Source organism: Sphingomonas aurantiaca, assembly GCF_003050705.1.
GTDB classification, from domain to species: Bacteria; Pseudomonadota; Alphaproteobacteria; order Sphingomonadales; family Sphingomonadaceae; genus Sphingomonas; species Sphingomonas aurantiaca.
The window spans coordinates 1-57,671 of record NZ_QAOG01000007.1 but is presented as its reverse complement, the minus strand read 5'-3'; the positions used below and the strand labels follow the sequence as shown (position 1 = coordinate 57,671).

48 protein-coding genes (1 of these 48 running past the window's edge) are annotated in these 57,671 nt (G+C 61.8%); 27 read left to right on the top strand and 21 right to left on the bottom strand.

Annotated elements, in window-relative coordinates:
- Positions 1-356, top strand: partial view of a recombinase family protein gene (locus tag C8J26_RS17290; protein WP_056413503.1) — the 3' portion only. The gene continues 211 nt to the left of window position 1, outside the view; 356 of the gene's 567 nt are visible here — the last part of the coding sequence; its start codon lies off the left edge, out of view; it ends in the stop codon at positions 354-356.
- 144 nt (positions 357-500) lie between these two features.
- Here C8J26_RS17290 and C8J26_RS17285 read toward each other — a convergent pair whose 3' ends face one another.
- On the bottom strand, positions 501-1,007 hold the full coding sequence (locus C8J26_RS17285) for a Ros/MucR family transcriptional regulator (protein ID WP_056413502.1): 507 nt from the start codon (positions 1,005-1,007) through the stop codon (positions 501-503).
- 494 nt (positions 1,008-1,501) lie between these two features.
- Here C8J26_RS17285 and C8J26_RS17280 point away from each other — a divergent pair, with 494 nt between their 5' ends.
- From C8J26_RS17280 to C8J26_RS17270, 3 genes are all read left to right on the top strand, one after another.
- Positions 1,502-3,664, top strand: coding sequence for a putative bifunctional diguanylate cyclase/phosphodiesterase (locus C8J26_RS17280; protein WP_082445080.1), 2,163 nt, complete (start codon positions 1,502-1,504; stop codon positions 3,662-3,664).
- A 347-nt stretch (positions 3,665-4,011) separates the two neighbouring features.
- A complete protein-coding gene (locus tag C8J26_RS20580) occupies positions 4,012-4,341 on the top strand; it encodes a YfiR family protein (RefSeq protein WP_162236997.1) in 330 nt (109 codons plus the stop codon).
- Between the two features lie 2 nt (positions 4,342-4,343).
- A complete protein-coding gene (locus C8J26_RS17270; protein WP_107959458.1) occupies positions 4,344-6,395 on the top strand; it encodes a TonB-dependent receptor plug domain-containing protein in 2,052 nt (683 codons plus the stop codon).
- Between the two features lie 520 nt (positions 6,396-6,915).
- On the opposite strand, the gene C8J26_RS17265 is transcribed toward C8J26_RS17270, so the two are convergent.
- The gene (locus tag C8J26_RS17265; protein ID WP_107959457.1) at positions 6,916-7,305 is read right to left on the bottom strand and encodes a type II toxin-antitoxin system VapC family toxin; all 390 of its coding nucleotides are present in this window, start codon (positions 7,303-7,305) and stop codon (positions 6,916-6,918) included.
- On the bottom strand, positions 7,302-7,544 hold the full coding sequence (locus tag C8J26_RS17260; RefSeq protein ID WP_107959456.1) for an AbrB/MazE/SpoVT family DNA-binding domain-containing protein: 243 nt from the start codon (positions 7,542-7,544) through the stop codon (positions 7,302-7,304). The genes C8J26_RS17265 and C8J26_RS17260 overlap by 4 nt, the downstream gene beginning before the upstream one ends.
- A 239-nt stretch (positions 7,545-7,783) precedes the next feature.
- Between C8J26_RS17260 and C8J26_RS17255 the strand changes: the two genes are divergently transcribed.
- Positions 7,784-8,902 (top strand): tyrosine-type recombinase/integrase, encoded by a 1,119-nt coding sequence (locus tag C8J26_RS17255; RefSeq protein ID WP_244185373.1) that lies wholly within the window; start codon positions 7,784-7,786, stop codon positions 8,900-8,902.
- A 294-nt stretch (positions 8,903-9,196) separates the two neighbouring features.
- Here C8J26_RS17255 and C8J26_RS17250 read toward each other — a convergent pair whose 3' ends face one another.
- Together C8J26_RS17250 and C8J26_RS17245 are read right to left on the bottom strand one after the other, a co-directional pair.
- Positions 9,197-10,219, bottom strand: coding sequence for an IS110 family RNA-guided transposase (locus C8J26_RS17250; protein WP_107959455.1), 1,023 nt, complete (start codon positions 10,217-10,219; stop codon positions 9,197-9,199).
- Positions 10,220-11,262: 1,043 nt separating this feature from the next.
- Entirely contained in the window at positions 11,263-11,490 is a 228-nt protein-coding gene (locus C8J26_RS17245; RefSeq protein ID WP_107959454.1) for a hypothetical protein, read from the bottom strand.
- 130 nt (positions 11,491-11,620) lie between these two features.
- On the opposite strand from C8J26_RS17245, the gene C8J26_RS17240 reads away from it, so the two are divergent.
- The 3 genes from C8J26_RS17240 (at position 11,621) to C8J26_RS17225 (ending at position 14,219) form a co-directional block, all read left to right on the top strand.
- The gene (locus C8J26_RS17240) at positions 11,621-12,268 is read left to right on the top strand and encodes a toll/interleukin-1 receptor domain-containing protein (RefSeq protein ID WP_107959453.1); all 648 of its coding nucleotides are present in this window, start codon (positions 11,621-11,623) and stop codon (positions 12,266-12,268) included.
- Between the two features lie 53 nt (positions 12,269-12,321).
- Entirely contained in the window at positions 12,322-12,552 is a 231-nt protein-coding gene (locus C8J26_RS17235) for a hypothetical protein (protein ID WP_107959452.1), read from the top strand.
- 335 nt (positions 12,553-12,887) lie between these two features.
- A complete protein-coding gene (locus C8J26_RS17225) occupies positions 12,888-14,219 on the top strand; it encodes an MFS transporter (RefSeq protein WP_279628954.1) in 1,332 nt (443 codons plus the stop codon).
- 202 nt (positions 14,220-14,421) lie between these two features.
- Here the strand turns inward: C8J26_RS17225 and C8J26_RS17220 are convergent, their stop codons facing one another.
- Positions 14,422-15,309 carry a LysR substrate-binding domain-containing protein gene (locus tag C8J26_RS17220; protein WP_107959558.1) on the bottom strand — a complete coding sequence of 296 codons (888 nt, stop codon included), beginning with the start codon at positions 15,307-15,309 and terminating at the stop codon, positions 14,422-14,424.
- Positions 15,310-15,343: 34 nt separating this feature from the next.
- Complete coding sequence (gene kdgD, locus C8J26_RS17215) at positions 15,344-16,279, bottom strand: 5-dehydro-4-deoxyglucarate dehydratase (protein WP_107959450.1); 936 nt, start codon at positions 16,277-16,279, stop codon at positions 15,344-15,346.
- Positions 16,280-16,621: 342 nt separating this feature from the next.
- On the opposite strand from kdgD, the gene C8J26_RS17210 reads away from it, so the two are divergent.
- From C8J26_RS17210 to C8J26_RS17190, 5 genes are all read left to right on the top strand, one after another.
- The gene (locus C8J26_RS17210) at positions 16,622-17,776 is read left to right on the top strand and encodes a mannonate dehydratase (RefSeq protein WP_107959449.1); all 1,155 of its coding nucleotides are present in this window, start codon (positions 16,622-16,624) and stop codon (positions 17,774-17,776) included.
- A gap of 55 nt (positions 17,777-17,831) precedes the next feature.
- Complete coding sequence (locus tag C8J26_RS17205) at positions 17,832-20,684, top strand: TonB-dependent receptor domain-containing protein (RefSeq protein ID WP_107959448.1); 2,853 nt, start codon at positions 17,832-17,834, stop codon at positions 20,682-20,684.
- An 82-nt stretch (positions 20,685-20,766) separates the two neighbouring features.
- Positions 20,767-22,077 carry a sugar porter family MFS transporter gene (locus tag C8J26_RS17200; protein ID WP_107959447.1) on the top strand — a complete coding sequence of 437 codons (1,311 nt, stop codon included), beginning with the start codon at positions 20,767-20,769 and terminating at the stop codon, positions 22,075-22,077.
- On the top strand, positions 22,074-23,432 hold the full coding sequence (locus C8J26_RS17195; protein WP_244185372.1) for a family 43 glycosylhydrolase: 1,359 nt from the start codon (positions 22,074-22,076) through the stop codon (positions 23,430-23,432). The genes C8J26_RS17200 and C8J26_RS17195 overlap by 4 nt, the downstream gene beginning before the upstream one ends.
- On the top strand, positions 23,429-26,593 hold the full coding sequence (locus C8J26_RS17190) for a glycoside hydrolase family 2 TIM barrel-domain containing protein (RefSeq protein ID WP_107959556.1): 3,165 nt from the start codon (positions 23,429-23,431) through the stop codon (positions 26,591-26,593). Before C8J26_RS17195 ends, C8J26_RS17190 begins: the two co-directional genes overlap by 4 nt.
- Positions 26,594-26,764: 171 nt before the next feature.
- On the opposite strand, the gene C8J26_RS17185 is transcribed toward C8J26_RS17190, so the two are convergent.
- The 5 genes from C8J26_RS17185 to C8J26_RS17165 all read right to left on the bottom strand — a co-directional run bounded on the left by C8J26_RS17185 (position 26,765) and on the right by C8J26_RS17165 (position 31,350).
- Positions 26,765-27,349, bottom strand: a complete 585-nt coding sequence (locus tag C8J26_RS17185; protein ID WP_056485703.1) for a glutathione S-transferase C-terminal domain-containing protein — start codon at positions 27,347-27,349, stop codon at positions 26,765-26,767.
- Entirely contained in the window at positions 27,346-27,747 is a 402-nt protein-coding gene (locus tag C8J26_RS17180) for a hypothetical protein (protein WP_244185371.1), read from the bottom strand. Before C8J26_RS17180 ends, C8J26_RS17185 begins: the two co-directional genes overlap by 4 nt.
- Entirely contained in the window at positions 27,744-28,487 is a 744-nt protein-coding gene (locus C8J26_RS17175; RefSeq protein ID WP_107959445.1) for an SDR family oxidoreductase, read from the bottom strand. The genes C8J26_RS17180 and C8J26_RS17175 overlap by 4 nt, the downstream gene beginning before the upstream one ends.
- A gap of 123 nt (positions 28,488-28,610) precedes the next feature.
- Positions 28,611-29,975 (bottom strand): MocR-like pyridoxine biosynthesis transcription factor PdxR, encoded by a 1,365-nt coding sequence (gene pdxR / locus C8J26_RS17170; RefSeq protein ID WP_107959444.1) that lies wholly within the window; start codon positions 29,973-29,975, stop codon positions 28,611-28,613.
- 286 nt (positions 29,976-30,261) lie between these two features.
- On the bottom strand, positions 30,262-31,350 hold the full coding sequence (locus C8J26_RS17165; RefSeq protein WP_107959443.1) for an NAD(P)H-dependent flavin oxidoreductase: 1,089 nt from the start codon (positions 31,348-31,350) through the stop codon (positions 30,262-30,264).
- A gap of 308 nt (positions 31,351-31,658) precedes the next feature.
- Between C8J26_RS17165 and C8J26_RS17160 the strand changes: the two genes are divergently transcribed.
- The 3 genes from C8J26_RS17160 (at position 31,659) to C8J26_RS20695 (ending at position 34,008) form a co-directional block, all read left to right on the top strand.
- Positions 31,659-32,315 (top strand): hypothetical protein, encoded by a 657-nt coding sequence (locus C8J26_RS17160; RefSeq protein ID WP_107959442.1) that lies wholly within the window; start codon positions 31,659-31,661, stop codon positions 32,313-32,315.
- 5 nt (positions 32,316-32,320) lie between these two features.
- Positions 32,321-33,007 (top strand): PIN domain-containing protein, encoded by a 687-nt coding sequence (locus C8J26_RS17155; protein WP_107959441.1) that lies wholly within the window; start codon positions 32,321-32,323, stop codon positions 33,005-33,007.
- 416 nt (positions 33,008-33,423) lie between these two features.
- Positions 33,424-34,008, top strand: a complete 585-nt coding sequence (locus C8J26_RS20695) for a hypothetical protein (protein ID WP_208631442.1) — start codon at positions 33,424-33,426, stop codon at positions 34,006-34,008.
- A gap of 56 nt (positions 34,009-34,064) precedes the next feature.
- On the opposite strand, the gene C8J26_RS17145 is transcribed toward C8J26_RS20695, so the two are convergent.
- From C8J26_RS17145 to C8J26_RS17135, 3 genes are all read right to left on the bottom strand, one after another.
- Positions 34,065-37,580 (bottom strand): DUF4062 domain-containing protein, encoded by a 3,516-nt coding sequence (locus tag C8J26_RS17145; protein ID WP_107959440.1) that lies wholly within the window; start codon positions 37,578-37,580, stop codon positions 34,065-34,067.
- Entirely contained in the window at positions 37,573-38,676 is a 1,104-nt protein-coding gene (locus C8J26_RS17140) for a hypothetical protein (protein WP_107959439.1), read from the bottom strand. Before C8J26_RS17140 ends, C8J26_RS17145 begins: the two co-directional genes overlap by 8 nt.
- 264 nt (positions 38,677-38,940) lie before the next feature.
- Positions 38,941-39,789 carry a DUF4238 domain-containing protein gene (locus C8J26_RS17135; RefSeq protein WP_107959438.1) on the bottom strand — a complete coding sequence of 283 codons (849 nt, stop codon included), beginning with the start codon at positions 39,787-39,789 and terminating at the stop codon, positions 38,941-38,943.
- A 598-nt stretch (positions 39,790-40,387) separates the two neighbouring features.
- Here C8J26_RS17135 and C8J26_RS17125 point away from each other — a divergent pair.
- Positions 40,388-42,637: an AAA family ATPase gene (locus C8J26_RS17125; protein ID WP_208631441.1), complete on the top strand. Its 2,250-nt coding sequence runs from the start codon at positions 40,388-40,390 to the stop codon at positions 42,635-42,637.
- Positions 42,637-44,487 (top strand): UvrD-helicase domain-containing protein, encoded by a 1,851-nt coding sequence (locus tag C8J26_RS17120; protein ID WP_208631440.1) that lies wholly within the window; start codon positions 42,637-42,639, stop codon positions 44,485-44,487. The genes C8J26_RS17125 and C8J26_RS17120 overlap by 1 nt, the downstream gene beginning before the upstream one ends.
- A 361-nt stretch (positions 44,488-44,848) precedes the next feature.
- On the opposite strand, the gene C8J26_RS17115 is transcribed toward C8J26_RS17120, so the two are convergent.
- Both C8J26_RS17115 and C8J26_RS20575 read right to left on the bottom strand, forming a co-directional pair.
- The gene (locus C8J26_RS17115) at positions 44,849-46,060 is read right to left on the bottom strand and encodes an AAA family ATPase (protein ID WP_107959437.1); all 1,212 of its coding nucleotides are present in this window, start codon (positions 46,058-46,060) and stop codon (positions 44,849-44,851) included.
- 283 nt (positions 46,061-46,343) lie between these two features.
- Positions 46,344-46,520 (bottom strand): hypothetical protein, encoded by a 177-nt coding sequence (locus tag C8J26_RS20575; RefSeq protein WP_156340075.1) that lies wholly within the window; start codon positions 46,518-46,520, stop codon positions 46,344-46,346.
- A gap of 584 nt (positions 46,521-47,104) precedes the next feature.
- Here C8J26_RS20575 and C8J26_RS17100 point away from each other — a divergent pair.
- Positions 47,105-47,302: a hypothetical protein gene (locus tag C8J26_RS17100; RefSeq protein WP_107959435.1), complete on the top strand. Its 198-nt coding sequence runs from the start codon at positions 47,105-47,107 to the stop codon at positions 47,300-47,302.
- An 84-nt stretch (positions 47,303-47,386) separates the two neighbouring features.
- Here C8J26_RS17100 and C8J26_RS21205 read toward each other — a convergent pair whose 3' ends face one another.
- Positions 47,387-47,722, bottom strand: coding sequence for a hypothetical protein (locus tag C8J26_RS21205; RefSeq protein ID WP_208631439.1), 336 nt, complete (start codon positions 47,720-47,722; stop codon positions 47,387-47,389).
- Between C8J26_RS21205 and C8J26_RS17090 the strand changes: the two genes are divergently transcribed.
- The 4 genes from C8J26_RS17090 (at position 47,721) to C8J26_RS17070 (ending at position 51,085) form a co-directional block, all read left to right on the top strand.
- Complete coding sequence (locus tag C8J26_RS17090) at positions 47,721-48,164, top strand: hypothetical protein (RefSeq protein ID WP_107959433.1); 444 nt, start codon at positions 47,721-47,723, stop codon at positions 48,162-48,164. The two genes, C8J26_RS21205 and C8J26_RS17090, sit on opposite strands and share 2 nt — an antisense overlap.
- A gap of 374 nt (positions 48,165-48,538) precedes the next feature.
- Positions 48,539-49,779 (top strand): IS3 family transposase gene (locus C8J26_RS17080; RefSeq protein ID WP_425275417.1). Its coding sequence is split into 2 segments (ribosomal slippage): positions 48,539-48,887 and positions 48,887-49,779, totalling 1,242 coding nucleotides; the frame shifts between segments, so codons are not numbered across the junction.
- An 18-nt stretch (positions 49,780-49,797) separates the two neighbouring features.
- Positions 49,798-50,376, top strand: coding sequence for a recombinase family protein (locus tag C8J26_RS17075; RefSeq protein ID WP_107959431.1), 579 nt, complete (start codon positions 49,798-49,800; stop codon positions 50,374-50,376).
- Between the two features lie 394 nt (positions 50,377-50,770).
- The gene (locus C8J26_RS17070; RefSeq protein WP_146168879.1) at positions 50,771-51,085 is read left to right on the top strand and encodes a hypothetical protein; all 315 of its coding nucleotides are present in this window, start codon (positions 50,771-50,773) and stop codon (positions 51,083-51,085) included.
- Between the two features lie 329 nt (positions 51,086-51,414).
- Here the strand turns inward: C8J26_RS17070 and C8J26_RS17065 are convergent, their stop codons facing one another.
- The 3 genes from C8J26_RS17065 to C8J26_RS17055 are packed head-to-tail and all read right to left on the bottom strand — an operon-like array spanning position 51,415 to position 53,713.
- Positions 51,415-52,833, bottom strand: a complete 1,419-nt coding sequence (locus C8J26_RS17065) for a YncE family protein (RefSeq protein WP_055879837.1) — start codon at positions 52,831-52,833, stop codon at positions 51,415-51,417.
- On the bottom strand, positions 52,830-53,210 hold the full coding sequence (copM, locus tag C8J26_RS17060; protein WP_268795101.1) for a CopM family metallochaperone: 381 nt from the start codon (positions 53,208-53,210) through the stop codon (positions 52,830-52,832). The genes C8J26_RS17065 and copM overlap by 4 nt, the downstream gene beginning before the upstream one ends.
- A 23-nt stretch (positions 53,211-53,233) precedes the next feature.
- Complete coding sequence (locus C8J26_RS17055) at positions 53,234-53,713, bottom strand: hypothetical protein (RefSeq protein WP_146168878.1); 480 nt, start codon at positions 53,711-53,713, stop codon at positions 53,234-53,236.
- Positions 53,714-53,957: 244 nt separating this feature from the next.
- Here C8J26_RS17055 and C8J26_RS17050 point away from each other — a divergent pair, with 244 nt between their 5' ends.
- The 4 genes from C8J26_RS17050 to C8J26_RS17035 all read left to right on the top strand — a co-directional run.
- The gene (locus tag C8J26_RS17050; protein ID WP_107959429.1) at positions 53,958-55,121 is read left to right on the top strand and encodes a YncE family protein; all 1,164 of its coding nucleotides are present in this window, start codon (positions 53,958-53,960) and stop codon (positions 55,119-55,121) included.
- A 46-nt stretch (positions 55,122-55,167) separates the two neighbouring features.
- Positions 55,168-56,151 (top strand): malate dehydrogenase, encoded by a 984-nt coding sequence (locus C8J26_RS17045; protein ID WP_107959428.1) that lies wholly within the window; start codon positions 55,168-55,170, stop codon positions 56,149-56,151.
- Between the two features lie 88 nt (positions 56,152-56,239).
- Positions 56,240-57,112, top strand: a complete 873-nt coding sequence (locus C8J26_RS17040; protein WP_107959427.1) for a LysR family transcriptional regulator — start codon at positions 56,240-56,242, stop codon at positions 57,110-57,112.
- A partial coding sequence (locus tag C8J26_RS17035; protein WP_483009889.1) for a TDT family transporter occupies positions 57,109-57,671 on the top strand: 563 nt, incomplete at its 3' end. The genes C8J26_RS17040 and C8J26_RS17035, both read left to right, overlap by 4 nt.

The window sequence follows — 57,671 nt, the reverse complement described above, 5'->3', positions numbered from 1 at the left end:
AGGGCCTTGTCGAACTGGCAGCTGACCTTGCTACCCGCGGTATCGAGTTACGGTCCCTAACCGACGGGATCGACACAGCGACGCTGACCGGCAGGTTGCTCCTTCACATTCTGGCGTCGATCGCAGAAATGGAGCGTAAGCTGATCCGCGAACGCACAATGGCCGGGCTACTGGCGGCCCGTCGCAAGAACGGGCCGGGCAGGGGGCGCAAGTCGGTCCTGACGCCAAAGAGGGCCACGGCTATGAAGCTGCTCGCTGCGGGCGATCGTCCCCGGGACGTAGCCGAGGCGATCGGCGTCTCGGTCGCAACCTTTTACAGGCATTTTCCGGCTGGTGGCAGCGAGCCGGGCCCTTGAAGAACCGCTACCTGCGCATCGTGCCCTTTAGTGGCCATGATCGCCGTCTGATGACCCTGGAGGCCCTGAGGACGCGCCTCCAGGGACGTAGACTGCATTTCCACAGGGGCTCGGCTCCCGTTTTCCGGGAAGCTATGCCATGGCTTATTCGGCTGCCGTTTCTTCGGTCTTGCGCTTGCGCGGAGCCGGGGTGGGCTTGGCGTCTGCCTTGGCTGCATTGGTTTGACCGGGCTTGCGACCCAGGCCAATGCTTTTCGCCATCGTGCGACGTGCTTCCGAATAGGTCGGAGCGACCATGGGGTAATCAGCCTTCAGGCCATAACGCTCACGATACTCCACTGGCGTCATGCCGTTAGTCGCAAGGTGGCGGCGCAGCGTCTTGTACGGCTTGCCATCGATCATGCTGATGATGTGATCGGGGCTGGCAAGCGACTTACGCGCCGTCACGGCCGGGGTGTATTCTTGAGCAGGTGCCTCGGGTTCAGCAGCCGTAGCGTTTCCGCCGACCAGTACCGAAACAGTTTCGTACATTTTGTTCAGGAAGGCCGGAACGTCGTCAGCATTGGTACGCGTGTTGGGGTTTGCTAACCACGCGATGGTCAATTCCGTGGCGAGCTCAACGGGGTTCAGATCGAGGGTAGTGTCAGACATAGCAGGGCTCCATTTCTGGAGGCGCATCTAGGTATTTGATTGGTTGCTGGCAATCTTAGTTTACCCGAGGCCACATATTTAAGATTGGTGCATGGAAGGACCGGAAAATGCGGTGATCACAAATGGTTCGATATGCAGATCCTACTCACCGCCCACTTGATGTCGGGCCTGCTAGCAACGCGCCGCATCGGACGTTTAGTGGCACAGTAACGTACTTCTCCGCTTTGCATCTCGATCGTGGCGGACCGGTTGGTCCGGCTTCACTACTGGCCACGCCGGCCCGGCTTTGTATGACCGGAATGGTTGCTCACGAGGCACTCTGGTATGCGCCCATTTTTGCGACGGCGGGATTAGCTCGCGCTGATAGTTTCCTCGGTAGATTCGGGATGACATACCGCCGATCCTGCGCGTGAGGTATCAAGCTTGGGCGGATTGCAAATCTTTTTTGATCGCAAAAGGATTTGTTAGTCTTGTCAGCGGCATAGGCGCTGAACATGCTGGAACGACGAACCATCCGAGGCGCCGCCTTTCGCATCGGTCGCCGTGCCTCGCGTCTCGCGCAAAACGAGATAGGTCCGGGGCCGCAATTTGCATGTTCAGAAGCTCGCGCTCAATGCTTTGCTGACCTTGTTCAACCAGATGATGGGTTGACCAGCCTTAACGCTGTTTCCGAGCTCGAACGAAAGTCGCGGCTACCGCAGTATATAGCTGGCCCCAAGGCCGTGATCATATTGCTCGTGCTGGCAGTGACACTTTGCCTTGGCACGCTCATCTACGTTCAACATGCCAACAGCCTCATCGTTGACCATGACATGCAGACGGCAGTCTCATTGAGCGAGCTTGCCGCGCGCTTCGACCACGAAGATGGCAACCTGTACCGCCTGCTGGTTGATGCGTCGGCTAACGGCCGCGCCGCTGACAGCACCCGACGCCTGATCAATATCCGCCATAGGATCAGTCAGATCAGCGCCGATCTGGCCAGGCAGCGGGAGGCGCTCGACCCTCGGGACATCACTCGTGCTACCCGGGTCGTTGCAGAGCTCGGCAAATATGATGAAGCGGTTGGAGTGGTGTCGTCGATGCTGGAAGTCGACTTCTCCACTAGCGTTGCCATGCTGCGCCCGTTTCGTGCCAATGCAGACCGTGTGCTGGCCGAGGTCAAGGCAATCGCAGCCTCCGGCATTGCCGATGCGCACCGTCATGCCGAGGATGCTGCGTGGCGGACGCGATGGCTTGTCGCATTAGTTACGGCTGCGGTGCTGATCGTCGCCGGCCTATCCTATGCTTGGCTCGCATTGGCAGCCGAACGTGGTGTCCAACTGACAGCGGAGATCACGCGCCGCGGTATCGCCGAGCAGGAGGCGCTGAAGCTCGCACGCACTGACGCGCTGACAGGTCTCGTTAACCGACGAGAGTTCGGTAACGCGCTTGAGATTGCCATTGACGCTGCCATGACCGCTGGCAGAGGATTATCAGTGGTGCTGCTTGATCTCGATGGCTTCAAAGATGCCAATGACATGCATGGACACGCTGCCGGCGACACGGTGCTCATGACGGTTGCACACCGACTGCATAGCGTCTGTGGGGATTATGCCACTATTGCGCGCCTGGGCGGGGACGAGTTTGCTATAATCGTGCCAGACGAAGGGAGCACAGGCGATGCCATGGCGTTGGCCTACCAAGCTAGTCACGTGCTTCATCAACCGCTCGCCTGGCGCAGTAACACGATTACGGTCGGTGCCAGCATCGGGGTCTCCCGCTTCCCGAATGATGGGGTCGCTGGGAGCGAGCTACTGCATGCAGCAGACATCGCGATGTATGAAGCCAAGCGGGGCAGCAAGGGCGGCGTCTGCTTATTTTCCCCTTCAATGGAAGCCGAGCGGTTCGAGCGCCGACGCATGGAGCAGGAATTGCGCGATGGTATTGGCCGCAGCGAAGTAAAGCCGTTCTATCAGCCAATCGTCCGTTTCTCAGATGGGGGGCTATGCGGCTTTGAGATTCTGGCGCGCTGGCATCATCCTCGTCTCGGGCTACTAGCGCCTGACGCCTTTATCAGACTTGCCGATAGCACTGGCCAGATAACGGCGATGACCAATTCGATCCTGCGACAGGCGTGTATTGATGCGCGCCAGATCCCCGCTCACTTGCGTTTGGCTTTGAACATTTCGCCGACCCAGTTCGAAGAACCGGGACTGGCCGAGGCACTGATCGCCATCATCCTCGCTGAAGGCGTCTCGCCATCGCGTTTTGAGATCGAGATTACCGAGGATGCGGTGATGGATGACATCGTCGCGGCCGAACGTGTGCTGGCAACCTTCCGCCAAAGCGGGATATCCGTGGCACTGGATGATTTCGGTACTGGGTATTCCAGCCTATCCAACCTGCGACGCCTCCGGTTCGACAAGATCAAAATCGACCAAAGTTTCGTCACATCGCTCACTGACAGCGTCGAGAGCGAGAAGATTGTCGATGCGATCATCTCGCTGGCGCTCAGCTTCGGCATGAAGGTTACGGCCGAGGGTATCGAGGACGCGGCGGTAGCAGCGATGCTCTCACTAAAGGGATGTACCCAGGGGCAGGGTTACTTATTCGGCAAACCGGCATCATTCACTGAAACTGTCCGATTGTTCAGCACAGCCTGTCAGGTGGCCGCCTGAGCAAAAACAGGTGCCGTCCATAGGTTTCGAAAAGACATAGCCACAGGCCAGAACGGTTCATTCGATCCGCCGCCACATTCCCGGCGGGTATTAACCACTGGCACACATCCCGTTGCTATCCGGCGGGACAAACGATCGGGATACGTGTGAAACATCTATCTTTCCTCGCGGGGCCAGTCCTCGTCACTAGCATGATTTGGCCAGCGGCGACGGCCCCGTCGGCTGTTCTCAACGTCCCCGTTGCCGCCCGTATCATATCATTCGTTCAACCATCGCCTGTCGGACTGGTACCGGTCGGCATTGTTTATCAGCCCGGCAACGCTGCCTCGGAGGCGGAGGCGTCTGACATGGAGCGCATGTTGACTGGTGGCTTCACGCTGGGCCGTGCGACGCTCCGCACGCGGCGGGTGGCAGTGAGTAACCTAGGCCAGCTGACTGGCACGAAGGCTGCGTTCGTTACCACGGGTCTACGCGCGCACCAGGACGAAGTGGCCGCAGCTGCCAGCGCGCAATCTATTTTGACAATCACCGCCGACGCTGGCTGCGTCGTGGCGGGAAAATGCATTGTGGGCATCAGCGGAGCGAGCAAAACACAGATCATCGTGAATAAGGCTGCGGCGCGTCGAAGCGGTATCAGGTTTGGGTCCGCTTTCCTCATGCTCGTCAAGGAAATCTGATCATGGGGCGCCTTCTTACCCTTGTGGTCGCCACCGCAATCGGTGCGATTGTACCCACCGGGCTCGATGCACAGATCGTCGACTATGCTGCGTTGGGTGACGCCTTCGGTGAGCCGATTACGACCAGCGTGACTGGCAAGCCTCAGCGAGCGTCTGAAGCTCCCGCCTCAATTACTATTATTTCGCATGACGAGATCGAGCGGTCACCAGCCCGCAGTGTACCGGATCTCTTGAAGGCTTATGCCGGAATTGATGTCAATCGCTGGACCGCGGGCCAGAGTGACGTTGCCGTTCGCGGCGGTGTCCAGACCTATAACGCCAGGCTACTTGTTCTAGTCGACGGGCGACAGGTCTATCTTGATCATTACGGCATGACAAACTGGAACCTACTTGGTGTGCAGCTCGATGACATCCAGCAGATCGAGTTGGTCCGAGGTCCTGCTACTGCGCTGTTTGGCTTCAATGCCGCCAGTGGTGTCGTCAACATCATCACCACTAACGCTGGTTCAGATCCGCATCTTGGTGCAACTGCAGAACTTGGTACCCATAGTTATACCCGCATTGGCGGATCGTTCACCATACCTGTTAGCCCAACTATCGGCTTGAAGGTAACTGGCGGACATCAAAAGGAAGACGAGCGCGCGATCCCAGGCGCACTTTACCAGCCGCCACGTACATTGGGCATCTATGCCGATCAGGTGAGCGCGACGCTGGCAATTCAGGCTGGCGCCTCAACCTCCATCGAACTTAATGGTGGGCTGACCGGCAACCGGCAACTGGAATTCTTGCCGAGCCAGATTCTGACCGAGCAACGGTTCCGCAATCAGACCGCCGGACTACAGGTGAACCACGACACCAACTGGGGCAATCTCTCTGGCCGCGTCTACACTAATTGGTTGCAGGCGGACTATGGGATTACCACGCCCATTTCTGACCCCTACAGCAGCGTTGCCGATCTTCGTACGAGCAACCGCATCACCGTGATGTCCGCGTCGGCGCTCGTTAGAATAAGCGCGGCAGACACCCTTCGAATTGGTACCGAATACCGCAACAACCAGCTCGGCTCCGACAGTCTGTTTTCACATCGCATTGGTTATCAGGTTGCAGCGGTCAGCGGAATGATCGACATTCGTCCGCTTGCCCGCCTCTCGCTGACGGGCGCTTTGCGGCTCGATCATCTTTGGTTGGGTCAGGGGGGGGCGCCGGCAGCACCTCAGATTGATCCTGCCTCAGCCTATAACCGCACGATTACGCCGGTCAGCTTCAACGCCGCTGCAACCATCCAGGTCAGCGAAAATGGCCGGTTCCGGGTTAACGGCGGACGTGGCCTGCAGTTGCCATCGCTGATCGGCTTTGGCCTACGCGTGACCGTTCCGGCGCCTGAAGTTCCGATCCCGGTATATCTAACTGGCGATCCCCGTCTTGCTCCAGTCACCGTCTGGAGTGCTGAGACGAGCTATTCGCATAGCTTGGCGTCAGGCCTAAGGTTTGATGCATCCCTCTTTTATACCCGGACCGACAAGTTGATCGCCTCGCCAGGGGGGTCTGTTGATGTAACGGTAGTGCTGACACCGGAACCGATCGCCGTCACTCGGTTTGCCAACGTGGGAAATTTTGAAAGCTACGGCGTTGAGCTGTCAGCGTCCGGTAAGATCGCGACCAACTTCGGTTGGTCATTTAACTACAATGTGACCCGGGTGGATGAGAACATCCCGGCCAACCGTAATACCACCTTCTATGCTCTCTTTCCTAAGGCGGCCACACCGCAGCATCGGGCCAATCTGAGCCTCGATTATGCCGCAGGTGGATGGTCAGCGACCACATTGGCGCATCTCACAAGCGCCAGTCGCCAAAGCAGTTTTCTTCCGTCGACAGAATTGGCGATGATACGCGTACCGGCAGCCATTACGGTCGACGCTAAAATTGCCCGGATGCTAACACCAAGGGTGTCGATCCATGTGGCAGGAGAAAACTTGACACAGGCTCGTGGTGCTTACGGCTCTCCAATACCGGCCGATCGTCGACTTAGATTGGGAGTAAGTGCCAAGATATAAGCTAAAACGTAGCTGGTTGCATGATGAATGGTCGGAAGGGCGACGGTTTCGCTCCCCATCGATCGACGTTCTTGATCATCACCCCACCTGTTCGAAACCACACGATTTTCGATGGCATTGCCCAGGCCAAGGACGCCGCCATTAATCCGGGCTCAGCGTGTGCGACAAACCCTGTCGCTTTGCCTGAGTAGGCGGAAACCCGATTTTGAAGGTTTCACGTCACTTCCGATCGTTAGCGCAGAACTCGGTCTCTTCTATCTAAACTCCTTATGAACGAACCGAGCTTGCGTATCGTGGCGGTATCTCGCTGAGCGCCGCCGGAGCAATGCTGGCGGTTGCGCTGCTTCTCGTTTGGTCTTGGCTCCGCCGAAAAGCTCCGCGGGGCTTGGGCGCTCTCTTGCCTAATACCCATGGACGTAAGCGACGGTCTGTTCGATACGACCGGCAAGGAACGGCACGGCGCGGGCTAGCTGCTCGCATACTCGCTCGACAGCGGCCCTCGGAGCTCGAACCCTGTCGTTTACCGAATGGGCACCACCTTGGCGCCGGCCGCGACGGCAACCTCCTTCCACGCGCGGTCCGCAGTATAGGCCGGTACGCCCAAGCGCTTTGCAAGCGCCAGGCAGAACCGGTCGCCCAAGGAGAGCCCTACCGAACTGGTGACGGCCCGAAGTACGCCGGCGTCCCAGCCAAGCGCATCGTCCGCGGCCACGACGGCGTACGGCAGCGCTCCAAGCATGGCCCGGACTTCCTCGATCGGCGCGCCCAGGTGGACGAAATGGCTCACCACCTCCGCCTGGTTGAACACACCGACCGCCGCGTCCGCCACGACCCCGGCCACCTTACTTGCTCCACGCTCCCCCTTAAGCAGAGCGATGACCGCAGAGGCGTCGAGCACCGCGCTAGTCATTCGCCGCTGTCCGCGCGGCGGTTGGCGAGAAAGGCGTCGACCGACGCATCGGGATGGCTCGCATATTTCTTCGCGATCGCCTGCGCGCGCGCCACGGCTTGGGTAACGGTACGCAGCACGACGCCTTCGTCCGTTTCCTCGAGTAGGACCGCTCCGCCGCCTTCAAGCCCCAAGCGTTTGCGAATGGCTGCCGGCAGGCTCATGCGTCCAGTGGCAGTGATGTTCACTAGTAGCGTCATGAGGCAAGTAAGCTCGCTTTTGGCAAAGAAGGCCTTCCTTACCACATTTTTTGAGACGACACAGCAGGGGTCGACGGTTCCCGCCCGGCGTTAGCTGACACGCATCCTAATTAGCGATAACGCTGATTCCCGCTAATTACATGCTGGCGCAGATTCTGGTGATCGGTTAGCCCGTTTCGCGGATAAGGGCGGTCTCATCCACCGGCCGGTTGAATCAACGTGCGGCGTAGGAGGTCGGCTTGCCCGATGACGACATTGATGATGCGGCTCGCGTCAACCGCGCGGACTTGGACGCGATCGTGGCTGACGCGCTGGTCATCGTTGATCAGGTCCAGTCGCTCGAACCCTATCTCCCGCAACTTGCCCCCCAGGATCGCGAGCGCGTCGACGACTATGTCCGCCGCGCGTCGGCCGACGCGACACTGCGCGCCTACAAATCGGACTGGCGGTTGTTCTGTGCGTGGTGTCAGGAGAGCGGCTATCGCCCGCTTCCCGCGACACCGGAAACCGTCGCCGCATTTCTGACGTTGCTGGCCGAACGCGGATACAGTCCGCAAGAACTTCGCAGGACGAAGCGCGGAACCGTGCTGCCGCGGAAGGAGCCAACGCCACTCGGCCGGGCGACGATCGGCCGGCGGCTTGCTGCCATCGTATTCGCGCACCGAGCCGCCGACGTCGAGCCGCCGACCTCGCAGCCAGACGCGGCGCGCTTAGAGCGCGCCATGCGCGGCATCCGCAAGGACAAGCGTGGCGAACTGCCCGGGAAGAAGCGTCCTGCCGACGGCGACGTTCTGCGCGACATGGTGCGCGCAATCACGGGTGAGGATCTTCGCAGCTACCGCGACCGCGCTCTCCTTGCGATCGGGATGGCCGGAGCGTTCCGCCGTTCCGAGCTCGTGGCAATCACCGTGGCGCGTGTAAGCGGGGATAGCCGCGGACTGCTAGTGCGCATCGCCGCATCGAAGACTGACCAAGAGGGCAAGGGTCACACCGTCGCGATCCCCGACGGCCGCAGGCTTGAACCAGTGAGGCATTACCGCGCCTGGCTCGAGCAGGCAGGCATCACCAGCGGGCCGGTATTTCGCAAACTGACGCCACAGGGCCGGCTAACCGACAAGCCAATGAGCGCTCAAGGGGTGGCGTTGGTGGTAAAGGCGGCTGCGCTCGCCGCGGGATACTCGCCGGAGTTGTTCTCAGGCCACTCTCTCCGCGCCGGGTTCCTTACCGAGGCCGGTCGCCAGAACGCCAATTTGTTTAAAATGAAGGAGCATAGCCGGCATTCATCTTTAGAAATGGTAGCGGAATATGTGCGGGATCATGAGCGGTTTCGCGAGCATGCGGGCGAGGGATTTTTGTAACTACGACCCAGAACCGGACGTTCACGCGCCCTTCCCCTCTATCCAACTCCAGACATTCGTCGCCTAATCGCGTTGGTTGCAAGAGGTTTATGAGATGTCGTTGCCGAGAGCATGGTCGTCTTCGCGGTCGACATAGGCCGCCGCATGATGGGGCTTCGCGGGTAACCCTTCCAAGGTTCATCACGCACTTCATTGCCACGAAGGCATAAGGTGCAACGAATGTCGCGGAATGGATCAGCCTACGTCCCAGCAGGACGTCTCGTGGCGCCTTGCGACGCGGACGAGCTCGGGAATTTAAGCTGCGGCGGATTTCTCCCTGAACGGTTCACCGGTGATCAGCATGCTATGCATGATGACGGCAAGCTTGCGGGCAACTGCGACCGTGGCGCGTTTGAAGCCAAGCCTTTCTCGCAGCTGTAGCCCCCATTTGCGTAGATCGCATTCGGATCGGCTGCGCGTGAGGAGGACTGTTGCGGCCTCGTAAAGGAGTCCGCGCAGGTGGCTATCACCGCGCCTGGAGATGTGACCGTCATAGTTGATCTCGCCAGACTGATAGCGCCGCGTCGTCAGCCCGACGAACGCTCCCACCGATCTCGAATGCTTGAAGTTGGCGGGCTCCTCGATCGCGCTAACGAACGACGTGGCGGTCACAACACCTACACCGGGGATCGACATCAGCAGCTGGCAGGCGGCGTTGCGCCGCGCATCCGCGAGAAGCTTGCGTCCGAGCTCTGCGGAGCGGAGGCGAACTGCGTGCCAGGCTTCAAGCAGCGGACGGATGATCTGCCCCAGGTCTGTATTGTCAGCCAGCAGCGCATGAACATGATGCTCGAACTTGCTGCCCGTCACAGCGGGAACGATGAGACCGAACGTCTTCATCAGGCCCCGGATCTGGTTCGACAGCTCGGTACCAATCCGCACGAGGCGAGTCCGTGCTGCTACCAGCGTGCGAGTGAGCATGCTGTCGAAGCTCTTGACCCGCACTTCCTTGTAGAACCCGACCTCAGCCAGATGCGCCAGTCCGTCGGCATCGTTGGCGTCGGTCTTGTTCGCTGCCATGTCGAGAGCGGCTTTGGCATGGCGTGCGTCGATACAGATCGCCGGCACCCCTTCGGCCGCCAGCGCGTGAAAGATCCAGACCGAGAGCGGGCCAGTCTCGAATACTACCCGCTTGGGTGCCGACGCATGCTTGCGGATCAATGCCGCCAGAAGCTGTGGATCCGAGGGACACTTACCACGCCAAACACGCTTGCCGTCACGCCGAATGGATACGGCAGTCTCTTTCAAGGAAACGTCTAGCCCGATATACTCGTCCATAGCTGTTCTCCATCAGATGCTTGGGCCCGGCTTCGGATCGTGAGCCCGTACTTCTACCTTATCGGGGAACAGCCACTAGCTTCCATCGTGAACGCTAGGGCTTCGCTCCCGCGATTACCCCATGTTCATCACAGCGCTGGCTGAGCCTGGCGAATGATCGTCCGTCATGGATGGGAAGGATTTTGGCGGTCGGCCCGACAGCCGAAGCGACCTATACGGCTGGTCGGATCAGCACTACACCCTCTCTGCAAGCAGCGAAGCGTTAGGAAGTTATGATGAGTCGTCGGACTTTCCCCGTTGTGGTCGCAATCGCCGTTGTTGCCCATAGCCCTGCAAGTTCGGCGCAAAGTCTAATTTCAAAAAAATACATCCTAGACCGCAAAAAAAGCGATGACGCTGCGCGAATGATCACGAACGCTGCTCCCAGCCCGCTCAACATTAATTGGCCAGAACTTCGTAGGAAAATATACAAGTCCAGTCTGCCCACGGACAATTTCAGGATTACAATCGTAGCAGGTCAAATTTCGATCAGCGACGACAGCCCTAGGCCAATAATTCATGTTTTTTCAGACGATGGATCGATGAAATGGAAGATAAATGACGGCCAAGTTCTCGATGTATCAGCTAAGCTAGCTGGCGAAGATATTGAGATAAGGTATATCGGCGACGGATATGAGCGAATGACGGTTTATCGCAACGTTGGGCAGAGCCTAGTAGCGGAGTCTACCATTACCAGTCCAATGCTGTCGGTGCCAATTCGCTTCAAAAGCATCTACGCTTAATATGGGAGCGATATACTGCAGAGGTGGTAAACTGGCTATCTCATGCTCCGGCTATTAGCGAATGTCCGCAACTGGGCGGATGCGCCTCATCCGACACCTTCCGCCCAGACCCAGATGCGGACACTCAGCGACTTCGTCACCTATCTAAACTTCAGACGCTTGTTCAGGTGAGGCGATCGATGAGCCGGCGGCCGCACCTGTCGGACTGAGCGAACGATGGATGCCCTTGTACGAAAAGTTAATCGGCCTTGACCGGATATGTCAGGTACGATCTTCGATAATGAGCACGCTGGCGCGCCGCTGCTCGGCTCCTTCGATCGCCCAGTCTTCCGCCTGAGCAACCGTCTCATGGTCGCGGTCCTCCATCAACCCCGACATTGAGCCTTCAATTTTTAGGTTTGCGCGAACGCGGCCGCTATGCGCCTGAGAGAGCATCAGGCGCGCCACGGTCGCGTTTGCGGGGTACTTTGGGACGCGCAAGATTTCCATGGACCGTGATTAGCAGAGCTGGAAGAAGTGTGCGAGCCAAGCCGGTGCCGTAGCGGCGCGGACTGGACCAAGCACGCAGATCTTTGGGCTGGAATCATGTTGACGCTAAACGACAGCAAGTGTCGCCGAAATGGCTAGTGCGCGCGAGGTATCGGTCTTCGTGTCGTATTCACATCTGGATGATGAGTTCAGGAAGCGCTTCGAGACTCATATGGCGCAGTTGCACCGCGAAGGCGTGCGCACCTGGTTCGATGGCGACATAACCCCCGGCGCCGAGCTCGATCCCAACATCAGGCGGGCATTGAAGCAGGCGGACATCTTCGTCGCGCTGGCGAGCCCGAACTATCTGGCTTCGCGCTATTGCTTCGAAACCGAATATGGCTTCGCGCTGCGCAAAGCGTCCCGCAAGAAGCTCTTTGTCGTCGTCGTCCTGCTGCGCCAGTGCCAGTGGCGGCACACTCGCATGGCTAAGTACAAGCTCTTGCCGAGGGACGCCAAGCCGATTGACCAATGGGCGCGCCGCGGCGACGCGTGGGAAAATGTCGTCGAGGGCATCAGGACGGTTGTGAAGCAATTTCGTCTGGCGTCGCAGCCGCCCGACGCACCCAAGAAAACAAGAGCCCCCGCCCAGACGCGCGCCACTAAAACGAAGCCGCTCGGTGTGCGGCCACGGCGGGTGACGAGCGGCAAGGCGGCGTCCGCGGCCAAACCCAAGCCGACGCGCAGCCTGAAGCCTGCCGGGAAGCGGACGCGACCGATCAAGCCGCGCGCATCCTAGCTTGCTTCGCTCGCCCGCCCTCCTTCACAAGGTTGCACAACCAAGGATCCGCCATGCACGGTAACGACCCCGAACTGCCACTGCTTGAGGAGCCGTGCGGCGCCTGCGGCGGAAGCGGTGATGCACCGCCCGGCAACGGCTATGAGATGCGCGCCAGCTTCAATTGCCCGAAGTGCAAAGGGCATAAGCTTGCTCCAACCGCTGCGGGCCGCACGCTGCTCGATTTCGTCAAGCGTCGTTTGAACCTGTCCGAACCCGAAGCGACGCGATCGCTATTCGGTTAGGTGGCGCATCGCCCTTCTCATCGCGAGCGTGATCGGGGCCGCCGAGACGACAGGACCCAGAAGCGGACGCTCGGCGTGTCCAACAGCCTACCCAGCTTCGGTCATTCGTTCATCGCGAACGATTACGCCTTCGATTACGCGGAACGGTACTCTTTGGTTACGCACCTCACTAGCTGCGAACGCCCGTTCAACGTTCGGTTCTCTCTCAACGCGGCGATCCCGATCGAGCCAATCCACGACTGGATCGAGTTGCTAACCGGCTTGGACTGATCGTCCTACTGCCCATATGATGGCAAAGAGCCATACACAAAAATGGCGTTCGGGAGAGTGTGGACGTGGCGATTTACGAGCATGACGTGAAGCCGCTCGGCGGCAAGCCGACCAGGGTTCGGTACGGCATCATCGCGCTGATCTTCATCATCACGTCGCTCAACTATGCGGATCGTTCGACCTTTTCGATCGCCGGCAGCGCGGCAGCGCACGACCTCGGCATCTCTACCGTGCAGACCGGCTTCATCCTGTCGGCCTTCGCCTGGGCCTATGTGCTCGCGCAGATTCCCGGCGGATTGCTGCTCGATCGGTTCGGGACGCGGCGGGTCTATGCCGGCGCGATCGCACTCTGGTCACTGCTGACCGCTATGCAGGGGCTGGCGGGGCTGGTCGCGCTCCCCGTACTGGCGATGCTGTTCGCGTTGCGCTTCATGGTCGGCGTTGCCGAGGCGCCGTCGTTTCCGGGCAATGCGCGGCTCGTCGCGGCTTGGTTTCCTGGCAGCGAGCGTGGCACCGCATCGGCAGTGTTCAACTCCGCGCAGTATTTCTCGCTGGTGGTGTTCGCGCCGCTGATGGGCTGGCTGGTCCACGAGCATGGCTGGCGCAGCGTGTTCTGGGTGATGGGCGCGCTCGGCCTGGTCGCAACCGCGGTGTTCTGGCTGTTCATCCGCAGCCCGGTCCGCCACCCCCGCATCAACCCCGCCGAACTCGCGCTGATCGAGGCGGGCGGCGGGCTGATCCACATGGAGGAAGGCGCCGGCGTGAAGCAGGTGTTCAGCTGGCACAATGTCCGCCAGCTGCTCGCCAACCGGATGCTGCTCGGCATCTATCTCGGTCAATATTGCATCAATGTCCTGACCTATTTCTTCGTGACGTGGTTCCCCATCTACCTCGTCAAGGAACGCGGTTTGAATATCATGGAGGCGGGGATCGCCGCCGCTGCACCGGCGCTGTGCGGGTTCATCGGTGGACTGGTCGGTGGGTATCTGTCGGACACGCTGCTGCGCCGCACCGGCTCGCTCGACATTGCGCGGAAGACGCCGCTGGTGATCGGCATGCTGCTCGCGACGCTGATCATCGCGTGCGTGTTCGTCGAGGCGGAATGGCTGGTCATCACGCTGATGGCGGTCGCGTTCTTCGGCAAGGGCGTGGCCTCGCTCGGCTGGGCGGTGATGTCCGACGTCGCGCCGCGCGAACTGTCGGGGGTGGCGAGCGGGATCTTCAACATGTTCGGCAACGTGGCGGGGATCGTCACGCCGATCGTGATCGGGTTCATCGTTGCCGGGACCGGATCGTTCGACGGCGCGCTGGTGTTCGTCGGGCTGCACTGCCTGCTGACAATCTTCGCGTTCCTGGTGGTGGTGGGGCCGATCAAGCGGGTCGAGCTGAAGGCGTAAGACGCTTTAGCGCGGTATCCAACTGAGTGTACCGGCTTCGGCGGTCTGAACTGCGACTGCACCAAAAACTCTCCGTCACCCCGGACTGGTTTCGGGGTCCACGGTCCCGCGAACCAATCCCTTTAAATGATGCGGCACCGTGGATGCCGGAACGAGCCCGGCATGACGGAGAATGTAGCCGCGTGCCGACTGACGATCGGTCCTAACCGAGCGTATCGAGGCAGAGCTGGCGCATCGGGGCCAGCGCCGGGTTCGAATTGTCGCGGCGCCATGCCATCACCAGCTCGACCGGGTTTTCCGGTTCGGTCTGGATCGTGCGGAACTGGACGTCGGTCATGTGCAGGCTGGTTGCCGCCTGCGGCACGATCGCCGCGGCGAGCCCGGCGCGGACCAGACCGAGCATCGAATGGATCTGCGTGACGTGCTGGACATAGTCGGGCTCGGCGCCCGCGTCCGCGAACAGCTTCAGCAGCATCTCGTGGAAATAGCCGGCGCCCTGCCGCGCGTACATGATCAGCGGCAGGCCGTCGAAATCGGCGGGGACGAGCACGCCCCTCGCCTGCCGCGGATCGCCCGCGGGTAGCGCTGCAATCAAAGGTTCACGCAGGACGCAGACCGACTCGAACTCGTGGCGATCGATCGGCGGGCGGACGAACGCGACGTCGATCAGCCCGGTGACGAGCGCGTCGACCTGTTCGGACGTGACCATCTCGCGTAGTTCGAGCGCGATGTTGGGGAGCCGCGCGATCGCCTGCGCGACGATCCGCGGCATCAGGTCGTAGCCCGACACCGCGGTGAAGCCGATCACGACGCGCCCCGCATCGCCGCGCGCCACGCGCCTTGCGGACAGCGCCGCGCTTTCCGCTAGGCGGAGGATACGGCGCGCCTCGATAAGGAAAGCGCTGCCCGCGGGTGTCAGCCGCACCTGGCGGCTGGTCCGTTCGAGCAGCATCACATCGAGGATGCGTTCGAGCAACTGGATCTGTCGGCTGAGCGGCGACTGCGTCATGTTGAGACGCTGCGCCGCGCGGCCGAAATGCAGTTCCTCGGCCGCCGCGACGAAACAGCGGAGCTGGCTGAGGTCGAACATGGCCGACATCTATAGAGTGCCGGCCACTAGAATGTCACGCCGCGCGCTTGACCGCGGCGGGCGTTGCCTTGGCGATCAGTACGGCGAGATCGCGCTCCTCTTCCGCGGTCAGATCGGTCAGCGGGGTACGCACCGGCCCGGCATCGCGGCCGACGACCCGCATGCCCGCCTTGACGATCGACACTGCATAGCCGCGGCTGCGGTTGCGGATCGCGATATAGGGCAGCACGAAATCGCGCAGTTCGGCCTGCACCTTGGCATGATCGCCGGCGCGCACCGCCTTGTAGAAGTCGAGCGCCCATTCCGGCATGAAGTTGAAGATCGCCGACGAATAGGTCGTGACGCCCATCGTCAGATACGGCGTCGCGAACGTCTCCGCGGTCGGCAGACCACCGATATAGGTGAGCCGGTCACCCATCCGCGAATGGACCCGCGCCATCAACTCGATGTCGCCGACGCCATCCTTGTAGCCGACCAGATTGGCGTTGCGCTCACATAGCCGCGCCAGCGTCTCGTCGTTCACGATCGCATTGTCGCGGTTGTAGACGATCACCGCGAGCCCGGTCGACTTGCACACCGCATCGATATGCGCGGCGAGGCCTTCCTGGTTGGACGTGGTCAGATAGGGCGGCAGCAACAACAGCCCGTCCGCGCCGACCCGCTCGGCACCGCGCGCGATCTCGCAGGCGATCGCGGTGCCATAGCCGCAGCCCGAGATCACCGGCAGTTTGCCCTTGGCTTCGGCGACGGCTGCGGCGACGACGTCGACGACTTCGGTCGGAGTCAGCGAGAAGAACTCGCCCGTACCGCCGGCTGCAAACAACCCGGCCAGCTCATGCTCGAGCATCCACGCGCAATGCGCGCGATACGGATCTTCGAGGAACGCGCCCGCTGCGTCGAAATGCGTGACCGGGAACGACAGCAATCCGCCGCCGATTGTCTTCGCCACGTCTGTAGGACCAAATGCCATTCTATGCTGCCTCCCCTGCCGCGCCGAACCTTGTCCGCCGGCGCTGGATCACTAATCACCGGGTCTATGGCAGCGGTATCACGCGGTCCATTCCAAAGGCGCAATCGATCGATGCCGTGGTTAGCATGATCCAGCATGTGCCAGTCGCGACGACGCTTAAGCAGCCGTGCCTGGTACCAAACGGGATGGGATCACCATTCGTCTGGTCCCGAATTGCATCGAACGATCCAGGATTGGCAATGGAATTCGGTCCAGTCCGGATGCAATAGGCATCGTCCGGGCCAGAGATGCCCGGACCGGACGGACGGAAACATCTGCCGCCGACATCGAGGGGAGGACTGGATGCATCGTCGCACGTTCATGCTGGGTACCGGTGCCGCCGCTTCGCTGTCGGTGATCGGCGAGGCCGCAGAGGCGCAGACCCGCCAGACGCAGTCGCGCCGCCGCGCGACGCCGCCCGCCGCGAGCCAGTACCGCATGAAACTGGGTTGCCAGAGCATGCCGTCCACCGACGCGCATTTCGAAGTGTTCGCACGCTACGGCGTCCGCAACATCTCCGCGCGCGCCACGATCGCCGATGGGCGGATGTACCCGACCGTCGCCGAACTCACGACGCTGAAACAGATGGCGGAGCGCCACGGGCTGAGCCTCGACATGCTCGAACCCGAAATCCTCAACTCCACGCATATCGACCGCGAGAAGCACCCCGGCATCATGCTCGGCCAGGACCCCGATCGCGAGCGCGAGATCGAGGCGTTCGCGACCACCCTGCGCAACTGCGCCGCGGTCGGCATCCCCTGCGTCAAATACAACATGAGCCTGCTCGGCGTGCTGCGCACCGCGCCCGTCGAGGGTCGTGGCGGCTCGAAATATTTCGGCTGGGACCTGGCCAAGGCCAAGCCGCCGACCCCGCTCACCCGCGCCGGGCGGGTCGATGCGACCGAGTTCTGGAAGCGCATCACCTATTTCCTCGACCGGATCGTGCCGATCGCCAACGAGACCAAGGTGCGGATCGCCTGCCACCCGCAGGACCCCGGCACGCCGCCGGGCGGCTACCAGGGGATCGACAACGTGCTCGGCACGATCGAGGGCCTCAAGCGCTTCGTGCTGATCAACGAGAGCCCGTATCACGGTCTCAATTTCTGCCAGGGCTCGGTCTGCGAGAATCTCACCGACCCGGCCAACCAGATCTTCGATGTGATCCGCTGGTTCGGCGAGCGCAAGAAAATCTTCAACGTCCATTTCCGCAACATCCACGGCGCGCGCAACAGGTTCAACGAGACCTTTCCGGACGAGGGCGACATCGACATGGTGCGCGCGCTGCGTACCTATGCCGAGGTCGGGTATGACGGGATGATCATGCCCGATCACGTGCCGGGCATGGACGATCCGCTGGTCGTCGACGGCAAGCCGGTCTGGACGCCGCGGGCCGAGAATTTCGCCTTTTGTTACGGATACATCCGCGGGCTGCTGCAGTCCGCGCAACGATCGGCCTGAAGGCCGTCACACACATAACGGCAGGCCGAAGCCCGCCACCCAGGGGAGGAAAGACATGATCAACCGCAAGACCGCATTCTGCGGCGCCTCGGCGCTCGCCATGATGATCGCCGGCACCGCAGCCGCACAAGTCCAGCCACAGCCGCAACCGGCCGTCCCCGCCGCGTCGCCTTCGGCCAGCGTCACCGCCGACGGCACGTCGCCTGCCGCCGACACCGGCGCGGCGCAGATCAGCTCGGCAGGCCCTGCCCCCAGCGAGACCGCCGACGCGGACATCGTCGTCACCGGCAGCCGCATTCCCGCCAACGGCTTCGGTGCGCCGACGCCGGTGACGGTCGCCAGCGCGACGCAGCTCAACGCCGCGGTGCCGACCACGCTCGGCGAGGCTCTGAAGCAGCTCCCCGCGCTCTCCTCCTCGGTCGGTCCGCGCGGTGCGCAGACGTCGAGCGGCCAGGGTGGCGCGTACCTCAACCTGCGCAATCTCGGCCCGACGCGAACGCTGACGCTGTTCGACGGTCGCCGCTTCATCCCCAACGACGGCAGCGGCCAGGTCGACACCAACCTGTTCCCGCAGGCATTGGTCGAGCGCGTCGAGGTCGTTACCGGCGGTGCCTCGGCGGCCTATGGCTCCGACGCGGTCGGCGGCGTCGTCAACTTCATCATCAACAAGAAGTTCACCGGGCTGACCGGCACGATCCAGGGCGGCGTCACCACGTACGGCGACAATGCCGAGCAGAAATACGAGCTCGCCTACGGCACGCCGTTCGCGGGCGGTCGCGGTCATTTCCTGGTTAGCGGCGAATTCTTCCGCAACGAAGGCGTCGAGGATCGCCTGAGCCGCAGCTATTCGCGCCAGAGCTGCCAGCCGATCGCGCTCCCCGCCGGCTCCGCCACGTCGCGCGAATTCGCCTGCGACGTGCGCGTCGCCAACGCGACTTTTGGCGGACTCATCACCGGGCCGACCGCATTCCGCGGCACGACCTTCGACGCGAGCGGCCAGCCGATCCCGTTCATCTACGGCACCAGCCTGACCAACTCGACGATGATCGGCGGCAGCGGCCCGCGTCCGCAGTTCGCGCCGCTGATCTCCGAGCTGGAGAAGCACATCGCCTATACGCGCGCGAGCTACGAGCTGAGCGACGCGGTCACGGTGTTCGCGGAGGGCAATTACGGCAAGACGCACAACGACTATCAGGTCGGTTCGTACAGCAACCAGATCGGCACCACCGCGCTCGTGATCCGTCGCGACAACGCCTATCTGCCGACCACCATCCGCGATCGCATGACCGCGCTCGGCACGCAGACGCTGACGATGGGCCGTTACGACGACGATCTGCCGCGTACGCAGGTCAACGCCGATAACGAGACGATCCGCGGCGTGCTCGGCCTCGAGGGCACCGTTTTCGGCGGATTGAAGTGGAACACCTATGTCGAGGCGGCACGCAACGATCGCCACCTTGCGCTGACGAACGATCTCATCCAGCAGAACTACGTCAACGCCGCCGATGCGGTGGTGAACCCGGCGAACGGCCAGATCGTCTGTCGCTCGACCTTGACCACGCCCGGCAATGGCTGCGTGCCGGTCAACGTGTTCGGCTTCCATGCGCCGACCGACGCCGCGCTGAACTACGTCACCGGCACCAACACCGCCGACCAGCGCTTCAAGGAATTCGTCGCGGCGGGCTCGATCGCGGGTTCCGCGTTCCAGAACTGGGCAGGCGATGTCGGCTTCGCGGCGGGCCTCGAATTCCGCAAGCAGAGCTTCAACCAGACCGTCGACGCGCTGTCGGAGGCGTTCAATCCGGTCACCAATGCCGAGGGTGCGTACCGCGTCGGCAATGCCAAGGCGCAGAGCGGCGAATATGAGGTGACCGAAGGCTTCCTCGAAGTCGACGTGCCGCTGCTCCGCGACGTCAATCTGTTCAAGGCGCTCGACTTCAATGGCGCGGTGCGGCGCACGCATTATACCACCAGCGGGTCGGTGACGACGTGGAAGGCGGGCCTCACCTGGGCGATCAACGATGAACTGCGCTTCCGCGGCACGCGCTCGCGCGATATCCGCGCGCCCAGCCTGTACGAGCTGTTCCAGCGCGGCACGACCAGCTTCCAGCCGCAGGTGTTCGACCGCGCGACCAACAGCACCGCGACCAACGTGCGCTCGGTCGTGCTCGGCAACCTCAATCTGACGCCCGAAGTCGCGAAGACCACGACGTTCGGTGCGGTCTATTCGCCGTCATTCCTGCGCGGGTTCAATGCCTCGATCGATTTCTACGACATCCGGATCAAGGACGCGATCGCCTCGCTGTCGTTCCAGCAGACGCTCGACGACTGCTTCAACGGCAGTGCGGCAAGCTGCGCATTCGTCCGCCGCAACGATGCGGGCCAGCTGATCCAGATCGATCTGGTGACGCAGAACCTTGCCGCGTTCGACACCCGCGGCATCGATTTCGAGATGAGCTATAAATCGCGCATCGCGACCGACGCGAACCTGTCGCTGCGACTACTCGGCAATTACGTCGATCGCTATATCCAGCGCACGCCCAACGTCGTCGCGGTCGATCGCGCCGGCCAGATCGGCACCGCGCCGCACTGGCGGATGACCGGGCAGGTCCAGCTCGACGCCAAGCCGTTCAGCGTCTTCACGCAAGGCCGCTTCATCGGCGGCGGTGCGTACGACAAGGGCACCGTGCCGACCGATCTGGCGCAGCGCCACTTCAACGGCCAGCTGCTGGTCGACACGCGGATCGGCTACAAGCTGCCGATGGGCGGCGACGTCGAGACGTATCTGAGCGTCACCAACGTCTTCAACCAGCTGATCAACCCGTATGTCTCGAACGGCCCGTCGGGCGTCCAGGACTTCGACTCGATCGGCCGCACCTTCCGCGCCGGCGTACGCTTCACGTTCTGACCTTACGATCCTCCCCCGCAAGGGCGAGGATTGCAGGGGCGAATACCGGCCGGCGTGACCCCGAATACTGGAGCCAAGACGCATGAATGCAACCCTGTTCCGCGGCGTTCTGGTCGGCGCGCTCGCCGGCCTGTTGTTCGGGTTCGACACCGCGGTGATCGCCGGCACGACCGAAGGCATCCGCACCGCGTTCGGCCTCGATGCGGCGGGGGTCGGCATCACCGTCTCCAGCGCGCTCTGGGGTACGCTCGCCGGCGCATTGCTCGCGGGCGTGCCCGGCGATCGCTACGGCGCGCGGACGTCGCTGAAGGTCATCGCGCTGATCTACCTGGTCTCCGGCATCGGCTGTTTCGCCGCGTGGAACTGGGGTGCGCTGCTCGCCTTCCGCGTGCTCGCCGGGTTCGCGGTCGGCGCATCGTCGGTGCTGGCCCCCGTCTACATCGCCGAGATCGCGCCGGCCGAAAAGCGCGGCATGATGGTCGGCGCGTTCCAGCTTAACATCGTGCTCGGCATCCTGGTGGCCTATCTCAGCAACGCGATCGTCACCGGCATGGATCTGGGCGCGCTCGACTGGCACGTGAAGTTCGGCGTCACCGCGTTGCCGGCGCTGCTGCTGCTGGGGATGATGTTCACGATCCCCGACAGCCCGCGCTGGCTCGCAGCCCGCGGTCGTGAAGCCGAAGCCGAAGCCGTGCTCCAGTCGCTCGGCGTGGCGGACCCGGCCGCCGACATCGCCAGCTATCGCCAATCCAACGTCGCCGCGGCCGCACGAAAGCCGCGGCTGAGCTGGGCGCGGCATCGCCGCCCGATCCTGCTCGCCTTCGGAATCGCCTCGTTCAACCAGCTCTCCGGGATCAACGCGATCCTCTATTATCTCAACGACATCTTCGCCGCCGCCGGGTTCGACAGCGTTTCCGCGGACCGCCAGGCGATCGTGATCGGTGCGTGCAACCTGTTCTTCACCGCGCTCGCGCTGACCGTGATCGACAGGATCGGGCGCAAGACGCTGCTGCTGATCGGTGCGGCGGGGCTCACCGTCATGCTGTCGGGCGTCGCCTATGTGTTCCTCAGCGGCCAGCATCAGAACATGCTGTTGTGGCTGCTGATCGGCTTCATCGCCTTCTTCGCCTTCTCGCAGGGCGCGGTGATCTGGGTGTATATCAGCGAGATATTCCCGACCGACGTGCGCTCGCGCGGGCAGAGCCTTGGCTCGTCGACGCACTGGTTCATGGATGCGATCATCGCGATGGCGTTCCCGCTGGTCGCCGCCTATTCGCGCGGCGCACCGTTCATCCTGTTCGCAGGCATGATGGCGCTCCAGTTCGCGGTGGTCCTCGCGTTCTTCCCCGAAACCAAGCGCCGTTCGCTCGAAGCGATCGAGACCGCATTGTGAGCGCCTTGCGGCTGCTGATCGCCAGCCTGCTGGCACTGGCAGCAACGCCCGCGCTGGGTCGCGACGGCGCGCTCGACCCGGGCATGCGCAATCCGCTGCTGCCCGGCTATTTCGCCGACCCGTCGATCGTCCACGATGGGGACGAGTGGTTCGTCTTCGCGACGATCGATCCGTGGGGCGCCGACACGCTCGGCCTGTGGCGCTCGCGCAACTTCCGCGACTGGACCTTCGAGACGCCGAACTGGCCGACCAAGGCCGCCGCGACCAGCCCGACGTCGGGCAAGAGCAAGGTCTGGGCACCCTCGGTCGTGAAAGGCCGCGACGGCAAATTCTGGATGTACGTGTCGGTCGGCAGCGAGATCTGGGTCGGCAGCGCGGATCGTCCTGCCGGCCCGTGGCGCGATGCCAATGGCGGCAAGCCGCTGATCCCGCGCAACTTCCGCCCTGGCCTGCACATGATCGATGCCGAGGCGTTCGTCGACGATGACGGCCAAGCCTATCTCTACTGGGGATCGGGGCTGAACTGGGTCAACGGACACTGCTTCGTGGTGAAGCTCAAGCCCGACATGGTGACGTTCGACGGCGAACCCAGCGACGTCACCCCGCCGCACTATTTCGAAGCCCCGTTTATGCTGAAGCGTGGCGGGCGATATTTCCTCACCTACTCCTTCGGCAACACGACCAAGGATACGTACCAGCTGCGCTATGCGGTCGGCAGCTCGCCGATGGGGCCTTTCAGCGAAGTGTCGGATCAGCCGCTGCTCGCTACCGATGCGAAGCGGCAGATCATCAGCCCAGGACATCACGCGATCTTCAGCGCGGGGGGCGAAGATTTCGTCCTTTACCACCGGCAGGCGCTACCGTTCACGCCAGCCGGCGACATGGTGCTGCGCCAGGTCGCGGTCGATCGCCTCGCCATCTCGGGCGACCGGCTCGCGATCGTCCCCACGCATCGCGGCGCGGATGTTCCCGGCACCGCCGCACGACGATCCGGCGCGAGGCCCGCCCGGCTGACTGCGTCGGGTGCAGCAGACGCCGCACACTCCCCTGCCGCAGCCGACGACGACAATTACGCCACCAGTTGGCGCTCCAACCCCGGCGCAGCGTGGTTGCAGGCTGATCTTGGCGCGGTGAAGGCCATTGGCGCGACGACGCTCCGCCCGGCCTACCCAACCGTGACGGTCCGGTTCAGCGTCGAGGCATCGTTGGACGGCAAGCTCTGGCAACAGATCGCAGCCGAACGCGCCGCCAGTGGCTCGCCGATCACCCTCCCCGCTGTCGCCAAAGCCCGCTTCGTCCGGCTCGTCTTCCCGCAGGGCGCCGACATCCTCGAATGGAATTCGCAGACCCGATGACCTACCGCCCTCTCCTTGCCGCCCTGTTGGTAACCGCCGCGCCCGTTACCGCACAGCGCGCACCGGTCGCCGTCCCGATCCAGCCGCAGGTCTCCGCCGACCGGCCTGATTGGGAGAACCCCGCGGTCTTCGCGATCGGCAAGGAGCGCGCGCGCGCCACTGGGTTCCCGTTCGAAACCCGCGCCGCCGCGATTGAGGGGACGATGGAACGCTCGACGCGGTTCGTCACGCTCGATGGTCAGTGGAAATTCGCCTTCTCGCCCGACGCCGACAAGGCCCCGAAGAATTTCGCCAGCCCCGCCTACGACGTGTCGCAGTGGAAGGAGATCAAGGTCCCCGCCGACTGGCAGGCCGAGGGTTACGACCAGGCACGGTTCAACAACGTCACCTACCCCTTCCCCGCCAACCGCCCGCTGATCCCGCACGCGACCAACCCGGTCGGCTCGTACCGCCGCGACGTCGAGGTGCCGCGCGACTGGAGGCAAAGCGACGTCATTCTCCACATCGGCGCGGCGGGCTCGGCCTATTACGTCTGGGTCAACGGCCATAAGGTCGGCTATTCGGAAGACAGCAAGCTGCCGTCCGAGTTCGACGTCACCCGCTGGATCAAGCCTGGCCGCAACAGCGTCGCGATCCAGGTCTATCGCTGGTCCGACGGGAGCTATCTCGAGGACCAGGATTTCTGGCGCGTGTCGGGGATCGAGCGCTCGGTGTATCTGATGGCCGCGCCGAAAGCCCGGGTTGCCGACACGTTCGTCAAGACTGGCCTCAGCGCAGACTATACCGACGGCACGCTCGATATCGCACTCGACCTCACAAACGCAGCGCGTGGCCACACCGTTCGCGCGACCGTGATCGATGGCAACCGCACGCTGCTGATGAAGACCGCGCCTGCGACGGGGGCCAAGCTGTCGCTCACCGGCACGCTGCCCGGCATCCGCCCCTGGACCGCGGAAACGCCCAAGCTCTACACGCTGCTCGTCGAACTGCTCGACCGCAAGGGCGACACCGTGCAGGCGACCGCCCGCCGCATCGGCTTCCGCAGCGTGGCGATCCAGAACGGCCTCGTCACGGTCAACGGCAAGCCGATCACGATCCGCGGCGTCAACCGCCACGAGCACGACCCCGAGACCTTCCACGTCATCTCGCTGGCGTCGATGCGCCGCGATATCGAGCTGATGAAGCTCAACAACGTCAACGCACTACGCACCTCGCACTACCCGAATGACGAACGGCTCTACGACCTCGCCGACGAATACGGCCTCTACGTGATGGACGAGGCCAATATCGAGAGCCACGCGTATATGTCCGCCGCCAACCGCGGCGGACGCACGCCCGAGAGCATCCAGATCGGCTACGATCCCGCTTGGGAAGCTGCGCATGTCAGCCGCGTCGTCAACATGGTCGAGCGCGACAAGAACCATCCCTCGATCATCTTCTGGTCGCTCGGCAATGAGGCCGGCACCGGTCCCAGCTTCGAGAAGGCCGCGGCGGCCGCACGCGCGATCGATCCGACCCGGTTAATCTCGTACCTCGGCTACAGCCAGATCAACGATTTCAAGCCGAACGCATACGCCGACATCTATGCGCCGATGTACGACAGCCCGGCCCGAATGCTCGACTATGCGCAGCATCCCGAGTTCAAGCAGCCGATGATCCAGTCCGAATACGCCCATATGCAGGGCAATTCCGGCGGCAATTTCAAGGAATATTGGGACGCGATCTATGCACGGCCCGACCGGTTGCAGGGTGGCTTCATCTGGGACTGGGTCGACCAGTCGATGTACCGCTATACCAAGGACGGCCGGCGGTACTGGGGCGATGGCGGCGAATACGGCCCCAACCCCGGCGGCGAGATCGAATTCGGCGACGGTCTGCTCAACCCCGACCGCACCCCGCATCCACAGCTGTTCGAAGTGCAGAAGGTGTACGCACCGGTCCAGTTCACCGCCGTCGATGCGGTCGCGGGGCGGTTCACCGTCACCAACCGCGACGATTTCCGTGATTTGTCCGGCTTCGATTTCGACTGGACGGTGAACGAGAACGGCGTTCCCATCGCGCAAGGCGCCGTACCGGCGTTGCATACCACCGCGCATGCGACCGAGCCGTTCACGCTGCCCTTGCCGAAACTGCCGCCCAAACCGGGCGCAGAGTATCTGGTCACGATCCGCGCCCGCGCAAAGGCGGGCACGATCCCGCTGGTGCCGGCGGGCCACGTCGTCGGCTGGGACCAGTTCGCGCTGGGGGTCCCGATCCCGGCGCACATCACGATACCGCGCGGTCGCACGACCTTGCAGGAAACCGGCGGGATGATCGCGTTGGCTGCGGGTGACACCCGCCTGACGATCGACCGAAGGACCGGCCTGATCGCCAGCTATCGGGTCGGGCGCGACGAGTTGCTGAGCGGCGGCGCGCCGAATTTCGCGCGGGCGCTGACCGACAATGATATCGGCACGCGGGGCGAGGCCGCGAACGCGCCGTGGCTGGCGATGTCTGCTGCGCGCACGGTCGAGTCCGTCAAGGCCGAGCGCATCGGTTCGGGTGCGGCGGCGGTCACCGTGCGCTATGTCATGGGCGACAATGCGGTCCGCTTCACCAGTCGCTACACGATGCGCGGCGACGGCAGCGTCGACATCGCCGGCGCGTTCATGCCGCTCAAGCAGGACCTGTCGGACCCACTCCGCATCGGCTTCCAGTTCGCGGCACCGAGCCGGTTCAAGACTATCGAATATTATGGTCGCGGCCCGCATGAGAACTATGCCGATCGCAAGACCAGCGCGGCGATTGGCCTGTGGCGCGGCGCCATCGCCGATCAGAACCACAACTTCATGCGCCCGCAGGAAACCGGCACCAAAAGCGATGTCCGCTCGATGACGCTGAACGGCGACGGCCATACCGGGCTCAAGCTGGCAGGCGATCTTCCGCTGTCGATGAATGCGCTCGCATTCCCCTATGAAGATCTCGCGCGCCGCGCGCCCGGCACCCGCAAGAGCACCGATATCGTGCCTCACGACCATGTCTCGGTGCTTGTCGATGCTCTGCAGTCGGGCCTGGGCGGGGATACGACATGGAACGCACAAGGCCGCCCGTTGCCGAAATACCGTGTACCACTCGCGCCCGTTCGTTTCACTTTACGATTGGCCCCTGTGTTAAGAAATTGATCGTAGATCGGTGAGATCTCAGCATTGCTATAGCTTGGACCCTGTTCCGGACCTTCACGCCCCTCAACTCGCTTCCCGCAATCGAACATTTGTTCATGCACGGGCGATACGAGAGGTCGAGGAATGGTGAGCTGCTGAAACCTCAGCTATCGCTAAGTGATGACGGCCGGATCAACCTATCCCCTCCGCTGCCATGGCCGCCTGGACGGCGGGCCGCGCCTTCATGCGTTCACGCAAGCCGAGTAGCGGCAATGGCAGATCTAGCGCAAACCGATCAGCCCAGAGCAGCATGACGAACAGGTAGAAGTCGGCGACGCTCGGCGTGGCCCCGAACAGATAGTCGCCCTGCAAGCCATCGGAAAGAGGTTGCATCAGGCGGAGCACCGTATCGCCTGCCCTCGCTTTGTCGGCAGCGCTACCGGCGTGCCACATCGGCTTGTACGCCCGGTGGATCTCGGTCGTGATATATGTCAGCGCCTCGATAACCCGCGTCCGCCCCATTGCGCCGCCGATCTGCAACGCAGGCGTCTCGCCAGCGATCCAGTCGAGAACCGCTAGATTCTCGGTGATCATCGTGCCGTCGTCGAGAATGAGTGCCGGAACGTATTTCTTCGGATTGATCCGTGCGAAGTCTTCGCCGCCAGCCGTGCGGAACGTGCGCAAATCGACGCGTTCGGCTTCAAACGCCATTCCTGCCTCTCGAAGCGCAATATGGTCGGCCAGGCTGCAAGCGAGCGGGCTGTAATAGAGCTTCATCGACCAGATTCCTTGTGAGACACGGCATGGACGGTGATCGCGATTGCCAACACAGCGGGCAGCGTCACGGCAGGAAAATCACGAAGCAGCGCGGACGGACCACAGATCCCGACTGCCACTTCCCAGATGTGGAAGAGGGCATGCCCCGAGAGCCAGATCGCGGCCGCCCCCCAGGAAACCGAACGATGGATCGGACGTGCTGCACCCAACAGGAACGCCGTGCCGACGCCGAGGAAGATCAACCCGATGTCGCGTACGAAATGCTGGTTGAATGGTCCGGTCGTGGTGACGCCGGGAACCGCGAAATACCAGCTCACGGGCGAGGCGAGCATGAAGACGCCGTTTGCGATCGCGCCCACTCCCAGCAGGATCGCGATGCCCAGGACGACGCGGCTCACCGGCCTGCGAACCATGTGTCGTAGTCAGTCGCGCCGATACGCGCTCCGGCCGAGGGCATGAGCGAGATGTCGTCGATTTTCGCGCCAAAATAGAGCGCGTCGGCCTCCCCCACTACGCCGCGCGCGTCACCGGTCGCCTCGAGATAGCAACGCACTAGCGCATCCATCCGGAACGCCGTCGGGCCCGCCACCTCGATCGTCCCGTTCGTAGGCGGCGCGACAACGATCGCGGCGAGCGCGTCCGCGACGTCATTGGCCGCAATCGGCTGGAACAAGGCGGTCGATAGGTGGATCGCTTCGCCCGCTGCGGCCGAATGCGCGATGCCGCCTAGGAATTCGAAGAACTGCGTCGAATGCAGGATCGTATAGGGCATGCCCGACGCGCGGATCAGCGTCTCTTGCGCGACCTTCGCGCGCATATAGCCGCTGTCGGCAAGGCGCTCAGTCCCGACGACCGACAGCGCGACATGGTGCCGGACGCCCGCGCCCGCTTCGGCAGCAAGGACGTTGCGGCTCGAGGTTTCGAAGAATGCGAGCACCGCGGCATCCTCGAACGATGGCGAGTTCGCGACATCGACGACCACTTCCGCCCCGGCCAGCGCCTCGGCGAGGCCCTCCCCCGTCAGAGTATTCACGCCGCTGTTCGGCGACGCGGCGACGGCCTCGTGTCCCGCTGTCTCCAAACGCGAAACGAGCTTCGAACCGATGAGGCCAGAGCCCCCGATAACGACGATCTTCATGTCCCGATACCTTTGCAAAGCGGCCCGCCGGATCGGCATGGGCTCACTGTAGGATGGGAGGTAGCAGGGCCTTGGCCCAGGCTCGTAGAGCCAAGAACCGCGAAAGCGACTAGGCCAAGATCATCATACTCGGTCGGCCATCAGTCGTCGTAAGGCGGCGACCGCCTCGTCGACCCTGTTCGGGCGAAGGTTCGTTGCGCTCAGCAACAACCCCGGCATACGGCGCTCGGGATCCTGATACCAAGGCGACAACGGCGACGGCGCGATCCCGAGTTCGGGCGCGCGCCGCGCCAGCGCCATATCGTCGATCCCCTGTGGCAATCTCAGGAGTGCGATCGGGCCGGCGACGGTCTCGAGCGGATAATCCGCCTCGAGCGCACGGTGCAGCGCGGAAAGCCGTTCGGCATAGAGCCGCTTCATATTGCGCAGGTGACGCAGGTAATGACCCTCGGCGAGCAGCTGAGCAATCGCAAGCTGCGACGGCGCGAAGAAGCTTGGCCCCAATGTTGCCGCCGCTTGCCCGAAGCGCGTGGCGAGCGCCATCGGCGCGACGACGAAGCCGATTCCGACCCCGGGCTTTAACGTCTTGCTGAAGCTGCCCACATGGATCACGCGCCCCGCGGTATCGCCGCTTGCCAGCGCCGGCGCGGCGCGCGCGCCAAGTTGGAGCTCCCCCAGATAGTCATCCTCGATGATCCAACCGTCGGCCGCCTCGGCCCAGTCCAGCAACGTCCGTCGCCGGGCATGGCTCATGGTCGCGCCTAGCGGGGAATGCTGCCCTGGCGTGACGATCGCAACTCTGGCGTCGGGCGCGAGCGCTATTCCTGCAGCAACGTCGATTCCCTCCCCGTCAACGGGCACCGCGACCGGGCCGACGCGCGCCATCTCCAGTCCCATGCGGGTTATGGGGTAGCCCGGCTCCTCCATCCAGGCGCGCTGCCCCGATGCGCCCAGCACCTGCAACGCCAGCGCGAGCCCACCGCGATAGCATACAGTGACGATGACTTGGTCGGACACGCAACGGAGACCTCGCGCGATCGCCAGGTAGGCGGCAATCTGCTCGCGCAGTACGGGGTGCCCGCGCGGATCGGGATAGGTCGTCGGCGTCATCGCATCATCGCGGACCGCGCGTCCGAGCAGGTTGGCCCAGAGCTTTGTCGGAAACGCATCCTGCGCCGGCACGCCGGTCTGAAAGGGCAACGCCGTTAGCGAGAAGCCGCGCAGCATCGTCGAGAGCGGCCGGACGATCGGCTCGCTCGTCGTGGAAGCATGGCGGGGAGGCTTGGCGATCACGCGGGTGCCGCCCGAACCGGCGGTGCTCAGCAGCAATTCAGACACCAGCGCATCGTAAGCAGCCTGCACGGTTCCTCGAGCTACACCCAGCTGGCTTGCCAGATCGCGGACTGATGGCAGGCGCGCGCCAACCTCCAGCCGCCCGTCGTCGATCGCCGTTCGGATGTTGTCGCACACTTGATGAGAGAGCGACATTGTCGCTCTACGGTCCGGCTTGATGATGAAGTGCGCATGGGAAGCCATGCTCTTACGGTACAGTGTTAGTGCCCCATGACGAATGCGTTCCGATGACTCTGGCGACGAGTGCAAAATCTCGGTGCCAAGATCATTACCTAACGGAGGGAGCGAGACCCATTCCTGGCCATCCGCGACCCATTTTGTGTTCCAACTTCGGCCATTGGTTCATCTCGACCGTACGGCCTTATTCCGTACGCTGGACGGCCTACTTAGAATGCTTCGAGTGGGGAAACGGCCCTTCCGATCAAGGAACGTTGCAACGCTCAACCGAGCCTCTCATCCGTCGCAATTCAAACTCCTCTCGCAGCACCCCGACCAAGGCTGCTGCCGGCATGACACGAGACAGTGGCGCACCCTGCCCTGCCCATTGCGCCCCGAAACCGTGCTCGCCTTGTGCCTTGGCAGCCGCGTGCAAGGCCTTTCCCGCATCATAAGCGATAGGATAATCAGGCGGTCGGCGTTCATCGACCAACCGACTCAGAGCCGTAAACCGGTTGGCCAGCGCACGCGCCGGTCGACCAGAAATAAGCGACGTGAGGACGGTGTGGTAAGCGCCCGCACCGGTAAGGGCCGCCCGGTATGCATCGTCTGCGGCCGACTCCGGGCACGCGACAAAGGCAGTTCCCAGTTGAGCTGCCGATGCGCCGAGGTCGAGCGCCGCGGCGATGCCGGCACCGTCCATTATCCCGCCAGCTGCAATAACTGGTAGGCTGTTCTTGCGTACCAGGAGTCGGGTCAGCGCGAACATGCCCAGCGCGTCGTCGGGCGCGGTGGGGTCGAAGACACCCCGATGCCCGCCAGCCTCGATCCCTTGCGCGACCACCGCGTCGATCCCCGCCGCCTCAATCGCGTGTGCTTCGTCGAGGCTTGTTGCGGTCGCCATGAGGTAGATACCGCGCGCTCGTAACGCCGAGAGCAGGTCGGTGGACGGCAACCCGAAGTGGAAGCTGACCACTGGCGGCGCGAGATCGAGCAGTACCGCCACCATGTCGGGATCGTCTGCAAAGCTCTTGTAGATGGTCCTGAGCGCCCTGGGGGGTTCTGTGCCGTACTCGGCGAACAGCGGGGCAAGCCAATCCAGCCATTGTGCTTCCCGCGAAAGATCGGCCTTTGCGCCAGCGTGGACGAAGACGTTGACGTTGAACGCGCGGGTCGTGCGGATGCGCACCTCCTCGATCATCGCCCGTGCGCCGGCGGCGTCGGTCGCGCCCACGCCGATCGACCCCAAGGCTCCTGCCTCGGATACGGCTGCCGCCAACGAAGGTGTGGCGACCCCCGCCATCGGCGCCTGGATCAAGGGCACCGAGAGTTCGAACCGATTGATGAGAGACATACCTACGGGACCCAACCGTTAACGATGGTCCGCTTATGACTACGCCAGCGCATTAAGTGAATGGCGCCAGGTGGGCGGACGCGGATCCTCTGCCCTTCAACCTCTACGACCCACAACACGACATTCAGCGGTCATTTCGCGCTCCCCAACTTCGGACATCCGTTCATGGTCTCCACCGCCCCGATCAGCGATAGTGGAAATGGCGAGAAGTGGGACTCAACTGTCGTCCTAGACAGCCGCGGCAAACGAAAGCTTCCAACGAGAACCGACGTCAGGCTAGAGAGGCTAACAGCTTAAAGGGAGTGTATATGGCTGCGGGCATCGAAATGTTTCGCGACATGAGCCTGACCGTGCCGCCGGGCGCGACGGCCGCTCTGCGCACCGCGCTCATCGAAGCCGCCGTGGCTCCGTGGCGCTTCGATGCCGAGCGTGCCGAGGAGATCAAACGCAACGCGGTCAGTTTTGAAGACGTGCTGCTCTTCCGGCACGACGCGAGCGATCAGCTTCCCGCAGCAGGACTGACACTGTGGGGTAGGGAGAGCGGCTACTATGTACCCAATATCGTGCCTCTCGAGGCGCGGAGTCTGTCCTATAGCCAATATAATTCGATCCTGACCGACTTCGTGGATCGCATCGCACGGCCGGTCTGCGATCGCCTGGGCGTCGGCATTGAGCTATCCTCTGGTAGTCAATCGCTTGATGACTGGACCACGGAAGATGTGGCCACCCGTCTTAGGCGTTTCTCAGCTGCAGCGAACAAGTCGACCGGGGCCAGTCACCCGATGGACCAGCGACGCTGGTTCGACTTCCTCGTAGCGTCGCATCTCTCCGAGAAGGAGCTCGACGTCGAGACGCTTGCCCGTTGGCTGCGCGAGGTTGATGGCTGGGACGAGGAAACCGCCTACGACCTCGCTGGCAACTATCAGAACGCGCTCGCGCTGCTCACCTATTACGACGAGCATTGATTCGGATGATCTCGGCCGCAGGCCTCGCAATGTCGTCGGTGCCGGTGGTGTGCTTCGACACGTGCTCGCTGCTCGACATCATGCGTGACCCTTCAAGGGATACGATGCGCGTGCCGGATCGGATCGCTGGCCTGGCGCTGTTGGAGGCCGCCGAGGTTGGGCGGCTCCAGTGCTTCCTGCCGGAACAGGTCGCGACCGAGTTCAATGAGCATGACGTCTCGACCCAAGATGAGGCAGAACGGGCCATCAATCGGGTGCGGAATCAGCTCAGTCGGATCAATGCGCTCGACGCCGTGTATGGCGCTTCAAAGGTCGTCGACCTTGCGCATCTAGACGGCCATGTCGGCCGCGCCCGCGGAATCGTCGGCCGCTGGCTGGCACGGCTGCAAACTTTCAAGCCGGGGGACGACGCTCCAGCTAAGGCGTTTGCTCGGGTCAACACGGCGACCCCACCGGCAACGCGCGGTAAGGAATCCTCCAAGGACTGCCTTGTCTACGAGACGGTACTAGAGTTGGCCTCGGGCCTCCGGAGCGCCGGAACCAAGGAGCCCATCGTGTTTCTCTCGTCTAACATCAACGAGTATCTTCTCGATCGTAGGAGTCTGAAGCCAGAAATCGCTTTTGAGTTCGCGCCTCTAGGGCTCGACTATGCGCAGAACATGGGTTTGGCGAAGCATCTTCTGGGTCTTTGACAGGATGAAACGCCGGGCTGTTTTGCTGGCTTTTTCTGAGAAGATTTCACTCTGATGTTTCGTGAACTAATAGTGTAACGTGCGGATATGCCTCTGAAATCCCGACATAATTTCTCAGTGACTGTTCGGCGCACGTTGGCCGTTCGCGCAGCCCATTTTTGCAGCAATCCGCGATGCCTGAAACTCACGGCGGGACCGTCTTACGACAGTTCACGCGGACTGGAGACCGGACACGGCGCGCATATATGTGCCGCCTCGCCGGGAGGGCCGCGCTACGACCCCGGTCAGACCGAGGCCGAACGCCGCTCCGTGGAAAATGCATCTGGCTCTGCCGCGAATGTGGCGACATCATCGACAAGGACCAGGGCGGCTACAGCGCCGACGAGCTTCGAGGTTGGAAACGCGGTCATGACGCAATGATCGCCGAAGTCCGGACCCAAGGCTATGCCAAGAGCATCGAACTGCTCCGCGCGCAGCGGACCGATCCGGACGTCGCGGCGCAGGTGATCGTTCTCGTGGAGGACCGCCGGGCGCTGTGGGCCGCCTTCGACGCGGAATTTCCCGATCGGGTGCGGCGCTCGCTAGACGGTTTGCGGCGCAATTTCACCGCTTTGCGATCGCGCTGCCTGAAAGGCTCGCCACTCGACACAGTCATCCTCGCATTGGGTCAAACGATTCGGCACTTCTTCGATACCGTTGAGCCCTTCAATCTCGAGATCCTTCGGTGCGATAGCGCTGATCCGGAATGGCGTGCCTTCGAGGCAGCGCTTCGGATACTCCGCAAATCGATCGGATTTCAGGTTGCAGCCCTGGCCACATCCTATAGCCTTCCCCTTCAGGGTGAATTTGCCGAGTATCAGCCGATGATTCAGGATAACGCGGGACCTTTCGCCGCCTTGCCGCAAGATTTCGGCAATGGCGACGCCTCGGCGTACGCTAAGGGTCGACAGACCATCGGGCTTTCACCTGAAACGCTCGATAGGCAAGTTATTGTTCGATAGGTCGTCCGGTGGGAGTGGTGAATGAAAACATTCGCGCCAGCCGCATCATTGTAGCGTCACCACAACATGTGGCGCAGAAGTTCCTTCGTTTTTGGGAGTTGTTCTTGGGTCTGGAGATTGACGTCGTAAGCCGCGCTCACAAGAGCTGAGAGAAATTCGACAAAGACGATTTCGAAGGCGCCAGCACGCTCATCGCCCGGGGGCATGGCGGCCGGAGCACCGTCGCTACAGAAAGCCGTGATGCGGGGTGGCCCCTCTTCCCTCTGGCCGAAGCCCACGAAGGTGACGGCTCGGTCTTGGAGATGAGGCTGGACAGTCGCCAATAGGCTTGGGCCTACCGAAGCAAGGCTGGTCGTCATTACGTCGAAGGCAGCCGGATTTTTCGCATAGGGCGCAATGAAATCACGGCTTACCCGCTCATCGCAGCCGGCAAGAAACGCGCCAAGGCAGAGCGCAACGTAGGTGGCTTCGACGCTTTCGTCGGCGGCTGAAATCGTGAACAAGAACATCTGTCCCGATCCAATTTCGAGCACCAACTGAACACCAAAGGTGGGTATCTCGCGCAACCGAATTTGTTGGTCGCCCTCAAGACATAACGTCGCGATCGTCAACATCTCGGCGCGCGTCAGTTGATAGGGGGCTGTGAAAGCCAAGAGGTTGAGCAGGAAGAGGGCACGGTTCTGGTGGCCTGCCACAATCTTGCGGTCGGCAACGATGCGAAGGCAGCGATCGAGCGCTGCGCTGAGATACGCCTTGGGTATCGCAGCGATCAGATGTCGGACCAGCATCGAAGAGGTTGCCGCGGCAACGTCGGGCACTGCTTGTTCGAGCATCGCAGCAGCAGCCTCCGCCCACAAAGCCAATGGCGGAGATTGGCGGTCGACCTTTTTCCCCTGAGCGACGAGCATCACCCGCATGGCAAGGTCGAAAGGCAGATCGAACGCACCATGGGCCAATTGCCGTTCGAGCTTGTGCGCGTTGTCGAAATCGCCGGCTGCCCGGAATAGCGCTACGCCTCGTGCTCGTGTCTCCCAGCCTTCACCTTCGCGTCCGAGGCTGATCAACGCCGTGCCGAGCTCGTCATAAGCGTCGGCATGGTCGTGCGACCCAAGGCTGTTTTCAAATATCACGATGGCGCGGCGAGCCAGCTGGACGGCTTGCTCGGCATGTCCCTGAGCATCCACACCGGTCGCGCTTTCGGCAAGCGAATTATGGCAAGCTGCAGCAAGGCGCGCCGCGCGCCCGTCGATTTCTGGTCGTGATACCGCACGCCCCTCAATGCCTGCCGCCTCGTAGGCAATGAGGGCATCGACACATCGGCCGTCATCTCGAAGGGTGTTGCCGAGCGCCATCTGATTGATGGCGACAAGACGACGATCGCCGAGGGTCTCGCCAATGGTGATGGCTTCCCGGGCGACCTCCTCCGCTTCCTTGCAGCGCCCTTCGTCGCGATAACGGCGATTAAGAATATTGCACATCCAGGCACGTTCTCGTGCCTCGCCTCGCGAGGGCCGAAGGGTGGCTAGAAGCTGCTCACCTTCCGCAGCGGTTGCAGTGCTGGCGAGAAGAGCACCGGCTAGATTGCGGGTCGCAAGCTCCTGGCCATAGGCGTCTTCATGCGCCTCAAAGATTTCGAGCGCACGGCGAAAGCGGGGTTCGGCCTCATCTTGTCGGTTGACCCCTTGAAACGCGACGCCCTCTTCGACCAGCAACCGGGCTACGCCGTGCAGGTCGCCAGCCTCTTCGTGACGGTTGCGAATGCGCTCCACTTCACCCAGGGTTTCGAGCGACATGGCGGTCTGAAGGGCATAGGTTGCGGCAAACTCCGCAACGAAGTCGATGAGAGCCTCATCGCCAATAGTCTCGGCAACCGCCCGGGCTTCGGCCAGAAGAGGGGCGCAGTGTGCGGTATCATGAGAACTGCTCGCTATCTGCGCCAGCGAGACGAGGGTTTGCACAAGCGAGGTCCGGTCTCCCGACGTCCGATAGTGGTCGGCGAGGAACTGCTGCGCAGTTACAAAATGCGTGATCGAGCCCGAGTACAGGATTTCACGCAGCGACCGCTCCGCCTGGATGACAGCAAGGTCGTCATTCGCGAGGCGTGCCATCTGAAATGCCAGCCATCCCCGGCCGGTTGAATCGAACAACGTGACGAGCTTGCGCGCGACCGCGTCGAAAAACTGCGCTCGCTCCTGCGTGACGGCCACCAATTCGGCAGCCCACGCGTCGTGCAACAAGGAATAGCCGGATGCGTCCTCCACAACGAGGTCATCAAGAGATGCCATCTCGTCGCTAAGCGCGGTTAGGTCCATCGCGCTGTCGGCAAGGGACGAGATGTCAGTCAGGGACAATGGCGCACCGCTGAGCGCCAGACAAGCAATGATCTCTCGGCGCCGACCCTTGAGCGCCAGATACCGCTCCTTGAGCGTAACAGCGTTTCCAGCCTCGTCGCGGAGCGGTCGGATGGCAGAGCGTACCGCAAGTGGCAGCGTCGTCGTCGCAGCGGGTAGTTCCGCTATATGACGCTGGGCGTCCGCATCAACCACGGTCTCGAGAAGGGCAAGCTCATCCTGGGTAAAGCCCTCGACTTGAAGGGAGCCGCCACGAAACCCCGCCGGCTGTTCACGCGATCCGATGACAACGACGCCCGAAGCCGTTTCCTGCATCACTGCAGTCAGTTCGGACCATAACAGATCGCCGTCACTGGGGTCATCGATCACCAGTGGCCATGTGCTCGCGCCACGCCATGCCTCGGCAAACGAATCTCGTGCCTCTTCGAACGTCTCGGGATTCGACGGATTGGCTGTATTGCCGATGAGAGCGTCTGTGGCTTTCGCAAGGAGGGCACGTGGATCAAGCCCGCGGCCGTTCACATAGGGCAAGCCAACATCCGCAGCATATTGAGCAAGTGCCACGGATTTTCCGGCGCCTGCAACACCAGAAACACTGACCGCGCGGTGATGGGTGACGAGCCCTCGCAGTGCGGCGTCCAGTCCGGCACGCCGGATGTAGTAAGGGGCGGTTTTGAAGATCGCGTCGAGCGTGGTCTGCGGGGCGATGGCGCGCTGATCGGCAGCAATCCGGCGAAGGGTGAAGGTTTGCGCAAGTAGGGTCACAATATCGGCGTGAATGACGGAGGTGAGATCCTCATCCGCATCGAAGAAGTAGGCCGTTTGCTGGCCGAGGATGTCATCGACGATCGCCGTCAGCCGCGGATCGCGTTTCGCGTGCTTCTCGATATAGGCGAGAAACCCGAGCTTCAGCCGCCGAATTTCAACATACTCATCCTCAAGGCCCGAAAGCGTCTGCCCCTTTGCCTCATCGACCCAGCCATAGCTCGCGCGATAGATGCCGATCGCAAGCTGGCTTCGCCGCAGACGTCCCAGATAGAGCGCTTGCGGGCGATAGGTCCGCGCGCCTTCGCGCTCGAATACGAATGGGTCAAAACCAAGGGACTGAATCGCCGCCCTGGCCTCGTGACGTTGCTTGGCGCACTCCTCAATCGTGGAGGAGACGAAGATCGAGAGTCGTTCCATCTGTCCCGCAAGGACGTCGTCGCTGCGATCAGGCATAGCCTGCCTCCCGAATGGCGGTCTGGCCCGCCGCAAGCGATTCCGTCGCGGGGCAGCGACCAATCCGCCTCAATAGAAAGCGCGTGTCGCGCCGGATCTGGTCGAGAATGTCGTCGATGGTCATTGCCCCCAGATCGACGGTTTGGTCCGCAAGCTCGATATGCCCGAGGCGCAGCGAATGCGTCTCCATCCAATGGGACTGCGGCGGCGCTTCACCGACTTCGGCAAGCGCCGCCAGGCGGACGTTGGATATCGCTTGCTCGACCTGCCAACGCGCCACACCGTCCGCCGACAGGCGATCAACAAGCTGGCGACCGGATGCCGTGTGGCGAAGGACATGGATCGTCTTCGGCATGATGGAGGGGAGGCGCCAAGCGCGCTGCGCCGCGACCATGGCCGGATCGACGCCCGACGAGATGGTGTCGTCTCCAGCGTCGCCACCAGCCAGGAACGATCCCGCAGGAATGTCTTCGGGCCGACGGTAGATCTGGACCGACGGCAGCAAGAGATGCGGTACATCGTCCAGGTCACAAGCAAAGGGCTGGCCATTGCTATCGATCTGCGCAATCGCTGCGCCCAGGTAGACCGGCGCAAATGGGCTACGGCCATAGTCGGCGAGTGAATTCAGGAAATCGCTACGGGTGTCGATCCCCTTGACCCAGGCGAGGTTGAACGCGCTAGGGCGCGACACATTACCAAATCCACAGCATCTCCATCGCAGTGACCGGGCGTCCGGAAGCACGGCAACGCGGAACCCCGGATCGTCGAAGGCGATTTCGATTTGGATGGCGCCGGGACCGCTCAGCAACTGCCAACGCGCGAAGAGGTCGAAAACGTCGCGCAGAGGTCCTTCATGCTCACCCGTCAGAAGTAGCATTGGCGTCGTGCCGCCATCTGGGCCGCGAACCAAGGCATATCCAATGGCGTTCACCTCCGCCCCCATCAGTAAATTGCTGAAGAGCGGGTCGGCGAGCGCGACATTCGCGTCGGGCCAGCCATAGTCGAAGCCGCCTTCATCCTCGGCGAAGTCTTCGGCGGTCATCTGGCTCGCGACACGCGGCGTGACCGAACCGGCTGCGGGTGCATCGCTGGTCATCGCATCAGGCACGGGACTGGAGGATCTGTGACAGCCATCCATGCACAATGGACAAGCCAGGTATCGTACTCAAGTGCCCCCGGGGCCTAACAGGAAGCGCCGATCACTTCCCTAGAGGCCACAAAGTGTCGCCGCGCAACGGCACCAATGCACGAAATGGTTCTCCAACCATGGCCTTCGAGGTAAATTAATCTAAAGCTTCTTTTTTTGAGGATCTTTCAATAGTCGATGGCTGACATTGAGGCCCAAATGACGTGGCTTACGCTAACGCGGGTTTGAGATGGATCGGACCAGCGCCACTGATCCGGCGGCGATTGTCCCGCTCTGCTTCGCAATTGACAGATTTAGCTGCCGCACTGGTGTCTCGTCGGTTGTGTGAACCAGCGTGATGCCGCCATCTCCAGCCCCGACCCCTACCGCGATATCCGCAGCAACTGGCAGCCACATCTCGACACGCGGGTCGTTGAGATCGGTAGATCCCGGCGCGGTGAGCTTCACCACCGGTCGGCTGCCCACGATGAACTGTTTCCTCGGCTGGCAAATCCGCAGCACGGCGATGCCGCGGCGTTCCAGCACTCCCATGACATTCGCCCTGAACCCGAGCAAGGACTGTACCCGGACATTACGGATCGTGCGAGCCTTAGCCTCCGGCGTCGCATAGGTTTCGATCTCCGCGAGGCGATGCGGCAAGGCGGCGCGCAGCTCATCGAGAAGCTCATCGATCATACGGCTCGCTTCTTCATCGCTCGTGCAGGCGCGCTGATTCTCTGGCGTGCGGCGCCATTGCATCAAGAAAAATAGGTGCCAAAGTCGCATCTGCTCCTGTGACAGCACGGGTATCTGGCCGCGACGAGCCGGCCCGGTGAGTGCGGCGATCACACCGACCGCCTCATTTTCTAGGACCGAGAGCGCCCGCTCCATCGATGGGTCCTTGATGCCGGACTGGGCACGAGTGCTGTAGAGGTGATTCTGGAGGAAGAGCTCGGCGGGGCGCGCGCGTCGCACAGTGCTCGGCTTCTCACGATGATTGCACCAATAGAGCCAGCCGTCCGCGTCGGCGAACCCGTTCAGGATCATTTGAGGCACGTAATGGTGACGCTTTGGAACCGACATTGGAATGACTTCTGACAAATGGCTAGTCAGTCGGCAAGTCGGATCGGAGACTGGACACCGAATTCGATCGCGGGCTTTTAAGAGAGGATTTGCATGGGGGTTCACGTCGTTGTTCTCAGGCGGGTGAACTGATGACAGCTCTCGGTGTCAGCGGGAGTTTCGTCAGACGACCAACTTCGGTGCGCTTGGCTGCTGGGCAGATATCGACAACACGAGTGACTGGTTCGGGCGTCAGCAGACGTTCACGCTACTGCGTCGGAATGGCGAGTTTTGATCGGGAGCTGCCGCCCGTCCCTTCTGTCCGGGCGACCAAGATGCAGACGTTGGCAGCCCCTTTTTCCCAGGCATAGTTTCTGCTGTTCGCTCATCTCGCGTTGACGAGGCTTTTTGATGTCACAACCGCTCGGTTGTGACACCTACACCGTTTTGGCGGCTCTCGACTAAAATGCGTCATTCGCCGATCGAGGTCCGAAGGGCAGCTTCGCACCGGGTGTCTTGAAAAAGCCAGTTTTCTTAAGTGAATTGGCCAAAGTGCAACCTTGACGAATGTCTCTGTCGTTGCTCGTCTGAGCTTGGCTCCGGCCGCGGGGGAGAAATCATGAAGCTCAGCAAAGCAGCAATCAGGAATTTTCGCAGACTCGAAAACGTTGTCATCGACGTAGAAGAGCGAGAGACTGTTTTCGTTGGCCCGAACAACAGCGGCAAAACGTCAGCCACCGCGGTCTTTCGTGCCTTCCTAGGTTCGCGCGAATTTAAGATTCACGACTTCTCGGTCGCGAGGATTTCGGCTTTCGACGACTTTGGCGTTGCGGTGGACGAGCCTGCCGGAGCCGCCGACGCCGAACCCATGGTGGACGCGGGCGTCCACGATCCTGATCCAACGACGTCAGATGCACCCGAAGCGGCGACCGACCCGGAAGCCACTGCGGAAGCACCGACGCCGATACCCGAGGCATCCCCGACCCTGCCGGAGATCAGCCTTGATCTGTGGTTCACGATCGATCCAGAAAGCATTGCGTTCGGTCGAGTCTACACCCTGCTGCAAAACCTTTCGGACGATACCAAGGTTGGCCTGCGACTGACGTTTGGCGTCGATGAGCCTAAGAAACTGCGCGCCGACTACCTACAGGCGTACGAGAAACCGCCTGAGGGTGCCCGCACCAAGACGCTGTTCGAGTATCTCAGCCTTGAGGGCAATCTCGCGCGCTACTGCGTTGTGCGTCACTACTCGCTTAGCGAAGTCACCCTCGGCGACGGTGCGGCTTCGATCAAGGCTGTTCGGCTGGATCCGGAGGAAGGCAAGCGACTGGTCAAGAACCTGGTCCGCGCGGAGTTCGTCGATGCTCAACGCAACATCAACGACGAGGAAGGCAGCCGAGCCAACCGCCTCTCCTCGGCCTTCGCCGCGTATTATCGCAAGAATCTCCAGCAGATCGCCGCCGCGGCCGAAGCGCATAAAGTCATCGATGCCAACAACGACGCCCTGACCGCACATTACGGCTCAGAGTTCAAATCGCTCATGGCCTTGATCCGGGGCTTGGGTGTGCCGTCGATCAACGATCGCGAACTGCAGATCATCTCGGCCCTGAGTCCCGAGGTTGCCCTGAAAGGTAGCACGGAGCTGATCTATGTAGACGCGGGTCGCAACCACCGACTGCCCGAGCCCTACAACGGTCTAGGCTTCAAAAACCTGATCTACATGGCGATCCAAGCGCGCCACTTCCATTCGCAGTGGGTCGCCACAACGGAGAACCGGCCCCTCTGCCTGTTAATATTCATTGAAGAGCCTGAAGTTCACCTGCACGCCCAAGTCCAACAGACGTTCATCAATAACATCTGGGGTGTTATCAACGACAGCGCCAAAGAGGCCGGCGAGTCCGAGTTGATGCCGCAAGTGCTGGTGACTACGCACTCGTCGCACATCATCGACACCGTCGATTTCGAGAAGGTCCGCTATTTCCAGCGCTGTCACCTAGAAGGTGAGGCTAATCTGGAGGGCGTGCGTAACGCCTCGATCGTACGCAGCCTGAGGGCCTTCCGCCCCGAAGACGAGACAAAGGACGCGGCCGAACCCATCGACGAAACCGACGATAATCAGCTTCTTAGCACCAAGGAGGCATTGGCGTTCTTACAAAAGTATCTTCGGCTGACGCATTGCGACCTCTTCTTTGCTGACGCGGCGATCCTGGTTGAGGGCGCTGTCGAGAAGCTTCTTATGCCATCCATGATTGACAAGGTGGCCAAGCGCTTGCGCGGAACGTATCTCACTGTTCTTGAGGTGGGCGGCGCCTATGCCCACAGGTTCGAGGAACTCCTCAGCTTTCTGAACATCCCCTACCTGATCATCACCGATCTGGATTCGGTGACTGCTAAGGGCTACCCAAGTGCTTGCCGTGGCGACACGCCGGGCGCCCGTACATCGAACGCCTGCCTCAAGAAGCTTTGCAATGCGCGGACCGTAGCCGAGCTCTTGGCGCTGACCAAAGATAACAAGCTTAGTGTCGACAAAGATCGCTGTATCTCATTCCAGACTGGCGTTGAGATTGAGGTCGATGGCGCCAAACACCTGGCGGTCCCGCGCACGCTGGAAGAAGCGATCGCCTATGAAAACCTAGCTCAACTTCGTGCTGGGACCCTGTCAATCGGGATAGATGTTCCGGCCTCATGGCCGGCAGTTCACGAAGATGTCTACCTCCATATCCGTTCGGACAAGTTCAAGAAAACCGCCTTCGCGATGAGCCTGCTGGCGACCGATACGGACTGGACCACGCCGTCCTACATCACTGAAGGCCTGGTATGGCTTGAGGGCCGCCTCAGCCCAATCACAATTATCGGGGCGGGTGCGTAATGATGCTCAAGCGCATTGAGACCGAAGCCGACAAGAAGGTGCGCGCTTGCCTAGACGAGAAGCGCAGCTTTGCCCTAATTGCCGGCGCGGGGTCGGGGAAAACCAGTTCACTGATTGATGCTCTTGCGCGCATCCGCGAGACCGACGGCGCTCGGCTTCGGCGCGACGGACAGCGCGTGGCGTGCATCACCTACACCAAGCGCGCCACGGAAGTGATCCGAACCCGCCTCGGGTTCGACGAGCTCTACCTCGTGTCCACCCTTCACAGCTTTTTGTGGGGTCAACTCGCCGGCTTCCAGGAGGACATCCGCCGCGTCCTGATTGAGGACCGGCTACCCGCCCAGATTGCCAAGGCGGGAGAGAAAGTGACCAAGGCCGGTGGCCACACCCAAGAAGGGCAACGACAACAAGCCAAGATCATTCGCTTCCAGGCTGAGCTGAAGGACCTTCAGCTTGTCCCCCGTTTCACCTACGAGGACTCCGAGTTCAGTAACTACGCCAAGGGTGAGCTTGGGCACCCCGACATTATCGAGATCGGGTCCTACCTTCTGCGAACAAACAGGGTTTTCAGGCGGATCACGGCTCTGCGCTTTCCCTATATCTTCGTTGATGAAGCCCAAGACACCTTCAAGGGGATCGTTGAGGGCCTGAACCTAGTTTGCGCTGGTGAGGGCCTCCCGCTCGTCGGCTACTTCGGCGATCCCTGGCAGCAGATCTACGATGGGCGGGCCGGCGATTTTGCGCCGCCTCCGGGTGGCGAGACCATCACCAAGACCGAAAACTTCCGGTGCTCCGTGAGCGTGATCGCTTTCCTCAACGCCTTCCGGAAGGACGTCGAACAGTACCCAGCAGGCGACAACAAGAAGCGCCAGGGCCGCGTAGCCGTCCGGTTGGTGCGGGCGGAAAAGGGCCTGGGCAAGCGCAACACCTACACGGAAGAACAGGTTGGTCGGGCTTTGGAGCACATGGACAACGCGCTGAGCGCGTGGGGCTGGAAGGACCGTGACGACGTCATGAAGCTCCTCCTAGCCCGGCAGATGATTGCGCGCCGGTTGGGATTTTCCGCGCTGAACGATCTCTTCAACGACGGTCGCATGGCGTCGAGCCGGGCCACTGACGCCTTCGAAGAAGGCAGCCACTTTCTGCTGACGCCGTTTCTGTCGACAATCTGCCCCCTGCTCCGAGCGAAGGAAGAGGGCCAGCCCCACCGAGTAAACGAGGTGCTGCGCCGCGAGAGCCCGGCCTTCGCCACCGACGGCGAAAACGCCAATAGGTCGCTGCGCCAGATGCTGGAGGCCTCAAAGGCCGCCATCGACGACCTGCACAAGCACTGGACCACCCAAACTGTCGGCGAAATTCTGCGCCATAGCGCCAAGACCCGCCTGATCAATGTATCCGACAGATTGCGAGAGCACCTAGCGCGAGAGCCGCGCGCTGAAGTTTACGATGAGACCCTGCACGCCCAGGAGAAGGGCGATTGGCTCGCCGACGCCTTCTTTGCCATGAAGCCCGACACGATCGCCCCCTATACCAAGTATATTCTGGAAAACTCCGCCTTCAGCACCCAGCACGGCGTGAAGGGTGAGGAGTATGACCGCGTGCTAGTCCTTTACGACGATACTGAAGCAAAGTGGAACGTTTACAACTTCAACAAGATGCTGACTCCCGACACCTGCGGCGTGCCGACGGACGGACAGTTAGATAAGAGCCGAAAGCTTGCCTACGTATCTTTTTCGCGCGCCGAAGACGAGCTAGGTATCATCCTGTTCACGCCCAATCCTGAAAGAGCTAAGGCCGAGATGATGAGCCGCTTCGCTATGAGGGAAGAGCAGATCTCAATAGACAGCTAGAGTATTCATGTCTGTCACTTAGCAGATTTTGGTAATCTAAGATATGAGTCAAGAGTCGGCGTTCGGACCATCGCTTATACACGGTAGGGGCGCCCCAAAGGTCGCTTATCTTAGGGTGCCAAAACCGGAGGCTGTGAGCCTGCACATCGTCACATAGTTTCGTGCTGGTTTCAAAGTGTCAAAAGGGCGCATCATAAGTCTGCTCACGGTGGGGGGCGCCCCGTTCACGCCCCCCTGCCCTACCGTCTGAAAGAGCGTCCGCTTTGTCGTGGTCGACGCCCGAAAGCGGACTGGCAGCTCTCCCCCCATACGCGGACGAGATCGCATGACGGCCGCTAGGCTAAATCGCCATCCCAGTGGGCTACGGCGTCCAGATCAGTCCCTCGCGCAGATGGCTGTCGATCTCGACCTCCCGGGCCAGCGGGTGGTTCATGAGGATGAGTCGCAGCGTGCGCAGCGCCGTGTAGGCCTGCTCCATCAGATCGCGCTGCTTGAGGGCGATATCTGGATCGAACGCGTTGCCCACGCCGACGTGCGCGGGCTTGTTGCGAAGCTTGCGCACCTTTCGGAACGTCGCGAGCATATCGTCCATCGGCGCGGGTTCTCGCGGCCGGAACTTCTGCCGGAGCCATTCCTCGAGCAGCTGCAGGGAGCCCTTACGCTCGAGGCGGAAGCCTCCGCCCTCGACGTCAATTCGGCGTTCGCGCGCAACGTCGTCGCCGAAGAAGGCGAGGTCGATGTTGTCCGAGATCATCTTGTCGAGAGTCGCCACGAAGTCGTTGAACTCTTTGACGGTGGGACGGAGAAGCGAACCAAACTCCCGAGGCCGGTCGCGCGAATGGTCGTGGCGGAACAGGCCCGGCCGGCCGATGGCGGCGGCGATCCGGTTCATCGTCTCCAGCTCCATGATGAAGGCTTCGTAGAGCGACAGCCGCTCCGGGAAGTGGCCCATGACGGCGCGGTGGTGGTCAGGGTGGAGGGAGGTCGGCACGTCGACCTCCCTCATCCGCCAGCGCTGCTGGGCCTCCAGCGACAGCTGCGAGAGATCCCACAGCATGGCGGCGACGAACATCGCGCGGTCTTCGCCGAAGGCGAAGCCGAACCGGAGATAAACATTCTCTTCGCTCCGGACTCCAGCGTCGTCGTGCGCGTAGATCTGCCCCTGGATGTCGTTGGTGCTGTATTCAAACCGGGGGTCGTTGCGGTAGTCCTCCAGAATTCGCAGTTCGAACGCGCGGTGCCCGAGCTGGGGCTCTCCGCGTGCGAGTTCGTACGTGTAGGGGCGGCCCGGATACTGCTCCGGCGTCACGACGGTGTCGAGGTACGCGCGCGTCGGATAGAAGTTGCCCTGGACGAAGCCGCGCTCGTCCAACTTGCGCAGCGTTTCCTCCTTCGGTTCGTCCGGCAGGGCGCGAATGAACGGATTGGGGTGGATGTCGCCGAACACGATCGTGGCGAGGCCGCAATCGATTAAGACGCGAAGCGACCGCCTAGTCTCTTCGTGATCGTCGCCCGCCAACTTCATCAGCGGCAGACCGTTGAAGCGGCCGGAGACCAGATAGGCGTGCGCCATCACTTGAATGAGCTCTTCCGGCGACAACGTCTCGAACTCCCGACTTGAAACGGATTGTGCTAACTCGTTGAATGGAAGCGGGTTTTTGTCCTCTCTCTCCGACATAGCACTGCTACCTCAGTCTGACGACTATAATAGCCGCCGCAGTCGGCCGTTCCGAAATCTTGATCTTCGGCTAGCCGGTTCGCTGGGGGGGGGCAGTTGCTGTAAGCTACTCGCCGAATGGCTCGGTGAGCGGAGTGGGCGGCCCCTTCTCCTCCGCCCCTCCTCGAGTAGGGTGGGCCTACTCCGTCCCGCCATCCTCGCCGATGATTTCGAACGTGCTGTCAGAGCCGAACTCCTCGCGCAGATAATCGGCGAGGTCTGCGCGATCTTGGAAGTGCCTGCCAACGTCGATCTTCTGCGCCGTGGTCAGATGTCGTCCAGTGTCGGCGTCCTGCACCGAATCGATCTGAAACATGTCACCCGTCCCGCCCTTTCCATAACTCAACGACACATTCAGGTGCATACCATCATCTTCTCTATCGCGAGCGAGCGACGCTGCGCCGCCCTTCCCTCGAAGGTGCAAGATGGTGAAAACCCGCTCAGGATCAACCGGCCTTGGTCCGACCGGCCCTTATCCCGGCGGTCGAATGCGACCAACGACTGCCGTTCTACGCTTTGGCCCGCGCATGAACGGAGGTCTGGTTACCTTGAGTTGTCACCCGAAAGCGGTCGGGCTGGTTTTCACCACAAACGGCGATGCCGGCGCCTGCCCGGCTGCCTGAACGAACGTCCGCTTACGCCGTTTGATTTCCGAAAGCGGACGGGCGGCTTTCCACCAGTTTCACTGTAAATGCGGACAGTCCGCATGCACCTTATTACGCCGTATACTGTGAAGCAGTGCGTTCCTGCCGCTTCAGGATCCGCTGCCAGAACGTGGTGCGGTCCTCCATTGGAGAAGCTTCTTTCGCCTGTGGGTAGCGGGCGTCTTTGCCGAATAACCTCAACCAACCGGCCGCTAATGCCCCTGCCTCTGCCACGACGTTTATGATAGAAGGCCACATGCTCAAGACAAGAATGAAGCGGGTCGCCGATCGCGGCAATCACGCGGTGCGTCGCCTTGCCGAAATCGAAGCCTCGATCGCGAACCTTTCCAACGAGGATCTGCTCGATTTGGCTGACATCTTTAAAGCCGAACCCCGCCGGCCAATCGGGGATATCGCGTTCGCGGAAATGGCGCGGCGGAATATCAGTCTCTGAGCGCCCGTCGGGAACGGAGTGGCAGAATCATGTGCCCCCACCGAGCACATCGGTTACGCGAAGGATCTCCCGCAACTTTACCGATCATAATAAGGCGACGACGCAGCGATGGTAGCGATTGGCAACCGGATCGATGAGATAGGCACGCTGATCCGCGATGGCGGGGCATTCTATCTTCGCCGCGATTTCGGCGGGCGCTACGAGCTGGAACTGCATCGCACCCCCGTAGATCTGGTAGAAAAACGCGTCCGGCTTATCGGCACATTGGTTGGCCCAGATCTGGTGAACGCTGACGGCGTTGCGCCAGCTTAGCCGGTCGGGAATGCCTTCGCCTGAGTCGTCAGTCACTGGCCGCAATTCTGATTCAACCTGACTCATTGCCGTTGCGCACAAACCACGAACGGCCATCATCCTAGCCATGGAACAGCGGATCATTCACGCCTGCGGTCATGAGCAGGGTCATTATCTTACCGGGTTTGACAGCCAGCAGGAACGCAAGGTCAAATGGCTGAAGACGACGAGCTGTCGAGACTGCTTCGTTGCGGAAAAGCGAGCAGAGGAAGCCGCTGCAGCAGCGTTGAGCAACGCTGCTATCTCCCATCTTGATCTTCCACCGCTGACCGGCACCGACCGGCAAGTCAGTTGGGCGTCTACGATCAGGACCAAGCGGCTCGCAGTCCTAATCAACTCCAATAGCGGCGTCGATTGTTACGCTTGCCTTCAGGTCACTGACGCCAAATGGTGGATCGATCGCCGCGATCTGACGGACGTCGATCTGATGGCGGCAGCGGCGCAGGCATCGGAAGTCCAAAGCGCCACGGCGGTCACGGCGTCGATCACGGATATGCATCGGACGGCATGATCATCTCGCCGGCGCCAGCGCGACGACCAACCTTGCGACGGCGGTGTCATTGATAGCACGAACTCCAACGCGATATCACGGGCATGCCCACTTCTCGAGATTCTAGCGGGTGCGAACCGTACCTCTGACAGCCCGGTGCTCTTAGGGTATGCCTTTCGCAGACCTCTCAATAGCTGGTACTTTAATCCCGTCCTGACGGCGTAAAAAGGACTAGACTAATAAGTACCACATATAGCAGACTACGGGATGTTTATCCGAGCCTATCTTCGCGCTTCTACCTCCGAACAGGATGCGTCGCGCGCCAAGAGCGCCCTCGATGAGGTGGCCCCTTAAATGACCTGACAGAGCCCCGCTCTTAGATAAGAGTGAGGCATATGACTGACGGTACGACCAGGCGTTACAACGATGGCGAGGTTCTCTCCGGTGTTCAGCGCCGGAGGCGGTGGACACCGGAGGAAAAGGTCCGGATCGTCGAGGAGACGTATCTACCGGGCATGACCGTGTCGCTCGTCGCCCGCCGGCACGGCATCGGTGGCAATCAGATCTTCACCTGGCGGCGCTTGATGGCGCAGGGTGCGCTGACCGCCGCGACAGCGGGCGAGGAAGTGGTGCCAGCGTCCGAGTACCGTGCGCTCGAGGCGCAGGTGCGCGAACTACACCGGCTGCTCGGCAAGAAGGCCATGGAAAACGAGCTGCTCCGCGAGGCCGTGTCCCGGGCCGCAGGCCCAAAAAAACTGCTCTTGCGCTCGACCTCGTTGCCGCGGGATGGACGGTGAGCGCGGTGTCAGGCGCGGTTGGAATTGCTCGCCCACACCTGTCTGCAATGCGCCATCGCCCGGCGCCCCGACCACGCGGACGACCGCCGCTGCCGGATGCCGAGCTGGTCGCCGACATCCGCGCGCTCATCGCCGATCTGCCGACCTATGGCTATCGCCGCGTTCATGCTCTGCTCCGCCGGCAGGCCGAGAAGACCGGGCGCGAAGCGCCCAATCCGAAACGCGTTTACCGCGTCATGAAAGTGCACGGGCTGCTGCTACAGCGGGACGGCGAACGCCGCGAGGAACGGCGTCACGATGGCCGGGTCGCCGTCGATCTGCGCAACACCCGCTGGTGCTCCGACGGGCTGGAGATCACCTGTGACAATGGCGAGAAGGTACGTGTCGCATTCGCGCTCGACTGCTGCGACCGTGAAGCGATGGGACACGTGGCGACGACGGGCGGCATCACCGCAGAGGACGTCCAGGACTTGATGGTCGCCACGGTCGAGCATCGCTACGGACGGGTGAACCGCGTGCCCCAACCGATCGAGTGGCTCACCGACAACGGAAGCTGCTACACCGCTCGCAACACACGTGCGTTCGCCCGGGACATCGGATTGATCCCGCGCACGACCCCAGTCAGCAGTCCTCAATCGAATGGCATGGCTGAGGCATTCGTTCGCACCCTCAAGCGCGATTATGTCCGTGTGAACCCCAGGCCGAATGCGCAGAGCGTCATCGACCAACTGCCCGGCTGGTTCGACCATTATAACGAGGTGCATCCGCATCGCGCTTTGCGCTATCGATCCCCACGCGAGTTCATCGCGCAAACCTGCGAGGCTCTGTCAGGCCTTTAGGGGGCAACAACACTCGACGTGTTTGCGACCGAGCACGGGCTTCGGATTGCGGCCCGCTATGTCGAAAACGAAAGTGGAGCCAAGCTTCACCGGCCAGAGCTGTTCCGCCTGCTTTCGGATTGCGAGCCGGGAGACGTGCTCTTGGTCGAGCAGGTTGATCGGCTTTCCCGCCTCACCTCCCCAGACTGGATCAAACTGCGGAATCTAATCGACGCCAAGCAGGTCCGGGTTGTTGCACTCGACCTGCCGACGTCGTGGATCCTGACGGCACCGACGGATGAGTTCACCGGCCGAATGTTCGCAGCGGTCAACGCCATGATGTTGGACGTACTCGCCGCGGTTGCCCGTAAGGACTATGAGGATCGCCGTCGTCGACAAGCCGAAGGCACCGCAAAAGCCAAGGCAGCGGGCCTTTATAAGGGACGTCCCGAGAACAAGACCCGCAACGCTGCGATCTCGAGCCTTCTTCGCGATGGCCGAAGCTGGCGCGATATAATGGATGCGACTGGGTGCAGTCGAACGCTGCTAGCCAAGATTGCTCGTGATCGCCGTCGTCAGGCAGAGGCTGACGCAGCAATGTCAGACGCGCACCCTTAATGTGTTCAGGCAGACTCTAGACTCTCATAATGAGGTGTCCGATTTCTCTGCTATCGACCCTGTTTGAAGGGGTTTTGTATACCAAAGCCCATGCCCACTCAGGGTATACCCTTTCTGACAAATACGGGGCGCCCATAACTGTGTCTGCCGATCATAGAATTTTCGGGAACGGCCGGGTTGGGTGGACGCTTACCGGCAGCATCAATGACGCGGCTTGCGTCCTATCTCACATTTGAAGCTCATGGAGATGTCTGACATGACCATTCCAAGCGCTGGCGGATCAATCGTTATGAAGCAATGGGCTCAGCTAATTCCGGTTGCTTGTGAGGATGCTGATGGACCTGCAGAGCTCTAGAGAATGAGTAGACCTCTGAACGATCCGATAGACAGACGCATGGTTCCCCGGCGTGAGAAGCCGCTAGACAAACGTCGATGGTGGATGCGATCACGCCGTACCTTCGGCTTTTCGGTTATGGTATTGGTTGACGTCATTATCCTGTTGGTTGTCCGGTACGGAACAACCAATGATAGCGACGCTGCAGGCAACGGTATGTCTCATGCCATTGACATAGCATTGTTTGAGATTGGGGGAGCTACGGTCTGCTTTGTTACGTTTCTGTACGTCATCATTCCAAGCCGAAATATAAGGATTGTTTTCACGATTATTATGGCGCTGATTATGGTAGCTTTGATGGTGATAACCGCCTGACGAGCTTTGTATCAGAGTAACGGCCCGGTTGAGAAAACCTGATCGGCTGAAATCGCGCAATTCGGGGGCGGTACATCGAACGCATCCAAATATACGCTAACGATAGGGAGTGACGGAAAACCTCCAAAATCTGGTTTCCGCCTACTAAGACAATACGACAGGGTTTGTCGCGTACCCCGACCGTCGATTATTAGCTGCGGCCAGCCCTTTAGTGATACCCTCGGAAATCATGTGTTTTCCGACAGTCTCAAGACGCTGCGGCAACCTATACCGGCGTCATGACCAAGATACTCGATACGGACAGGAGATCGCAGGGTTCACCTGAACCCTCATTTCTGCACCTGAACGACAGCGCTCGGCATCATCGGGTCGCCTGACGCAATGACGAGGTACCGGCGCATGTCGCCCTTCGCGTCGCTGACGATCTGGCGGAGCGGTCCGAGCGTGTTGACGATCGCGCCGCCCGCGGGATTGGTCATGAACTTTGCCAGAGGCTGGATCACGCCGCCACCATCAGCGCGGGAGGATAGCCCAAGGACATAGGGCATCTTTGGGCTGAGGCCCGCAACCGCCGCCTGCAGGATCTGGACTTGGCCTTGATCGAACAGCGTGACCTGGCTGCGGCCAGTCCCGGCGAGGGTCAGCTGGATCTTCATGCCGGCCTGTGCGAGCGGTATCAGGTTTGCACGGCCTTCGCCTACCGGCACCGCGCCGGGAACATAGGCCACGCCTTGCGGCCCCTGACCGATCGGAATCGTCGCGATGACGGTGTTGCTGGCGGTGTCGATCGCCGCAACAGCGTCGGCGTTCTCCAGCCCGACATAGATCCGCGAGCCGTCGCCCGACGGCCACAGACCGTGCGGCAGCGCGCCGACCGGGATGCTCGCGACCTGCACGAAGTCGGTGGTGCGGAACACCTTCACGACATTCTCGGTGCCGACCGTCACATAGGCGAACTGGCCGGCCTTGGTGCGGGCGATGTTGACGTGGTTGGTGATCGCGCCGGTGTCGAACGTCTTCAGCACTGCGAAGGGTGGCTTGGCGTCGAACACCATGACCTTGCCGACGTCCTTCAGCGTCAGCCAGACCTGCTTGCCGTCGGGCGTCGCGGCGATGTCGGGGCAGAACGGGCTTGCCTGCTTGACGCGACCGACGATCTTCTTCGAGGCGGTGTCGATCACCACGGTCTCGGGTGAGAAGCTCGAACAGACATAGCCGTATTTCCCGTTCGGCGAGAAGATCGTCATGCCGGGGCCGTTAGGTACGGGAATGCGCGTCGTTGGCGCGAACGTCTTGCCGTCGAGTACCTGAATGTAATCCTCGCCGCGCACCGCGACCCACACTTCGCGACCATCGGGACGGAAGAACGCCTCGTGCGGCGAGCGCCCGACATAGGTCGTGTGCTTCACGGCGTTGGTCGCGGTGTCGATGAACGTCACCGAGTTCGACCCGATGGAGATCACCGCCAGCGTCTTACGGTCGGGCGAGAAGCCCATGCCGTGGACGAGCAGCTGCCCCTTGTAGAGTGGGCTGAGATTGGCGGGGGTCTGGTCACCGAGCTTGATGACGCCGAGCAGCGTGTTGGTCGACGGATCGATCACCGACACGGTGTTGGAGAACTGGTCCGAGGTGTAGAACCGGTCCTGCGCGCTGACGGGTATGTCGGGGCTCGCGTTCGGAACTTGCTGCGCAAATGCCGGGGCCGAGAAAGACAGGGCGGCACAGGCGGTTAAGGTGAAACGCTTCATGGACGGTCTCCTTGATGGGGGTGACCGGTCGCGGTCGGTTCGGTGTGGGGCGGCAACGCGCCGCCTTCGGATAGGATGCTCTGCATCACCGCGATTTCCTGTCGTTGTTCGACGATGATTCCCTGCGCAAGCCGGCGCAGGCGTTCGTCTTTGCCATAGCGCAGTTCGACTTCGGCCATGTCGATCGCGCCCTGATGATGGGGAATCATCATCCTTGCGAAGTCGCGATCGGGATCGCTCGAATAACCGGTCATCATCGCGCCGTGCATCCGCGTCATCGCCGCATCCATAGCGGACGCGAAGCTGTCCGTTTGCGCTATAGCGGCCGTCGATCCGGACAAGGCTATCGCGATCAGCAAGGTCGTGCGTGATTTCATCGTCATGCCCCTAGTCATCCCATTTACGACACACGAGCGATGATGCCGATAGTCGTTGCTAGCACGGCCATGCAGCCCGGGAGAAAGAGCATCTGTATAGCCGCTTCGCGCCCTGTGATCGTGCCCGTCAGGATATCGACCGGGCCCTTGATGAACTCTGGGAACGAGCGGAGATGTTCGCCGGGGGCGGGAGTATCGGCGAGTACGATGCCGCCTGCGATCAGAGCGAAATACAGGATCATGAAGACTGACACGACCGTAAGGACGAGCGCCGTAGCTGCATCACGTGCGAAGAAGGTCCAGAAAGTCAGCAGCATGGCTGCATACACGCCGACCAGCAGGCCCAACGTGACAGGATGGACGCCGCGCGATGCGATGCCTGGAGCCGTCCTTTCCAACTCGTCATAATTGCCTGCATCCGGCACGATTGCGAGATGTCGACGGACAGGCCTAGGAGCAACGAGTGTCTCGGGAGCGAGATCGTAGATCGGCTGTGTTGCCATGAGGAAGTCTGCGCGCGTCTCGATGAATGCCGAGCGTGACAGGATAGATGATCGCGGCGCGACCGTCGGTCCAACGCATGGGCATGGTCGTTCCGATCATTTAACAAGAACGGTCGGCAATCTATGATCGCGTTTTCGTATTGAAATCATCGCGTCCATGCGTTGGACGCGAGGGACATATCGGTCGATCTAGCGGCATCGGACCGGCACGATCACCCGCCGGATCCGCGATAAGGATCAAACGATGAAAGCTGCGATCGTTCTGGTTGCCGCGATGTTGGCCTCCGTAGCGCCAGTTCCGGCGATCGCTCAGGCCTATTGGGCTGCGCCGGCCGCGGACGACTTTGCCTACGATATCAATGCGGTTCAGGCACCGTGGTCGAAGGCTGATATCGACGTCAGCCACCATGACCGGATCTATGTGTCTGACCCTACATCGACGAAGATCGTTGTCATCGATCCTGCAGCGGGCAACGAACTGGGACGGATCGACCTCTCCAAGAGCGGGATGGCTGAGCCCAGCTTTTCCAGCCCGAACGTCCAGCGCCTGGCTGCGGCGCGTGATGGGCGGACCGTAGCTACACTAGCCACGAGAAGCGTGACGCTCCTAGATCTGGCCACGAACACGGAACGAGGCCGGACCGTGTTCGAGACGTCGCCTACCGCCGTCGCGTTCACACCCAACGGGCACGAACTCTGGGTTTCGCTTGGCGATGAGTATGCCATCGCAGTCGTGGATCCGAAGACCGCGCGGGAAATCACTCGCGTACCAGCAAGTGGCGGAGCGGGCGCGACCATCCTGTCGCCTGACGGACGCTATGCCTTTGTGTCGCTTACGGCGCAGCCGTCCGTCCTGGTTGTCGACGTCGCGCATCGGCGCGTTGTCGGACACGTCGCCAGCACCGGTGCAGGTGCGGGAGCAATCGCGGTCTCGCCAGATGGCAAACAGATATGGGCGACACGCCGCGATAGCGGCACGACCACGGTCTTTGCTGCCAAACCGCCGTTTGCGGTACGCGAAGTGATAAACACTGGTCCCGCAACAAGCGCAGTCAACTTCGCCCAGCGCGCAGACGATTCGTTTGCCTATGTCGGCGTTGGCGGCGATCAACCTGGAATCAAGGTCTATAGAACCGACAGCCTGGAAGCTGTGACAACCGTCCCGCTGCAAGCGGCTCCGACCGCGGTTTGGCCGTCGGGCGATGGTACGAGGATCTATGCCAGCCTGGCCGGAACCAACAAGGTCGCCGCGATCGACACGCTGACGTACACCACGGCGTCGACAATCCCGATCAGTACCGATGCGCAAAGCCTAATCTACGTTCCCGGTGCCGTCCGATCAGGAAAAGGTCTCGCCAATCTGGTGCCATCCGGGCGCGATGCGGCGCTTGCCCTGGCGGCGCGTTGATCGGTCTCACACCGTCTGTAATCTCCCAACGAAAGCCCTTTCCAAAATGACCAAGCCCCCCGTCAGGATCGCGATCAGCGGTGCCGCAGGACAAATTTGTTATTCGCTGCTCTTCCGGGTCGCGCAGGGTGACGTGTTCGGACCGGACCAGCCCGTTATCCTTCAACTGCTCGACGTGCCGCAGGCGCTGGACGCAGTACGCGGCGTGGTCATGGAACTTGAGGATTGCGCGTTCCCGCTGCTGGCAGATGTGATCATTACTGATGATCCGAAGGTGGCTTTCAAGGACATCGATGCGGCCATGCTAGTCGGGTCTCGTCCCCGCTCGAAGGGCATGGAGCGCCGTGATCTGCTCGCTGCCAACGCAGCGATCTTCAAGACGCAGGGCGCAGCGCTGGACGCAGTGGCCAAACGCGACGCCAAGATCCTGGTCGTCGGCAATCCCGCCAACACAAATGCCTGGATCCTTGCGCAAAGCGCACCGGGTTTCCCTGCCAAAAACATCACGTCGATGATCCGGCTGGATCACAACCGCGCGCAGGGACAGCTTGCGGCCAAAGCGGGTGTCGGTGTCGATGCGATTACAAAGCTCGTTGTCTGGGGAAACCATTCGCCGACGATGTTTGCCGACTGGGGGAATGCCGAACTCGATGGCCAAAAGCTTGCCGACCGTATCGGAGACGAGGCCTGGTACCGCGAGACCCTGATCCCCACCGTTGCGCAGCGCGGAACCGCGATCATCGAAGCACGGAGTGCGTCCTCGGCCGCGTCGGCCGCAAATGCGGCGATCGACCACTTACGCGACTGGGTGCACGGGGCAGGCGATAATTGGGTGTCGATGGGCGTGGTGTCAGATGGCTCCTACGGTATCCCGCAAGGGCTGGTTTGTGGAGTGCCGGTGCACTGCACGAGCGGTGGCTACGTGCGTATCGAAGGCCTGACCCTCGATCCATTCCAGCGAACGATGCTCGATCGCACGATTGCCGAACTGGTCGATGAACGTGAGGCGGTCATCGACATTCTGAAATAACCAATCGGCATACCTGATTGGAATGACCATAATCTTTGGTTGGTGAGATTGATCTCCTTTCCCTATTATTAGGGCAAGGAGATCGGGCATGACCCTGGAACAACTCAGGATTTTCGTCGGTGTCGCAGAGCGCGAGCACATGACGCGTGCTGCCGAAGCGCTCAATGTGACGCAGTCGGCCGCAAGCGCTGCCATCGCCGCGCTAGAAGCTCGGCACGGCGTGCCGCTGTTCCACCGGGTCGGCCGCGGGATCGAACTGTCCGAAGCGGGCCGCATGTTTCTGATCGACGCACGCGCCGTCCTTGGCCGTGCGGCTAGCGCGGAACTTGCACTGGCCGAATATGCCGGGCTGGAGCGCGGCACACTGCGGCTGGTCGCAAGCCAAACGATCGCGGGCTATTGGCTGCCCCGCCAGCTAGCGGCGTTCCATGCGCGCTACCCCGCGATCACGATCGAACTGGCGATCGACAACACGGAAGGGGCCGCGGCGCGCGTGCTCGACGGTGCGGTCGAGCTCGGCTTCGTCGAGGGTGTGATCGACGAGCCCGCGCTCGCGCATTGGACGGTCGCTAACGACCGCATGGTGCTGGTAAGCGACCGCGCAGCCGACACGATCGACGAGGACTGGATCCGCGCCGCACGCTGGATCGTCCGCGAGCAGGGATCGGGCACGCGCTCGTCGTTCGAAGAGGTATTGCGTCAGCGTGGCGTCGATCCGTCGGACCTCACCATAGCGCTGACCCTGCCATCGAACGAGGCAGTCCGCAGCGCGGTCGAGGCCGGCGCAGGCGTCGCGGTGCTGTCGCAGCATGTCGTCGCGCCATCAATCGCCGCTGGAACGTTGCACGATCTGCCGCTCGGTCTGCCGCGGCGTCCGTTCTACGCGCTGCGCCATAAAGAGCGGTATCGAACGCGCGCGGCAGATGCGCTGACCGATCTCATCAAGGAGACTGGCAAGTGACCGCCGATCTGAAACCCGTTCTCGATGGCCTGAAGCCCCTCAGCCGGCTCGACTCCCCGCGCGAGATGATCCGGCAGTTCACCCCCAACTGGTTCGCCGCGACGATGGGCACCGGCATTCTCGCGCTCGCCTTGCCGCAGGTGCCGGGCGTCGGCGCATCGCTGCACCCGGTCGGCGAGGCGCTGTGGTACTTCAACATCGCGCTCTTCACGCTGTTCGCCGGGCTCTACACCGCGCGCTGGACGATGTTCGGACACGAGGCGCGGCGGATCTTCGGGCACAACACCGTGTCGATGTTCATCGGCACGATCCCGATGGGGCTGGCGACGATCATCAACGGATGTCTCGCATTCGGCCTGCCGCAGTTCGGCGCGGGCGTGATCCCGATCGCCGAGACATTGTGGTGGATCGACGTCGCGATGTCGCTCGCCTGCGGTGTGGCGATCCCCTACCTCATGTTCACGCGGCACGAACATTCGCTCGACGGCATGACCGCGGTGTGGCTGCTGCCGGTGGTCGCGGCGGAGGTCGCAGGTGCGAGCGGCGGCCTGCTCGCCCC

Excerpts from the sequence above, each read along its gene's own strand:
- C8J26_RS17190 (WP_107959556.1), top strand. The coding sequence starts at position 23,429 with ATGACCTACCGCCCTCTCCTTGCCGCCCTGTTGGTAACCGCCGCGCCC.
- C8J26_RS17210 (WP_107959449.1), top strand. The coding sequence starts at position 16,622 with ATGCATCGTCGCACGTTCATGCTGGGTACCGGTGCCGCCGCTTCGCTG.
- C8J26_RS17100 (WP_107959435.1), top strand. The coding sequence starts at position 47,105 with ATGCTCAAGACAAGAATGAAGCGGGTCGCCGATCGCGGCAATCACGCG.
- C8J26_RS17115 (WP_107959437.1), bottom strand. The coding sequence starts at position 46,060 with ATGGCGCACGCCTATCTGGTCTCCGGCCGCTTCAACGGTCTGCCGCTG.
- C8J26_RS17265 (WP_107959457.1), bottom strand. The coding sequence starts at position 7,305 with ATGACTAGCGCGGTGCTCGACGCCTCTGCGGTCATCGCTCTGCTTAAG.
- C8J26_RS20580 (WP_162236997.1), top strand. The coding sequence starts at position 4,012 with ATGGAGCGCATGTTGACTGGTGGCTTCACGCTGGGCCGTGCGACGCTC.
- C8J26_RS17070 (WP_146168879.1), top strand. The coding sequence starts at position 50,771 with ATGGTTCCCCGGCGTGAGAAGCCGCTAGACAAACGTCGATGGTGGATG.
- C8J26_RS17240 (WP_107959453.1), top strand. The coding sequence starts at position 11,621 with ATGGCTAGTGCGCGCGAGGTATCGGTCTTCGTGTCGTATTCACATCTG.
- C8J26_RS17185 (WP_056485703.1), bottom strand. The coding sequence starts at position 27,349 with ATGAAGCTCTATTACAGCCCGCTCGCTTGCAGCCTGGCCGACCATATT.
- C8J26_RS17205 (WP_107959448.1), top strand. The coding sequence starts at position 17,832 with ATGATCAACCGCAAGACCGCATTCTGCGGCGCCTCGGCGCTCGCCATG.
- C8J26_RS17055 (WP_146168878.1), bottom strand. The coding sequence starts at position 53,713 with ATGGCAACACAGCCGATCTACGATCTCGCTCCCGAGACACTCGTTGCT.
- C8J26_RS17090 (WP_107959433.1), top strand. The coding sequence starts at position 47,721 with ATGGAACAGCGGATCATTCACGCCTGCGGTCATGAGCAGGGTCATTAT.
- C8J26_RS17250 (WP_107959455.1), bottom strand. The coding sequence starts at position 10,219 with ATGGACGAGTATATCGGGCTAGACGTTTCCTTGAAAGAGACTGCCGTA.
- C8J26_RS17145 (WP_107959440.1), bottom strand. The coding sequence starts at position 37,580 with ATGCCTGATCGCAGCGACGACGTCCTTGCGGGACAGATGGAACGACTC.
- C8J26_RS17050 (WP_107959429.1), top strand. The coding sequence starts at position 53,958 with ATGAAAGCTGCGATCGTTCTGGTTGCCGCGATGTTGGCCTCCGTAGCG.
- C8J26_RS17040 (WP_107959427.1), top strand. The coding sequence starts at position 56,240 with ATGACCCTGGAACAACTCAGGATTTTCGTCGGTGTCGCAGAGCGCGAG.
- C8J26_RS17175 (WP_107959445.1), bottom strand. The coding sequence starts at position 28,487 with ATGAAGATCGTCGTTATCGGGGGCTCTGGCCTCATCGGTTCGAAGCTC.
- kdgD (WP_107959450.1), bottom strand. The coding sequence starts at position 16,279 with ATGGCATTTGGTCCTACAGACGTGGCGAAGACAATCGGCGGCGGATTG.
- C8J26_RS17245 (WP_107959454.1), bottom strand. The coding sequence starts at position 11,490 with ATGGAAATCTTGCGCGTCCCAAAGTACCCCGCAAACGCGACCGTGGCG.
- C8J26_RS17165 (WP_107959443.1), bottom strand. The coding sequence starts at position 31,350 with ATGTCTCTCATCAATCGGTTCGAACTCTCGGTGCCCTTGATCCAGGCG.
- C8J26_RS17155 (WP_107959441.1), top strand. The coding sequence starts at position 32,321 with ATGATCTCGGCCGCAGGCCTCGCAATGTCGTCGGTGCCGGTGGTGTGC.
- copM (WP_268795101.1), bottom strand. The coding sequence starts at position 53,210 with ATGAAATCACGCACGACCTTGCTGATCGCGATAGCCTTGTCCGGATCG.
- pdxR (WP_107959444.1), bottom strand. The coding sequence starts at position 29,975 with ATGTCGCTCTCTCATCAAGTGTGCGACAACATCCGAACGGCGATCGAC.
- C8J26_RS17065 (WP_055879837.1), bottom strand. The coding sequence starts at position 52,833 with ATGAAGCGTTTCACCTTAACCGCCTGTGCCGCCCTGTCTTTCTCGGCC.
- C8J26_RS17285 (WP_056413502.1), bottom strand. The coding sequence starts at position 1,007 with ATGTCTGACACTACCCTCGATCTGAACCCCGTTGAGCTCGCCACGGAA.
- C8J26_RS17135 (WP_107959438.1), bottom strand. The coding sequence starts at position 39,789 with ATGTCGGTTCCAAAGCGTCACCATTACGTGCCTCAAATGATCCTGAAC.
- C8J26_RS17045 (WP_107959428.1), top strand. The coding sequence starts at position 55,168 with ATGACCAAGCCCCCCGTCAGGATCGCGATCAGCGGTGCCGCAGGACAA.
- C8J26_RS17140 (WP_107959439.1), bottom strand. The coding sequence starts at position 38,676 with ATGACCAGCGATGCACCCGCAGCCGGTTCGGTCACGCCGCGTGTCGCG.
- C8J26_RS17235 (WP_107959452.1), top strand. The coding sequence starts at position 12,322 with ATGCACGGTAACGACCCCGAACTGCCACTGCTTGAGGAGCCGTGCGGC.
- C8J26_RS17280 (WP_082445080.1), top strand. The coding sequence starts at position 1,502 with ATGCTGGAACGACGAACCATCCGAGGCGCCGCCTTTCGCATCGGTCGC.
- C8J26_RS17200 (WP_107959447.1), top strand. The coding sequence starts at position 20,767 with ATGAATGCAACCCTGTTCCGCGGCGTTCTGGTCGGCGCGCTCGCCGGC.
- C8J26_RS21205 (WP_208631439.1), bottom strand. The coding sequence starts at position 47,722 with ATGGCTAGGATGATGGCCGTTCGTGGTTTGTGCGCAACGGCAATGAGT.
- C8J26_RS20695 (WP_208631442.1), top strand. The coding sequence starts at position 33,424 with ATGATCGCCGAAGTCCGGACCCAAGGCTATGCCAAGAGCATCGAACTG.
- C8J26_RS17260 (WP_107959456.1), bottom strand. The coding sequence starts at position 7,544 with ATGACGCTACTAGTGAACATCACTGCCACTGGACGCATGAGCCTGCCG.
- C8J26_RS17125 (WP_208631441.1), top strand. The coding sequence starts at position 40,388 with ATGAAGCTCAGCAAAGCAGCAATCAGGAATTTTCGCAGACTCGAAAAC.
- C8J26_RS17160 (WP_107959442.1), top strand. The coding sequence starts at position 31,659 with ATGGCTGCGGGCATCGAAATGTTTCGCGACATGAGCCTGACCGTGCCG.
- C8J26_RS17270 (WP_107959458.1), top strand. The coding sequence starts at position 4,344 with ATGGGGCGCCTTCTTACCCTTGTGGTCGCCACCGCAATCGGTGCGATT.
- C8J26_RS17120 (WP_208631440.1), top strand. The coding sequence starts at position 42,637 with ATGATGCTCAAGCGCATTGAGACCGAAGCCGACAAGAAGGTGCGCGCT.
- C8J26_RS17220 (WP_107959558.1), bottom strand. The coding sequence starts at position 15,309 with ATGTTCGACCTCAGCCAGCTCCGCTGTTTCGTCGCGGCGGCCGAGGAA.
- C8J26_RS20575 (WP_156340075.1), bottom strand. The coding sequence starts at position 46,520 with ATGTTTCAGATCGATTCGGTGCAGGACGCCGACACTGGACGACATCTG.